The sequence below is a fragment of the Bradyrhizobium sp. STM 3843 genome, from assembly GCF_000239815.1.
GTDB lineage: Bacteria > Pseudomonadota > Alphaproteobacteria > Rhizobiales > Xanthobacteraceae > Bradyrhizobium.
The window spans coordinates 1-42,774 of sequence record NZ_CAFK01000046.1 but is presented as its reverse complement, the minus strand read 5'-3'; the positions used below and the strand labels follow the sequence as shown (position 1 = coordinate 42,774).

32 protein-coding genes, 1 tRNA gene and 2 pseudogenes are annotated in these 42,774 nt (G+C 59.3%); 16 read left to right on the top strand and 19 right to left on the bottom strand.

All coding sequences use genetic code 11. The features are described 5' to 3' along the window. Window positions 1–188 precede the first annotated feature (188 nt). Complete coding sequence (locus BRAS3843_RS07260) at window positions 189–1,073, bottom strand: N-formylglutamate amidohydrolase (protein ID WP_008968147.1); 885 nt, start codon at window positions 1,071–1,073, stop codon at window positions 189–191. Between the two features lie 362 nt (window positions 1,074–1,435). On the opposite strand from BRAS3843_RS07260, the gene BRAS3843_RS07255 reads away from it, so the two are divergent. Next, the gene (locus tag BRAS3843_RS07255) at window positions 1,436–1,795 is read left to right on the top strand and encodes a response regulator (RefSeq protein WP_006610087.1); all 360 of its coding nucleotides are present in this window, start codon (window positions 1,436–1,438) and stop codon (window positions 1,793–1,795) included. A 118-nt stretch (window positions 1,796–1,913) separates the two neighbouring features. Then, window positions 1,914–1,988, top strand: a tRNA-Val gene (locus tag BRAS3843_RS07250). 407 nt (window positions 1,989–2,395) lie between these two features. On the opposite strand, the pseudogene BRAS3843_RS40580 reads toward BRAS3843_RS07250, so the two are convergent. Both BRAS3843_RS40580 and BRAS3843_RS07245 read right to left on the bottom strand, forming a co-directional pair. After that, window positions 2,396–2,537 (bottom strand): annotated as a pseudogene (locus BRAS3843_RS40580) (IS30 family transposase); the annotation flags it as partial. An 85-nt stretch (window positions 2,538–2,622) separates the two neighbouring features. Continuing rightward, window positions 2,623–4,806 carry an ATP-binding protein gene (locus BRAS3843_RS07245; protein WP_244425148.1) on the bottom strand — a complete coding sequence of 728 codons (2,184 nt, stop codon included), beginning with the start codon at window positions 4,804–4,806 and terminating at the stop codon, window positions 2,623–2,625. Window positions 4,807–5,587: 781 nt separating this feature from the next. Here BRAS3843_RS07245 and BRAS3843_RS41370 point away from each other — a divergent pair. Then, on the top strand, window positions 5,588–5,809 hold the full coding sequence (locus BRAS3843_RS41370) for a hypothetical protein (protein ID WP_175361090.1): 222 nt from the start codon (window positions 5,588–5,590) through the stop codon (window positions 5,807–5,809). A gap of 172 nt (window positions 5,810–5,981) precedes the next feature. Here the strand turns inward: BRAS3843_RS41370 and BRAS3843_RS07240 are convergent, their stop codons facing one another. The 3 genes from BRAS3843_RS07240 to BRAS3843_RS07230 all read right to left on the bottom strand — a co-directional run bounded on the left by BRAS3843_RS07240 (window position 5,982) and on the right by BRAS3843_RS07230 (window position 7,834). After that, on the bottom strand, window positions 5,982–6,500 hold the full coding sequence (locus BRAS3843_RS07240) for a GNAT family N-acetyltransferase (RefSeq protein ID WP_008968145.1): 519 nt from the start codon (window positions 6,498–6,500) through the stop codon (window positions 5,982–5,984). 171 nt (window positions 6,501–6,671) lie between these two features. Next, window positions 6,672–7,205, bottom strand: coding sequence for an isochorismatase family protein (locus BRAS3843_RS07235; protein ID WP_008968144.1), 534 nt, complete (start codon window positions 7,203–7,205; stop codon window positions 6,672–6,674). Window positions 7,206–7,210: 5 nt separating this feature from the next. Next, window positions 7,211–7,834, bottom strand: a complete 624-nt coding sequence (locus tag BRAS3843_RS07230) for a TetR/AcrR family transcriptional regulator (protein WP_008968143.1) — start codon at window positions 7,832–7,834, stop codon at window positions 7,211–7,213. A gap of 97 nt (window positions 7,835–7,931) precedes the next feature. On the opposite strand from BRAS3843_RS07230, the gene BRAS3843_RS07225 reads away from it, so the two are divergent. After that, window positions 7,932–9,476 carry a 4-hydroxyphenylacetate 3-hydroxylase N-terminal domain-containing protein gene (locus BRAS3843_RS07225; RefSeq protein WP_244425146.1) on the top strand — a complete coding sequence of 515 codons (1,545 nt, stop codon included), beginning with the start codon at window positions 7,932–7,934 and terminating at the stop codon, window positions 9,474–9,476. Between the two features lie 938 nt (window positions 9,477–10,414). On the opposite strand, the gene BRAS3843_RS07215 is transcribed toward BRAS3843_RS07225, so the two are convergent. Genes BRAS3843_RS07215 through BRAS3843_RS07195 form a run of 5 tightly spaced genes read right to left on the bottom strand, consistent with a single transcriptional unit; the run spans window position 10,415 to window position 14,997 of the window. Continuing rightward, a complete protein-coding gene (locus tag BRAS3843_RS07215) occupies window positions 10,415–11,779 on the bottom strand; it encodes a Gfo/Idh/MocA family oxidoreductase (RefSeq protein ID WP_008968139.1) in 1,365 nt (454 codons plus the stop codon). A gap of 58 nt (window positions 11,780–11,837) precedes the next feature. Next, window positions 11,838–12,419: a dTDP-4-dehydrorhamnose 3,5-epimerase gene (rfbC, locus tag BRAS3843_RS07210; RefSeq protein WP_008968138.1), complete on the bottom strand. Its 582-nt coding sequence runs from the start codon at window positions 12,417–12,419 to the stop codon at window positions 11,838–11,840. A gap of 14 nt (window positions 12,420–12,433) precedes the next feature. Next, complete coding sequence (locus BRAS3843_RS07205) at window positions 12,434–13,510, bottom strand: NAD(P)-dependent oxidoreductase (protein WP_035981016.1); 1,077 nt, start codon at window positions 13,508–13,510, stop codon at window positions 12,434–12,436. A 15-nt stretch (window positions 13,511–13,525) separates the two neighbouring features. Next, window positions 13,526–14,179, bottom strand: a complete 654-nt coding sequence (locus BRAS3843_RS07200; RefSeq protein ID WP_008968136.1) for a PIG-L deacetylase family protein — start codon at window positions 14,177–14,179, stop codon at window positions 13,526–13,528. Continuing rightward, complete coding sequence (locus BRAS3843_RS07195; RefSeq protein ID WP_008968135.1) at window positions 14,176–14,997, bottom strand: sugar phosphate nucleotidyltransferase; 822 nt, start codon at window positions 14,995–14,997, stop codon at window positions 14,176–14,178. The genes BRAS3843_RS07200 and BRAS3843_RS07195 overlap by 4 nt, the downstream gene beginning before the upstream one ends. A 397-nt stretch (window positions 14,998–15,394) precedes the next feature. Between BRAS3843_RS07195 and BRAS3843_RS07190 the strand changes: the two genes are divergently transcribed. From BRAS3843_RS07190 to BRAS3843_RS07160, 6 genes are all read left to right on the top strand, one after another. Then, on the top strand, window positions 15,395–16,354 hold the full coding sequence (locus BRAS3843_RS07190) for a hypothetical protein (protein ID WP_008968134.1): 960 nt from the start codon (window positions 15,395–15,397) through the stop codon (window positions 16,352–16,354). A gap of 1,375 nt (window positions 16,355–17,729) precedes the next feature. Continuing rightward, a complete protein-coding gene (locus BRAS3843_RS07180) occupies window positions 17,730–19,094 on the top strand; it encodes an O-antigen ligase family protein (protein WP_008968132.1) in 1,365 nt (454 codons plus the stop codon). A gap of 574 nt (window positions 19,095–19,668) precedes the next feature. Then, window positions 19,669–21,672: an asparagine synthase (glutamine-hydrolyzing) gene (gene asnB / locus BRAS3843_RS07175; RefSeq protein WP_008968130.1), complete on the top strand. Its 2,004-nt coding sequence runs from the start codon at window positions 19,669–19,671 to the stop codon at window positions 21,670–21,672. Next, window positions 21,662–23,269, top strand: a complete 1,608-nt coding sequence (locus tag BRAS3843_RS07170) for a GMC family oxidoreductase (RefSeq protein ID WP_008968129.1) — start codon at window positions 21,662–21,664, stop codon at window positions 23,267–23,269. Before asnB ends, BRAS3843_RS07170 begins: the two co-directional genes overlap by 11 nt. Window positions 23,270–23,412: 143 nt before the next feature. Further along, window positions 23,413–24,897 (top strand): right-handed parallel beta-helix repeat-containing protein, encoded by a 1,485-nt coding sequence (locus tag BRAS3843_RS07165; protein WP_008968128.1) that lies wholly within the window; start codon window positions 23,413–23,415, stop codon window positions 24,895–24,897. A 230-nt stretch (window positions 24,898–25,127) separates the two neighbouring features. Then, a complete protein-coding gene (locus tag BRAS3843_RS07160) occupies window positions 25,128–26,090 on the top strand; it encodes a glycosyltransferase family 2 protein (RefSeq protein WP_008968127.1) in 963 nt (320 codons plus the stop codon). Between the two features lie 19 nt (window positions 26,091–26,109). Here the strand turns inward: BRAS3843_RS07160 and BRAS3843_RS38820 are convergent, their stop codons facing one another. The 4 genes from BRAS3843_RS38820 to BRAS3843_RS07140 all read right to left on the bottom strand — a co-directional run bounded on the left by BRAS3843_RS38820 (window position 26,110) and on the right by BRAS3843_RS07140 (window position 30,307). Next, window positions 26,110–26,970, bottom strand: coding sequence for a methyltransferase domain-containing protein (locus BRAS3843_RS38820; protein WP_008968126.1), 861 nt, complete (start codon window positions 26,968–26,970; stop codon window positions 26,110–26,112). Window positions 26,971–27,078: 108 nt separating this feature from the next. Further along, the gene (locus BRAS3843_RS07150) at window positions 27,079–27,909 is read right to left on the bottom strand and encodes a WecB/TagA/CpsF family glycosyltransferase (protein ID WP_008968125.1); all 831 of its coding nucleotides are present in this window, start codon (window positions 27,907–27,909) and stop codon (window positions 27,079–27,081) included. Continuing rightward, complete coding sequence (locus BRAS3843_RS07145) at window positions 27,897–29,150, bottom strand: nucleotide sugar dehydrogenase (protein WP_083841333.1); 1,254 nt, start codon at window positions 29,148–29,150, stop codon at window positions 27,897–27,899. The genes BRAS3843_RS07150 and BRAS3843_RS07145 overlap by 13 nt, the downstream gene beginning before the upstream one ends. Further along, window positions 29,147–30,307, bottom strand: coding sequence for a hypothetical protein (locus BRAS3843_RS07140; RefSeq protein ID WP_175361089.1), 1,161 nt, complete (start codon window positions 30,305–30,307; stop codon window positions 29,147–29,149). The genes BRAS3843_RS07145 and BRAS3843_RS07140 overlap by 4 nt, the downstream gene beginning before the upstream one ends. Window positions 30,308–30,885: 578 nt before the next feature. On the opposite strand from BRAS3843_RS07140, the gene BRAS3843_RS07135 reads away from it, so the two are divergent. From BRAS3843_RS07135 to BRAS3843_RS07125, 3 genes are all read left to right on the top strand, one after another. Further along, window positions 30,886–32,298: a polysaccharide biosynthesis/export family protein gene (locus BRAS3843_RS07135; protein WP_083841332.1), complete on the top strand. Its 1,413-nt coding sequence runs from the start codon at window positions 30,886–30,888 to the stop codon at window positions 32,296–32,298. 387 nt (window positions 32,299–32,685) lie between these two features. Continuing rightward, on the top strand, window positions 32,686–33,708 hold the full coding sequence (locus tag BRAS3843_RS07130; RefSeq protein WP_244425144.1) for an NAD-dependent epimerase/dehydratase family protein: 1,023 nt from the start codon (window positions 32,686–32,688) through the stop codon (window positions 33,706–33,708). A 196-nt stretch (window positions 33,709–33,904) separates the two neighbouring features. Continuing rightward, window positions 33,905–35,269, top strand: a complete 1,365-nt coding sequence (locus tag BRAS3843_RS07125; RefSeq protein WP_244425142.1) for a sugar transferase — start codon at window positions 33,905–33,907, stop codon at window positions 35,267–35,269. 223 nt (window positions 35,270–35,492) lie between these two features. Here BRAS3843_RS07125 and BRAS3843_RS07120 read toward each other — a convergent pair whose 3' ends face one another. Beyond that, entirely contained in the window at window positions 35,493–36,179 is a 687-nt protein-coding gene (locus BRAS3843_RS07120) for a response regulator transcription factor (RefSeq protein WP_139024763.1), read from the bottom strand. A gap of 307 nt (window positions 36,180–36,486) precedes the next feature. On the opposite strand from BRAS3843_RS07120, the gene BRAS3843_RS07115 reads away from it, so the two are divergent. After that, window positions 36,487–37,293: a response regulator transcription factor gene (locus BRAS3843_RS07115; protein WP_008968117.1), complete on the top strand. Its 807-nt coding sequence runs from the start codon at window positions 36,487–36,489 to the stop codon at window positions 37,291–37,293. Window positions 37,294–37,514: 221 nt separating this feature from the next. On the opposite strand, the gene BRAS3843_RS41805 is transcribed toward BRAS3843_RS07115, so the two are convergent. The 3 genes from BRAS3843_RS41805 to BRAS3843_RS07105 form a co-directional block, all read right to left on the bottom strand. Continuing rightward, window positions 37,515–38,621: a response regulator transcription factor gene (locus tag BRAS3843_RS41805; RefSeq protein ID WP_083841330.1), complete on the bottom strand. Its 1,107-nt coding sequence runs from the start codon at window positions 38,619–38,621 to the stop codon at window positions 37,515–37,517. Window positions 38,622–39,104: 483 nt separating this feature from the next. Then, on the bottom strand, window positions 39,105–39,413 hold the full coding sequence (locus BRAS3843_RS39455) for an H-NS histone family protein (RefSeq protein ID WP_139024762.1): 309 nt from the start codon (window positions 39,411–39,413) through the stop codon (window positions 39,105–39,107). A gap of 503 nt (window positions 39,414–39,916) precedes the next feature. Continuing rightward, on the bottom strand, window positions 39,917–40,138 hold the full coding sequence (locus BRAS3843_RS07105; RefSeq protein WP_008968111.1) for a hypothetical protein: 222 nt from the start codon (window positions 40,136–40,138) through the stop codon (window positions 39,917–39,919). A gap of 1,044 nt (window positions 40,139–41,182) precedes the next feature. On the opposite strand from BRAS3843_RS07105, the pseudogene BRAS3843_RS42065 reads away from it, so the two are divergent. Together BRAS3843_RS42065 and BRAS3843_RS07095 are read left to right on the top strand one after the other, a co-directional pair. Next, window positions 41,183–41,366: pseudogene (locus BRAS3843_RS42065) on the top strand (DUF932 domain-containing protein); the annotation flags it as partial. 408 nt (window positions 41,367–41,774) lie between these two features. After that, complete coding sequence (locus tag BRAS3843_RS07095; protein WP_139024761.1) at window positions 41,775–42,524, top strand: class I SAM-dependent methyltransferase; 750 nt, start codon at window positions 41,775–41,777, stop codon at window positions 42,522–42,524. Window positions 42,525–42,774: the final 250 nt, after the last annotated feature.

Sequence of the window (42,774 nt, the reverse complement as noted above, 5' to 3'; positions counted from 1 at the left end):
TGCGCTTTGTGCAGCGCGGCCGCATATTGTTGCGGTGCGGTAGCGCTTCGCGTTACCGCTGCCCTCCTTGGGCGTTTCCTCCCTAGACTTGGGCCGCTTGTCATCACAAGCGGCCCTTTTTTTTGCGGCAGATGGTTTGGCGAGGCGGGGGCCCCGCCTGCAGGTCAAACCAGCACGCGGGCGGCTTATTATTCCGCGGCAGCCGGAAAAGGTCCGAGATCGTCGAGCGGCACGGTCGCCAGGACGTCGGCGAGGACTGCGAGGTCCGAGGCGACCTGCGCGAAGCGGGGTCCGCGTTCGCGCCGCCGCTCATCCATATAGATGGCGCGGTTGAGCTCGATCTGCACCGCGTGCAGGCCGCTGGCCGGATTGCCGTAATGCTCGGTGATGAACCCGCCGGCATAGGGCTTGTTGCGGCCGACGGAGTAGCCGAGCCGGCCCATCACATCCTCGATCAGGTCGGGCAGCAGCGGCGCACAACTGGTGCCGTAGCGGTCGCCGATCACCATGTCCGGCCGGCGCGGCTCATCGCGCGAAACGCCCACCGACGGCATCGAATGGCAATCGACGACGATGGCCGTGCCGAAATGCTGGTGCACGCGGTTGATCAGCCGTCGCAGCGCCCGATGATAGGGCTTGTAAAGGGTCTCGATCCGCTGCAGGGCGTCATCGACGCTGAGTCGGTCGCGATAGATCTCCTGACCGTCGCCGACCACGCGTGGGATGGTCCCGAGGCCTCCGGCCACCCGCATCGAGCGGGTGTTGGCAAAGCTCGGCAGCCGTCCAGCGAACATCCGCGGGTCGAGCTCATAGGGCTCGCGGTTCACATCGACGTAGCAGCGCGGGAAATGCACCCGCACCACCGGAAAGCCGCGGGCGACCAGATCCGCGATCAATTCGTCCATGAACGAATCTTCGGAGCGGCGCAATGTCGGCAGGTCGATCCGCGAGGTCCTCAGGAATTCGTCCGGATAGGCCGAGCCGGAGTGCGGCGAATTGAAGATGATCGGGGCCCGCCACATCGGCGGCTCCACGATCTCAAACGGCGGCAGTTCGCCAGTCAACTCCGTCATCCCTTAAGCGCCGTCTCTTGGAGCCGTCCCTTGGAGCAGTCCTTGATCATGTCACCGCCGCCGGACCTGCGCGGCCGACAGCCAGGCCTGGACAACGCGGACTCGCTCTTATGCGCAGACATTGTCGGTAATCCCAGCCGTTCTGCCAAGCCAAAAGCAAGGAAAAAGTTCAACGGCAGCTTGGAACAACTCCGAGATTGCGGCAAAACGTGTAGGCCGTGGACTCCACGATGCGGACGGCCCTGAAATTGCCTTGCCGATGTCGGATCAACGTTGGCAATCTTTCACCCGAAATTTACCGCAGCTCAGGCTTAGTGAGCCAAGCCGCTCCGTTTTCCACCGGGACCCCACGATCCTTCGCCATGCACAAGATTCTCCTCGCCGAAGACGATAACGACATGCGCCGCTTCTTGGTTAAGGCCTTGGAAAATGCCGGTTTCCAGGTCTCGCCGCATGACAACGGCATGTCGGCCTATCAGCGGCTGCGCGAGGAGCCGTTCGAGATGCTGCTCACCGACATCGTGATGCCGGAGATGGACGGCATCGAGCTCGCCCGCCGCGCCTCCGAGCTCGATCCCGACATCAAGATCATGTTCATCACCGGCTTTGCCGCGGTGGCGCTGAACTCCGATTCGGAGGCGCCGAAGAACGCCAAGGTGCTCTCCAAGCCGGTGCACCTCCGCGAGCTGGTGAGCGAAGTGAACAAGATGCTGGCGGCCTAGCCCGGAACTGGGGCCGCCCAAAACGGCGCTTATTTCCATTTTCGACACTCTGCGTCCTTGCCTGCCTGCGTGGGAGCCGATATAGGGACCCCCACCCGATTTGACGTTTCTGGTTCTAGGGCACGTAGCTCAGCGGGAGAGCACTACCTTGACATGGTAGGGGTCACAGGTTCGATCCCTGTCGTGCCCACCATCGGCAGCTTCTGCCGATGACCCAGCCTCGACCCATCCCATAGACTTCGAGATTGCTGACTTCGAGATCGCAGGCGCCGGTCGACGAGACGGCCGCTTGCGTTGCGCAGGCCTCCAGACAGGCGGCCTCGGCGCTGTCCTCGCGTCGCGACCGCGAAGAGGGCGCCGGGATGACACCTGCGCTGCGGCGCGTCGATGTTCGGCCGCGGATGGCCTGACGTCGCTGGCATGATCGGCGGGCATATTTAGCGGACATGATTGGCGGACACAGGCTCGCTATCTCGCGGCGCGCCTGGCGCGTCCGAACTGTGCTGAAGGACCGCCCTCGAAACACAGAGGGCACGGGGAATGCCGGGCGCTCGCCGCACCCATGGCCCGCCCTGCAACGAAAAAAGCAGGCGGCAGTCGGGGGCTTCGTGGATCGCAGAAGCAGACCTGGAATCCCGCATCGATCTTGAGGCGACTGTGCTGAGCCATTTTCGCTTCCTTGATCCCAAGTCAACGAACGACGCAATTCTTCGGGCAGGGTGATGATAGTGCGCGTGATCGCGAGGGGAAGCTGACCCGCTTCGGACAGGCCTATGGCTCATTTTCTCAAAAAAACATCCTTGTTCGTCGCTGGGACCGGGCCGGCCTTACTCTCTTGCGAGCGGCTGCGGTGCGGAGATCAAGTCGAGTACGTATTTCATGCCAGGGGGCTGATAGCCCTTGTCTCTCATTCGAGCGATAACAATGTTACGGAACGTCTCGTATTTCACGCCGCCCCCACGTCGGCCAACGAACAGCCGCAGAACATCGCGCCCCCGAAATGTTTTCTTCCAGCCTCCATCCTCTAAATCCTGCTGAAATCGATCTTGATGCATCTTGGTCAGGGCTTCCAGGGCGGCAGGGGAAAGGGCATTCTCAACCAGCCTTTGGATCCTATCTCGGGAGGCCTGTATCGCCTGCGAGAGTGCGTGGCCGGGATTTTCTGACTTGGGGTCGATTTTAGTGCTGATCGCTCCGATGATTTCGCGGTTCGCTGCATCGCTGGTGTCATGGGCAACTAAAGATGGAAGCGTTTCCCGTGCGCATTCGACAAGTTCTTTTTCGATCTCGCCGTCGGGAGGAACATCGCGCCCGCCAAGAAGATCATGCAAAGCGCTTTTGATGAACTCAGGCACGAGCAGGTAGTTTTCGATGTGGTAGACGTCCCACTCGAACTGGGTGGTCGTCGCCGCGGCGTCTTTGCCGGTATCTTTATCTGTAATCGAAAATACTCGCATGGGAGGAAGTCGATCTGCACTGACTAGTGATTGCAGCAGCGCGTGAAGACCTCGCACTCGGGCCTTGTTGGTTCCTGAAATCGCATTCACTTTCGCAAGCTGGTCCGGGAACAGCTCAGATGCCATCCTCAAGTCAAAGTCGCTATCTTCGCCTTCAAAGATGATTACTTTCGCTCCTGGATTATAGGCAGCCAAATCACCAACCATGTCGATGACTGCACGTTCGAGGTCTTGGTCGGCTTCGACTTTATGCGCCTGATCCCGTCCCGCCGGAGTGTGCGCACTCGGCGTCATGTGGAATACGGAGACGCCTAAGCGCCCAACGCTCTCCCTCAGGATGGCATCTGAATGTGTGATCAGCCAAACCTGATTATCCAGTTCTTTCGCTAGGTGTCGGTGATAGAAGTCAGACAGATTGCGTGTAAGGCGCGGGTTTAAATGTAGTTCAGGTTCGTCAAGCAAGATTACAGAGTGTTTCGGCGCAGACCTCCGCAAGCGAAGGTAGCCGTATAGGATTTCCTTCTCGCCCGAACTAAGGTCATCCAAATCGTGCGTTTCTCGTCCGGCGACTTTGACCGGGAAATGCAGGCTGCCGTCTAAAAGTGGTTGTGGTCCCAAAAACTCCTTCTCCGGGAAGAAGGTAGCGAACAGCTCTTTGAGCGTTTCAGTGAGCGAGCTTTGTGAAGCGAGCTTTGCTCCAGCTTTTTCAGCGAGTGCCTCGCGAACGTAGAGCGCTGCCATTTCGCTTTTTACGTTCATGTATTTCGCATTGTAGTTGTAGAGTGCGCTCTGCTTTCGCTGCTGTTCGATTGCTTCTAGGTTCACGTTGATGGCGTTGATTTGCTCTCGACCATACATGCGGTGCGCACCGTGGTAGTCGATGACACCGACGTGGTCAGGATCGAAATCGGTGAACATCAGCTCGAGAGTTTTCGACGGCGTGAACTGCGGAACTTCTCGGGGTTTGATAGTGAGAGTTGCCGAGACTGTCGGCCTGTCAATCTCGTTGGTAAACAATTCCAAGTCTTTCGCAACCGTTTGCTCTACCTCAGGCTGACGGCTTCTGTATTGAGCCGTAAAGGGGGCCGCGTCGAGGCTTTGCCAGCCGTATAGCTCCGGAACGAGCGTTCTCCAAACTTGCTTGGTGACCAGTTCTTTAGCTCGGGTCTTGAGATAATCCCGTTCCTCTTGATGAAGCGCTACTTCCATCTCCAATGCCAGCGGTTTTGCTGGATCGTTAAACATACGAGCGAAGGCTAGGGGGTCGTGCGTGAAGTTGATTTGAAACTCACCAAACCACTGATGAAACTCATTCGGCTGATAGCCTCCATAAACCGATTTCAAGAGCCGAATCGCATCTAGAATGCACGACTTTCCCGACCCGTTCTGGCCAGCGAGGACAACCATCTCTGTGAGATTACCAAGTACCGCAGACCTAACTCCGCGAAAGTTGTGAACGGCTACTTTTCTCAGCTTCACCACTAAACTCCGTGGAATGCAGACAGCATGGAGTAGTGCGATAATCGTTACGCGCAGCGGGTCATCTCGCGACATCGACATTGGGTTGTCCACTGGAATATATGCTCGTCGTGCGCCGTGTTTGGTCCCAAACTGGTCCCGATAGAATGGCTTTCCCGGCTACTTGCGGTGCGAGTTGCACGCTGCTAAGATGATCTAATCGATTGAAGATGTTGGATTATTTCGGGGCTGGCTCAGCAAAGTAGAGGCCGCCAACGCATTGACATGGTAGGGGTCACAGGTTCGATCCCTGTCGTGCCCACCATCGGCAGCTTCTGCCGATGACCCAGCCTCGACCCACCCCATAGACTTCGAGAATGCTGACTTCGAGATTGCAGTCTCTGGTCGGCGAGACAGCGCTTGCGTTGCGGCGGCCTCCAGACAGGCGGCGTCGGTGCGCTGTCATCACGTCGCGACCGCGAACAGGGCGCCGGGACGACACCTGCGCTGCGGTGCGTCGATGTTCGGCCGCGGATTGGCCTGAGGCTGCTGGCATGACTAGCGGCATGATTGGCGGACACGGGCTCGCTGTCTCGCGGCGCGACTGGCGCGTCCGAGCTGTGCTGAAGGACCGCCCTCGAAACACAGAGGGCACGGGGAATGCCGGGCGCTGGCCGCACCCATGGCCCGCCTGCAACAAAAAAGCAGGCGGCAGTCACCACGGGCTCAGCCGGAGACACCTGGCATTCCCCGCGCGATGGTTTTCACGGCTGCTTCGCGTTCTCCCCGGTGCGCCGGGCTTGTTGGCCACCGTGTGCGCCACGCGCTGACGCGCGTTGCGCGAGACCTTAGCGTCGGGAGGCCAGGACCGCGCGACTTGACCGTGCGCATCGCTGCTGTTCGTCGGCGTGAGGCAACCCACGCTGCAACATCGACACGCCCACCGCATCCCGCCTCAACGTTCGTGACGACCGCGAAGCGCCCCTCTTATCGAGACGGGACGGCGCTATACAATCACGATTTCGGAAAAAAAGAAACAGAAATCTTTCTGCTGGAAGGGCTGGACAGGGCGATGTGTTTGAATCGGCGCACGAAATGAGTTTTTCGGCGCATGCGGTTGGGGGCACCAATCATCCCGGCTTGCGCGCGACGAGCCGGCGCATGGCGCAACGACGCCGGCGATTTGCGCGGAAGCGATTTTCCCGTCGGGTCGCACGGGCTGATATCTGCGCTGGCGGCGCAGACGAGTTCTTGGCGCCCGGTTGTGACCCTCAGCCGAAGTCTTCGGCACGACCGAAGTCGAGCGCCATATGTGATTCATCAAAGTATCGATCGCCGTATTTTGAGGCTTTTGGCTCCCTGCCAAATTCCAGGAAACCGACGCTCTCATAGAGCCTCCGGGCCGCTTGGTTGTCGCTGACGACGGTCAGCTGAATCAGTTCGACTTGCCCGCGCGCGACGTCCAACAGCGCATTCACCAACAGCCGCGCGATCCCGAGCTGTCTCGCGCCTGGTCGAACGTACATGCCGAACAACCGGCCCTTGTGGACATTCTTCGGTCCTTGCTGGATAGCGAAGCCCACAGTCCCGACAAGCGCGCCGTGCTGAAACGCGCCCAGGACGTGTGTGTCCTCGAGCCGGCCCGCGAACAATGTCACGTCCAGGCTGTCCTCCAACTCGAACGTGCTCCCGATCAATTCCGGATTTGCTTTCAGCGCCTCCAAGCGGATGGCTTTGAAAGCCGCCGCATCGTCTGCCCTCAGGCGTCGGATTGTCGCGTCAGCGCTCATGGGCAGGCTCACCGTCGAACATCTTCTTCCTCGTACCTCTATTCGCCCGCTTCGAACGTTGCAGCGGATCCGGACGACGTCCGCTCCTCTATCTCAATTGGAGGCAAACGGCCGGAGGAGTTGAAGGGTGTTCTTGACCAAAAGCAGCCATGGGGGACGCCGCCGCAGCGTCTACTTGATCAAGTTGACGGCTTGCCGAAAATGCGGGTGATCCGCGGTCTGCAGCCACTCGAACACGACCATCTCAGTAGTGACGATCTCCGCGCCATGCCGCTCCATACGGCGGATAGCAACTTCCTTGTCCTCCGGGTGGCGAGACCCCAACGCATCTCGAGATATGAACGTTTTCCGCGAGGATTGCACCAGACCAAGCACGGTTTGCTGAACACACACATGGGATTCGCAGCCCGCGACAACGACGTGTGCGTCGGAGGGAACGCGGTCCAAGAATCCCTCTTCTCGGCAGGCGTCGAAGAATTGCTTGTGCACCAGAGCATCCTGCTCGACGGGGATTTCGGCAACTGTTGGCCCCAGTCCCTTGGCATTCTGCTCGGTGAACAGGCGCGGGATGCTAATCAGCTTAGCCGCCTCGATCAGGCGGTTGGCGTTGCGGACCGCGGTCTCGCTGTCGTGGATTGCCGGCATGAGCCGCGACTGAAAATCGACGATGAGCAGCAGCGAGCGTTTCGGGTCGATCGTCAGCATGCGCGTCACTCCTCCGCGAGATGGGCAATCTGATCTTTGACGTAGCGTTCCATGAGATCGGGCGCAGATGCACTGAACATTCGGATGCGGCCGGTGTGCAGCAGGAGTAGCAGGCCGGTGGCATGGGCGAAGCAGTCGACCATCAGTAGATTGGCCTTCTGCCTGGAGGCCCCGAGGTCTACGGCGGCTTCGGCGATCGGCCGCAGCGCGGATTCGAGCGCGGCATTGAGCGTCTCGTCGCGCTCGTGACCAAGTCCAGCCGGTTTCATTCCGCCGCGGAAGAGGTAGAAGCCGAGGTCCAGGTCGCGGGGGTTCTCCGCGTAAAAGCGGAAGAACGACATGGCAGCTGCCTTCAGCCGTTGGGCAGGCGACTTTGCTCGATCGACAGCCTGGTCGACGGCGCCTCCGAGAGAGGCAAGAGATCGCTTCAATACTTCGGCGTAGATCGCCTCCTTGGATTCGAAATGAAAGTACAATGCGGCTGGCGTGTATCCTGCCCGCACCGCGATGGCCCGGAGGCTTGCGCCCTCCAATCCTTCCTCCGCGAAAATCTGTTTTGCGGCGTCCAGAATGAGTTCCCGCTTGTGTCCGCTGACCGCCTCGCGGCGGCTCTGTCGTTTTTCGATCATAGATCCCCCTCGAATCCTGCTTGACACCAATTCTAACAGTGTTAAAAATTTTAACGGTGTTCAATTATTCAAACAAGAGGGAGTATCAGCCATGCTGATGTCTGGTGCCGACTACCGCGAATCCCTTCGTGCATACAAGCCGCGGGTCTTCGTGAACGGCAATGCCGTCGAAAGCGTTGCGGATGAACCTCTGCTCGCGCCGGGTGTTGCTGGCGTCGGCGTGACCTACGATTTCGCCCTCAAGCAGGAGCATGTGCCGATTATGACGGCGCGGCAGAGTACCTCCGGCAAGATCATCAATCGGATGCTCCATATCAACGAGACCTCTCAGGATCTGCTGTTCAAACTCGAGGCCGTCCGCTTGGTTTGTAAGACAGTCGGCTGCGCGCAGCGTTACCTGACGCACGATGCTCTCAATGGCATCTTCCAGTCTACGAAGCTGACGGACGATCGTCACGGCACCGACTACGGCCAGCGCTTCCTTGCCTATCTGCATGACATCCAGGAGAGGGATCTGACGCTCGGCGTGGCAATGACCGACGCCAAGGGCGACCGTTCGAAGCGTCCCAGTGCGCAAGTCAATCCGGACGTCTACGTCCACATCAAGGAACGCCGTCCGGATGGCATTGTCATCCGTGGCACCAAGGCCATCGTCACCGGCGCGCCCTACATGCACGAATTCCTGGTCATGCCCTGCCGGACCCACAACCCGGAGGACAAGGATTTCGCGGTGTGCTGCGCGGTACCTTGTGATGCTCCGGGCGTTACCATTATCTCCCGGCCGGCCGGGCGTCCCGGCGAGGCGTCCGCGAAGTTCTCGGCCAGGTACGGTCAGTCGGTCGGCGTCGTGATGTTCGACGACGTATTCGTGCCGCACGACCGCGTCTTCCTGTCCGGCGAGACGGAGGAAGGTGGCTTTCTCACCACGTCTTACGCCACCCACCACCGGCACTCTTGCATTGGTGCCCGCGCGGGATTCGGCGATCTTCTGATCGGCGCCGGCGCCCTGATGATCGAGGCCAACGGGCTCGACATAGAGCGGCACGCGCACATTCGCGAGGCCATGGTCGAACTCATCACCATCACGGAGAGCTTCTATGCTTGCGGCGTGGCCTCGTCCGTCTACTGCACGAAGGACCCCGCCGGATCGGTGATGCCTGACGCGGTGTTCTCCAATATCGGCAAATTGCTGCTCGCTACCAAGATCTACGACATGCACCGTGTGGCGCACTACGTGTCGGGTGGCCTGATCGTGGCGCTGCCGGGTCCGGAGGAGGACCACAATCCTGAGACCAAGGCATCGCTTGCTGCTGTCATGGGCGGCCGGCCTGACATCCCCGCTGACAAGCGGGCAGAGGTGGCCCGCTTCATCGAGGACCTGACCGTCTCGCACGAAGCCGGTTGGTATTCGGTCATTTCGCTACATGGCGGCGGCTCGCCTGAAGCGATGAAGCGCGAGATCTGGCGCAACTACCCGGTCGTGGAAAAGATCGAATTGGTCGAGGGTCTTCTCGACCGCAGTATCCTCGAAGACGGGCGTCGTGTCTCGAAGCAGCCTGGCCGCTGCTGCGTGACCGGCTGCCAGGTGCCTGAGCCTCCGCAAAAGGCTACGCTGCCAGCGCTCGAAGGAGCTGCTGAGTAGCGCCCCGCTTCGGCCGTCGTTCACCTAAATACAGTACACTGCGGGCGACCACATCGTCGCCCGCAGCTCCTGAGGTGCGTCATGAGCAGTCCCTATCGTGAAGTCTATGATCGCTGGAAGACGGATCCGCTTGGCTTCTGGAAGGTGGCGGCGTCCGATGTTGATTGGTTCTCGCCACCGACCGAAATCTACCGGCCGGACATCAAGCCTTACGGTCGTTGGTTTGTCGATGGTATGCAACACATGCCACGACGCGGTCGACCGTCACGTTGCCGATGGACGCGGCTAGTAAGCTCCCATCATCTACAATAGCGTCGTCACTGGCACGAAGCGTACGATTTCCTGCGCCGAGCTGTTGCGCGAGGTGCAGGCCTGCGCGCTGATTCTCGAAGACCTTGGCGTGAAGCAAAGCGACAGTGAACAGCGTTTGTAGCCTAATAAGTTGAGGTGTGGTGAGGATAGGAATATATGCGAAATTTGAACTTGCTTGCTGTGATTATATTATTGAGCGCGGCAGTTCTGCCCGCCAGTGCCGAGTCCGGTTGCTATCGGCTGGGAGAGACCGGTTATCATTTGGTATAGGTCCTGCTTCGGCCCCCACTGGTTCTATCCGCATCATCGATCCTGTCGGCGCGGCGTTTGCTGGCATCATTGAGCTCGTCTCGGCCACCGCGACGTGAGCGGCCGGTGGACCGCGCTCGGGATGTTTATCTCATCCTGGAGCGTAGTTTGATGATCAGGCGGTCGACAGCGAACGATCCGAAGCCTCGGTGTGCGCACTGGGTCGACCTCGACCAGGAAGCGCGGGCGACCCGCGAGGCCAGCAAGGCCGAGAAGGCGAGGACCTTCAAGGAATGTGCGCGGGCATAAGACCGCTGACCGTATCCACGGCCGAATAGAAACAATCATCGTAAGGAATGTCGACGACAACGACGTCGTTAGTTGACCAAAATTGCATCTTGTCGCGGCTGTTCCACAGCCTGCTGGGTCATCGAGAGATCCCTGAGCCAGGTCTCACCTCGGAACTTGCAGTACTGTTCCGCCCGCAGCCGATCCGCCAAGCGTCCCGCCGGAAGCACGACATCGTCATATGTAATCACGGTGTCCTTGGTAATGCTCCGCTTCAACCGACATCCCCGCACCAGACCCTCCGGCAAATAACGACCAGCGCTCATCTCGTCAGCGTTTACGGCTTCCCCGTACGTCATGTACATGCCGTAATCGTCGAGCATTTCGCCAGCCCTGAGATCCTGCTTGGCGACGGCGCAGACTTCGACCACCGGACCCCCGAGCGGCCTGGTTGTGGGATCACGAAACAGCACCGCGCGCGCAATCGCGTTCGGCGCTTCAAAATGCACGAGGTGATAGGGAATGAAGAACGAATAGAGTGGCCCCGGTCCCATTTTATAGAGGTTTAGATAATGCTGCTGCCTGGGGTCGGGATGCTCGGCCAGGCAATACACCTTCGTCAGCGGCGTGCCCACCACGTAGTCGATAGCGCCGCCAAGGCTGCGCAATTCCTCGACATCATACAATTCGCCGATCTTGAGAACATCCCCTTCGTACTTCAGGCCGCGCGACATGCCGCGCGCGCGCACCTTGAAGCCCGTCGCATTGGCAACGACGCTCTGCTCGAAGCTGATCTTGGTGCCGTCGGCAAAGCTGGTCACCATTGCGGCGTTCTGCCCCCAGCGCTCGGCAAACGCCTGTTGCGTGGTGGGAGTGCGATAGGGGTCCTGCAGGCCCTTCACATTCCCCATCAGGCGCGGCGTAAGTCCGAGACCTTTGACCCAGCGGTAAAGGTTCATCTGCACGCCGGGCTCATCGCCCTCACAGCCGGTCAGGATCACCCCATGCTGGTCGGCATAGGTCTGAAGGATGGGGCCGATGGTGCCATCGAGCTCGGCATTCATCAGCACGACGTCCTTCCCATGCCTGAAGGCCTCAAGCACGACATGGGCACCGTACTCGACGGAACCCGTGACGTCGACGAGCACGTCGACATACGGCGAGCGCGCGAGCAGCATCGGATCTGAGGTTGCCACGGGCCGCGCGCGCGTCGCGGCATTGTCGAACTTCAGCTGCGCGTCGGCCACGACAATGTCCTCGCAGCCGGCATATTTGAGCACCTCGACGGCTCTCTCGGGACGCCGGTTCGATAAGCCGACGATACGCATACCTGGCACGCTGTTGATAATCTGATTGGTAAGGCCCTGGCTCATGAAGCCGGCGCCGACGATGCCGACGCGGATCGGCCGATTCTGATCTGCGCGCGCCTTCAGCGCCGTATCGACGATCCACATATCCGTTCTCCGCCGCCACACACCTCACCCGCAATCGAAAGCCTTCATCGGCAAATCGTCATGCAGCTGCAGCGATATCGAGAGACATCCTGCGCTTCAGGTCGTCTTCGACGTCATGCAACGGGCGAAACGCCCGATCTTTCGAGGAGATCACCGAAACCGGCAGGGGCCATGTGAGACCTAACCGCGGGTCGTCGTGCAGGAGCCCGCCCTCGGCGCTGGGAGTATAGAACTCGCCGACTTGGTAGCTCGTGTCCGTATCGTCGCGCAGCACTTGATAGCCGTGCGCAAAACGCTCCGGCACGTATAGCGCTGTCATGTTGCCCTCGTTGAGCTCGGCGAAGATGTGCTCGAGATAGGTCGGGCTCTCGGGCCGCAAGTCAACGATAATGTCGAAAATGGCTCCGCGCGTGCATCGCACCAGTTTGCTCTCGGCAGCCGGCGGATACTGGAAATGCATGCCGCGTAGTGTGCCCTTCTTCGTATTCGAAGCGATGTTGGCCTGCGCGATCACAGGCCTTAGCCCATGATCGCGGAATTCGTTCTGGCAGAAGGCGCGCGAGAAGAACCCCCGTTCGTCCACCTTGCGGTCGAGATCGATGATGAAGGCGCCTTTGAGCTTGGTCTCGGTAAAGATCATTATTCGCCCTCGGCTTAACCATTGACAACAGCAAGCTCGTGATCGGCTTCACGTTCGGCCGCCGGCCGACGCCGCAGATCGTCGGCGATAACGCCATCGGCAACCAATTTCCGGATCTGACCTATGCGCTGGTAACGTGACCCCTCGAACTCCTCGAGCGTCAGCCTCGATTGTCGGAAAGTGTCGTAGAGCTGCGCGGCGCCCCGTCGTGCATCCCATTGCGGCTTGAAGCCGGGCAGGACCCGCGCGATCTTGTCAAAGTTGACACGGTAAGAGCGCGTGTCCGGGCTTGCGTCCGGAGCGAATTGAAGCTTGCAGCCGGGAACGGTGTCGGCGACGATCGCAGCAATATCGCGAATGCGGTAATTGTGTGCGGTCTGGCCGACATTGAACGCTTGATTGATGACCAGGTTCGCCGGCGCCTCCAGCGCTGCCACGAAAGCGCGCGAAATGTCTTCGATATGGACGATCGGCCGCCAGGGCGTTCCATCCGACTTCAAATAGATCAGACCCTTGGTGACCGCCCATGCCACCAAATTGTTGAGCACGATGTCGAACCGGATGCGTGGCGAGACGCCGTAGGCGGTTGCCGGACGCAGGTAGACAGGGCAGAACTCGTCATCGGCGAGCGGAGCGATATCGCGCTCCGACAGAACCTTGGATTCGCCATATGCGGTGACCGGGTTCAGCGCCCCGGTTTCATCGAGCATGGCCTCGCCGGCCTGCCCATAATTGCTGCACGACGACGTCATCAAGAACCGCCCGACACCCGCCTCCTTGGCGAGTACGGCGAGACGAACGCTGGCACGGTGATTTATCTCGTATGTCAGCTTGCGACGAAAAGTTCCCAGTGGGTCGTTCGACAAAGCGGCCAGATGGATAATGGCGTCGAGCCCTTCGAGATCATTGCGCACGACATCGCGGATATCTTTGCGGATAGTCGGCACCTTCGAGATGCTGCCCCCCGCCTCGAATGTACAATTCTCATAAAGATCGCTGTCGAGTCCGATCACGTCGTGGCCGGACGCCAGTAGCTTCGGGACCATAGCGGTCCCGATATAACCCAAATGTCCTGTGACCATTACACGCATGAGCCACCATCCTGTTCACTGCAGCACGAGCTTGCGCATGTAGAATGCTTCCGCGAATCCGTCCGGCGCCCGGCATTCCGCGCCCCGCAGGCGCGCCAAGCCAAGAAATGTTTGTGCGTCGAACCAGTCCTTGGAGCCTTGCGTTCCGAAATGCTCGCAGAGCAACTTCGCCTTGCGCTCGATGAGCGCCCCGCTGGCCGGAATGAAGATGTTCGGCTGGCCCAGGTCCCCGTCCCATTTCGGGATCTCGTATTCCAGGATCACATGGTCGCGAAACGTGTTCCACGTCAGCATCGACACTTCGCGATGATCCTGATGTGCGTCATTGCGCGAATGGCACAGGATCACATCGGGCGACACGCGTCGTTTCAGCCCCTCGAACCAAGTCTTGATCTCGGCTCCCTGGTACGGGAAAAACCCGTCCTTGAACTCGGCCACCTCGATGACCGATTGGGCGGCACCGGCCAGAAATGCCTTGGCCGATGCAAGCGCCTCGCTGGCACGTAGACGGCTGGCGCTGAGCACCGCCCAATGCACGTCCAACCGCACGCCGCGCTCGATCCAGCCGAGGACCGTTGCACCCGCGCCGATCTCGATGTCGTCCGAATGAGCTCCGATACAAAGGACGGACAGGCGCTCGCCCGAACCCGCAAGCTCGACGAGTTTCATCCTATCTTCCTTTTTGCATCAGCTGCGGCAGTGCGCGAAGCCAAGTCCCAATAGCGGAGCCAAGGCATCTTGCCTTTCTCGACGAGGTCCTCAAGGACCTGCTTGTCCTTCAGCGTATCCATCGGTCGCCAAAAGCCTTCGTGCCGGAACGCCATGAGCTGGTCGGCGTCAATCAGGCGTCGAAATGGAGCCTCGACGAGTTCTTCGCCGTCACGCATGTAGTTGAATATTTCCTTGCGGAAAATGAAGAACCCCCCATTGATCCAGAGATTGGCATCCTGGCTGGCTCGGATGCGCTCGACCTTCCCGCTTGGCTGCACGTCGACCAGGTGCAGACTGAACGACGGGCGCACCGCAATGAAGCAGGCCACCTTTCCGCTTGCGCGAAACTCCTTGGTCATCTCGGTGAGATCGAGGTCGGAGAGACCGTCGCTGTAGTTGGCAAGGAACATATCCTCGCCCGCGAGATGCTCCCGGACGGCCCACAGCCGTTCGCCTATATTGCGCCACATGCCCGTATCGATCATGGCGATGCGCCAGTCCTGCTGCCGGTCGCCAAGGATCTCGACCTGATTCCCGAAACCCGTGACGACGCAGTCGGCGTAGGTCTGCGGCTTGTAGTTCAGGAAATATTCCTTGATGACGTTTGCCTTGTAGCCAAGGCACAGGATGAAGTCGTTATGACCGAATTGGCCGTAGTAGTGCATCAGATGCCAAAGGATCGGTTTATCCCCGATCGGAATCATTGGCTTGGGAATGCTTTCGGACACGTCCCGAATACGCGTGCCGAGACCGCCACAGAATAGAACTGTCTTCATCTCCACGGCCTTTGTTTTGTTTGTCTATCGGTTTTCGGATCGGCCTCCAATTGAACGTCATGTCCCAGCGTGAATTTGCAGCACGCGGTCGTCCTTGTCTCGCCGGAACACGCAAACTTGCTGGCTTCTGAAACTCGGACCCCCGTTAATGTCGTCCCATTCTTCAACTGAGCTTCAACCGAGCCGACGCAGGATAAAGACGCAGGATAGGGGTGAAGCCTGTTGGTGAGAGCGCACAGAGTCAACGACACGTATGGAGTACCCCTTGGAGGGCTTCAAATCCTGCCGAGGGAAATGACGGGGCCGTGGCGATTTATCCTGAAGTAGCCCATTTGCCGCGCAGGCCTCGTCAAAAAGCGCTGCCCGCGGCCGTCTCCAATCAGATATTGGATCGACGATGAACACACCTCTCAAGTTCGATCAGGATAAGCGGCCCGATTTCCAGTTCGAGCGCTCGGACCATCGAGCCCACTATGACGATTTGGCCGCCCAAGCACTGGCGTCGATTGCACGGCACAAGGGGCTGATCATATCGATGGTCGCGTTCGTGCTCGCGCTCGCGTGCGTCATCATACCGATATTGCCGCGAAAGTACTCGGCGGAAGGCCTCATCTATCCAAATCTGTTCTCGCGCGAGCAAGGAAAACGTGACCAGGAAAAAGTGGTGGCTTTGGCAAGCGTCGACGCCGCGGCCATTGTCACCGGCGAGGCACGTCTGATCCGTTCCGACGCATTTCTGCGCGCCGTCGCAAAGCGTCTCGGACCTGAGGCGACGAAGTCACGCTCATGGACGACGCAGAATCTGGATTGGGTTCGGGCCACGCTGCTGCCGGAAACCCGTAACCATTCGCCATTTGACCGCAGGGTTGCGCTGCTGCGCAACAAGGTCGCCGTGATGAATGATACGCGATCATACCTCATCTCGATTTCGTTCACGGCCGCGTCCCCTGACGAAGCTGCACGGGTGGTCAACGCCTTCCTGATCCAGTACCTCCGCGACAAGGCGATCCAGCGCGGGCTGGATCGGGTGGCCGGTGCCGACGCTGAGCTGCAGCAGCAACTGGCGGTCTATGGCGACAAGCATCCGAAGGCTTTGCATGCCGCGGCGGAACTTGATGCCGCGCGGGCCGCACTAGAGACGATGTTGAAGCCGCAAGAGGGTGATCAGAGCGAAATCGCCGGCGACCAAAGCGTCAGGCTGGCTGTGCCAAATCAAACACCGACAAGTCCCAACGGGTTTGCGATCCTTGGACTGTCGTTTTTCTCGGCCTTGCTGGCTGGCATTGCTTTGGCCATTCGACTCGACCGCAGGGAAGCTAGACGCACGACGGTCGTCTACCAGACGCAACCACAATAGCGCGGCCGTACTGATCCCGCGCGAGAGAGACTATCGACAGCATTCGATGGGCGCCACCAAACTTCTCATCGAGAGAGCATCATGGACGCTCGTGGACCAGGGCGTGGTGAGCCTCGGCAATTTTCTGCTCAACGTGCTGCTCGCGCGCACGCTCAGCCAAGAGGAATACGGGGAATTCGCACTGTTCCTCGGCGCCATCTTCATCCTGCGAAACATTGATTACTCGCTCATCTCCTATCCGCTGTCGGTACGCCTCTGTGTTGCCAGCGACGGGGAGCGCGGCCAGCCTGCTGGGGAAACACGTNTCTTGCTCGCCGCCACTCTGGCGGCCGTGCTGGTCGTAGTCATGGCGCTNGGAACCACGCTGCTAAAAGTCGACAATATCGTGTTGCCCGCTTGCCTCTGCTATTTGTGCTGGCAGGCGCAAGAGACATCGCGGCGATGCCTGCTCGCCGATTTCCTCTATCGCGCCGCGGTAGCAGGAGACGGTATCGCCTTTGTTGGTCAGTCCGTGTTGATCGGGCTGCTGGCTTGGCTCGATGCCATCACCCTTCCAGTGACGCTCTACATTATGTCGTTGACCTTCGGTGCCGGCGCCATCGTGCATGCGTCGAAGCTGCGAATTGCTTGGCCGGATGTTGCTGAAGCCCGGCGGTTGGCGCGCGACTATCTTTCGGTCGGCAAGTGGTCTCTCATCAATTACTGGCTGGTGCTTGCCCGCTTTCAGCTCTTTCCCTGGGTGCTGGCCGCCGTTGCAGGCACCGCGGCCACCGCATCGCTTCAAGCCGGCCTGAACATCGCCAACATGATGAACCCAATCATCATGGGGATAGGCAATGCCATACCGCAAGTTGCCGCCCACGCGTACCGGATTGGAGGCGCGATCGGCGCCTCGCGCGCAGCCCTTGGCTACGTCCTCTTCGGCTTGGGGCCGATGCTGCTCATTTCTGCCGTGGCCGTTCTTATGCCGGAGCTGCTTCTGCGGATGGCCTATGGTCCGTCATCGCCGTATCTTGCCGTAGCCTCAGCCTTGCAACTCCTCGCCGTTGCCGGTGTGCTCGACTACGTCGCGGAAATGATCAGCAAGACGCTGCTCGGCGTTGAAGCCGGCAAGCTCGCCTCCTTGGTCAATGTCCTGGCCGTCGGTGCCGCTGCGGTGCTAGCCCTTGTGTTCATCGGCCAGCTCGGCGTGTTCGGGGCATGCCTCGCTCTCTTGATCGCCAATCTGGTGCGTGCGACCGGAGCCGTGATCGCAATCGTCTGGCTGATCGCCGACGAAAGATCACGTGCGCCGTCGCACTCAGCCGTGGCGGTCAGTCCAGCTCCGATCGACAAGTCTCTCGGTGCTCCCGTAGAACAATGAACGATTGCAGCAATGCGCGACACGCAAGAAACATTGACGGACACATTCAAGACAGAATCCCGAAGCTCCCTCATCGGCGGCGATCGATACCTCGCGTTCCTTGCGATCGTGTTGCTTGGCTACGCGGTGATGGGGAAAGGCTTCGCCTATCTCGGCTTCCCGCCGCTCTACGTCGGCGAGATCGCGTTTCTCAGCGGAATCATCGTCTTTCTCAGGAGCGGCGCTTTTATCGGCGCGGTGTCGACGTTGCCGGCCACCCTGCTGGTCGCGCTCATGACCTTGGTCCTTGTGCGCACGCTCCCGTTCGTTGGCCAGTATGGGTTCGATGCCCTGCGTGACAGCGCCATCGTCATTTACGGCGGTTTTGCCTTCATCACCATTGGTCTGTTGCTCGAGGATGCGCGCCGGATCAACGTCGCGCTGCGCTATTATGGAACCATGCTCACGAGCCTGCCTGCCATGTTCGTGGGGTTACTGCTCGCCAAATACTGGGGGGACGAAATTCCGATGCTGTACGGTCCGGTGCCGATCGTGGATATAGGTCCGAGCGCTGTCGGGACGCACTTGGCGGGCACTATGGTTTTCGTTTTGATCGGATATCGCAGAGTCTCATTCCTCTGGGCTGTTCTGTGGTTCGCCACGCTGGCCTTGGTCTGCGCCACAAATCGCGGCGCAACGCTTGCGGTCATCGTGCCGATTGCCATCGCGATGCTCGCACTCGGGCGATACCGCCAGATGCTCGTGACCGTGGTGATGACGATAGGCATATTCGCCGCTCTTCTCGCGCTCGAATCGACCTTTGGCGATTTCGAGGAAGCCAAGGATTCGATGGATCGCCCGGTCAGCGCGCACCAGATTGTCGAAAATGCCAAGAGCATCATCGGACAATCCGGCGAGCAAGCGGAAGGCACCAAACAATGGCGACTGAATTGGTGGGACGTCATCATCAACGATACTATCTACGGCCCCAATTTCTGGACCGGCCGAGGCTTCGGGATCAATCTCGCCGACGCCGACGGCTTCTATGCCGGCGATCCACGCAATCCTCGTCCGCCAACGCGCAGTCCGCACAGCGCACACATGACTCTGTTGGCCCGGGCCGGGATTCCCGGCCTGATGCTGTGGGCGCTCGTTCTCGTATCCTGGTTCGCGCTGATGACGCGGGCAATACTATCGGCCCGCACCCGCGGACACGAGCGGTGGGTCGAACTGTTCATATTCATCGCCTGCTACACGCTAGCGATCCTCATCAATGCGTCGTTCGACGTCGTGCTCGAAGGTCCGATGCAAGGCATCTGGTTCTGGTGCCTGTTTGGCTTCGGCGTCGGCTCTGTGATGGTCTATCGCGCTCAGCCCTTCACGGATTTTCGCCGATAGATGTGCGATGAACGTTAGACCACGGCGTCCGCTCTAGGCGGGCCTTCGGTCTCCTGTCATGCGTATGCCGTTAGCTGGCCGGCGCTTTCTGCTCAACCGATCCTCGGTTCGCCGGCTACGGCTGCAAGCCGCCGCCGCGGCATCATGCGTCCTGTCTGCTGGGCAAGATCGCAGCCGAACTGCGGCGGAGACTGCTCACAAACTTCGATTGGGATGGGCGCTATTGGGCGGCCGGTAGTCAATTGCACCATGCGTTGGTGGTACCCCAAATTTTCGCCGCTAGATCACCAAAGGCCGTAGTGCAGTCAGAGCCGAACTGCCTCATCCTTAGCATCCAGGAGGCGTTCCGATGCACCGGGCCGTATCAGACTTGGCGGCTCAGAGTTGGCGGCACCCCTGATGGCGCCGTGCTTATCGGTGATGTCGGTGACGGCACCTCTCAACGAACGGAATACGTCCGCGCTACTCCCCACCAGGGTAGTTCTAAGCAGCGGTCCAGATTTCGTGTTGATGGTGCTAGCCGACGTGCGAATGGAATGGTGGATCATCGACAATCAAGACCGGAAGGCTCCTCGTGTGCGGCATCGCAGGCTTCCTTGATCCCGGCAGACAGCGCAGTCCCGAAGCGATGCGCCGAGATATCGTCGGCATGACGAACTCCCTTGTGCACCGTGGACCCGACGACGGGGGGGCATGGGTCGACCCGGTTGCAGGGGTAGCGCTCGGAAATCGAAGGCTGGCGATTATCGACTTGTCACCCGAAGGCCATCAGCCCATGCACTCTGCATCGGGTCGGTTCGTGATCGCCTACAACGGTGAGATCTATAACTCCGCGGCGATCGCTCGCGCGCTGGAGTCGGCAGGTCTGGCGCCAGGCTGGCGCGGTCACTCGGACACCGAGGTGATGCTTGCGGCCATTGAAGCCTGGGGCCTCGACAGAGCGCTCAAGTCATTCAACGGAATGTTCGCGTTCGCGCTCTGGGATGCCCGCGAGCGGACGCTGTGCCTGGTGCGAGATCGACTGGGCGTTAAGCCTCTCTACTACGGCTGCCTTAACGGCGCACTCGTATTTGGTTCGGAATTGAAGGCGATCTCGGCCTATCCAGACGCAATGCTGACGATCGACCGCGATTGGCTGGATCGGTACCTGCGTGAGATACATCGGCGATCCGAGGACACCATCTACCGCGGAGTTCGCGCTGTCTGCCCAGGAACGTATGTGACGTTCAATCAGAAATTGCAGGCGCATGAGCGCGTGTACTGGTCGGCAACCGACCAGGCCGAGATCGGATATCACGATCGCTTCTCCGGAAGCGAGGCCGAGGCCACCGAGAGATTGGACAACTTGTTGAGGGACGCGGTCCGTTTGCGCACTGTCAGCGATGTTCCGCTGGGAGTTCTGCTATCGGGCGGGATCGATTCCTCGACGATACTCGCGCTTCTCCAGCAGGAGAGCCCGAGGGCGATTCGAAGCTTCTCGATCGGCTTCCCCGATCAGAGCCTCGATGAGGCACCTGCCGCGCGCAAAATCGCCGCTCACATTGGCTCGGATCATACCGAACTCTACATGGCGCCGAACGACATCATCGAGCTGATCCCTTCGCTCGCTCGGCTGTCCGACCAACCGCAATCCGATCCGTCCTATGTGTCCAATCACGTCGCCTACCGGCTTGCTGGACAGAGCGTGACCGTCACATTGTGCGGCGACGGAGGCGACGAGCTGTTCGCGGGCTACCACCGCCATCGATGGTTGCCAAGGGTGTGCCGGCAGCTCGGTTGGGTGCCGGTCGGGATCCGGAAGCAGATGGCGCAAGCGCTAACGGCGATCCCGCCGGGGACGTGGGACAAGGTCTTTGGCATCGTCGAGCCGGCGGTCCCCTCCCGGTTAAGGGAGCGAACCCCCGGCGCCAAGCTCCACCGAATGGCCCGTTGGATGGGCTCTGCCTCCGATGAGGAGATGTATCGCGTGCTATCCACGCGCTGGGATCCCGGTGACCGTCTGGTCGTCGGTCACGATCTCGAGCAACCACGAACCGATGCTGCGTTCGTTCGGCTGAACGCCAAATTCGGGATCCTGGAGCGGATGCTCGCTCATGAACTCGTCACGACCTTCGTGGACACGCAGCTCAAGAAGGTCGATCGCGCAAGCATGGCCGTGAGCGTAGAGGCACGCGCGCCATTCATGGATTACCGCGTCGTCGAATTCTCGTTCACTCTTCCACCTGACCTGAAGGTGCGCGGCGAGACGGGCAAGTACATCCTTCGCCGCGTCCTCCATCGGTACGTTCCCGAAGCATTGTATCAGCGACCCAAGATGGGGTTCCATCTGCCGTTGAGCACGTGGCTCAGAGGCCCCTTGCGAGATTGGGCAGAGGACCTATTGCACCCAAGTTCCATTCGCCAAGAAGGGCTCCTGAACCCAGATCCGATCCGGGTGAAGTGGCACGAACATCTCTCCGGCCAGCGAGATCGCGCTGACCATCTTTGGCCGGTGCTCATGCTCAGGTCTTGGCTGAAGCATCATCGCCCTGACGTCTCCACGATGCTTGAGGATCGGAGGCTGCTGGGTGTTTACTGACGCGAGATCCATCGCTGCGGACTCGATCCTGCGTGCCGACATCTGCATCATCGGCGCAGGGATTGCAGGGATCACGATCGCACGGGAGTTCATCGGTCGGCCCGAGAGCGTCGTGGTTCTCGAGGGAGGTGGCCTCGAATTCACAAAATCCCTTCGCGACCTACCGACGGTGTTACGACGACATACGCTAGGTGACCAAGCACTGGCCAGCGGGTGTAACGCTGGACAACCCTACTATCCACTCCGCTTCACAAGGGTGCGCGCGTTTGGCGGCTCGTCGCGGGCATGGCACGAACATCGCGGCGTGCACGCCAGACCGCTCGACGCGATCGATTTCGGGACACGAGACGGCTTGCCGGAGCATGGCTGGCCAATCGACAGGGAGGAGCTCGACCCCTTCTACGAACGGGCCCAACAGGTGTGTGCGTTGGGCCCGTTCGCCTACGACGCGAAGACATGGGAAGCGCAGGGCTACGGCGCTCCGCTTCCCCTGGACCCTAAGCTCGTCGAGTCGGTGATCTTTCAGTTTGGCAAGCGCAGCAGATTCGATCGATACGAGCATGACTTCGCACGAGCTGAGAACGTCAACCTCATGCTCCACGCAACCGCCGTGCACCTCGCCGACAGTGGCGGGCGCGTGGTCCGGGCGGACTGCGCAACCTTGTCAGGCAACCGATTCGGCGTCCGCGCGCGGACGTTCGTCGTCGCTGTGGGGGCGATCGAGACCGCTCGTCTGCTGCTGGTCTCAAGAGACAGCCAGCCTGCTGGCATCGGCAACGGCCGCGACCTGGTGGGCCGTTCGTTCATGGAACATCCGGATGCCGCGGTCGGATACCTGATTCCAGATCCAGAACTCGATCGAAGCGCGTTCCGGCTGTACGAGCACCAGCGCATTGGGGAGCACGTCATGGTCGAAGCGATGTTTCGCTTGAGTGATTGCGCCTTGAGAACGGAGCGACTGCTCAATTCCGTGCTGCGGCTGCGACCCACCTACCACTCCGGCACGTTGGAAGCCGTGCGATCGGCACAGGTCGTCCGTAGATCGGTGCACTACGGGGTTGCAACGCCGGGGTTGGCCAAGCATGCGCTTCGGGCCATCTTCGGCGCACCGCAAGTCCTCCGCCATTACGCGACCTGGCGCTCTGGACGCCCACCGGAGGTCTTCGGCATCGACGTGATGGCCGAGCAGGCGCCGACAATGGTCTCTCGGGTGACCCTAGGGCGCCGCCGAGATCGACTCGGCGTCCCCATGACAATCCTCGATTGGCGGCTGACGAGCGTCGACTGGGACTCGATCCGGCGGACCATGGAGATTTTCGGCGAGGCCGTCCGTAAGGCGGGCGTGGGCACGGTGATCTCGACCGTTGGGAAGCATTCGCCGGCGGTCTTCGGCAACTGGCACCATCTCGGTACGACACGGATGCACCGCGATCCCGCTCGCGGAGTCGTGGATGAAAACTGTCGAGTGCACGAGATGACGAACCTCTACATCGCCGGAGGCTCAGTCTTCCCCACCGGTGGCTATGCCAACCCGTCGCTGACCATCGTCGCGCTCTCGCTTCGGCTCGCCGATCACCTCAGATCGGCGCCGAACTAGGATCGACTGTGTCGAATGGGTTTCAGCAAGAATGAGTTTCGGATTTGGAGTGCCGCCCACAATCGATCTGACCTGTGAATGCTGGCTGGCGCGGTGGCCAAGGGTACGCAACGTGTCGCCCTCGAGAACGCGGGAGGCGCAGGATGGGCACAATGACAGGATGGCTTCGCAGTTCGGCAGCGCGACGGACATTCATCGGAACGCTGGCGTTCTGCAGCGTGTTGGTCGCTGCCGCTGCCGCCTTCGTCGACGTCAACAGTTCATCTTGTCCATCTGATGCGATAGCCATTGAGCCCGGCCGTTCGATCCAGGCCGCGGTCGATTTGGCCGGCGAGGGCGCCGTGTTCTGCTTGAAAAAGGGCGTTCAAAGAGCGCAAGCCGTTCGGCCGCGGTCGGGCCAGATCTTCTACGGGGAAAGCGGAGCCGTTCTGAACGGCAGCAGGCTGCTGGATGGCTTCAGGCGTGAGAACAATTATTGGGTGGCAGACAGTCAGCTGCAGCGCATTCCCCGACACGGCGAATGCCTGCCGAGTGCCCCGGCGTGCGACCAGCCCGAAGCGGTTTTCATCGACGACAAGCCGCTGACCAAGGTGCTAAGTAAGGGTGCGCTTGTACACAATTCCGTTTACATCGACTACGCTGGTGGCCAAGTCTATTTGGCCGACGACCCGACGAACCACCAGGTCGAAGCAACAATTGCCGCGTTTGCGTTCGAAAGCAATGCGCCCGACGTGGTGATCAGCAACCTCACGATCGAGAAGTATGGGAGTGCGGCGCAAAAAGGCGCCATCCATGCGAATGCTGCCGCCAGGTGGACAATAGAAAATTGCGTGGTGCGCCTCAACAGCGGGGGCGGAATCAATGTCGGGACCGGCGGTCACGTGCACAATTGCGACATTCATCACAACGGGCAGATCGGTATCAGCGGTAACGGCAATGATATCTTGATCGAGGATAATCACGTCTGGTCGAACAACGTCTATGGCTTCGACCCGGAATGGGAGGCAGGCGGAGCCAAGATTGCCCAGAGCAGTGGCGTCACGTTCCGCCGTAATCACGTTCACGACAACAATGGCGTCGGCTTATGGTGCGACATCGAGTGCCGCAACGTCATCTACGAAGACAATCTCGTCGAAAACAATCAGTACAACGGCATCTTCCACGAGATTTCGTTCAATGCGGTGATTCGCAGGAACGTGGTGCGGCACAATGGAAGTGGAAGAAGATGGTTCTGGCATTCCGATATCGGCATTGCCGCGTCTCAGGATGTGGAGGTGACCGACAATGTCGTGACGGTCGAACCCGGGGGGTGCGGCATCATGCTGATCGATCAAGGACGCCGGAGCGAGGAAGGTGCGATATACAAAACGCGCAACATCACCGTTCACGGTAACGAAATGACATTCGAAGGACCCCCGTGTGCCGGGGGCGCGTCCGACACCGCGCCAGCGGACGAAAACTTTGCCATCATCACCGAGGGCAACAATCGGTTCGACGCCAATACGTACCGTGTTCGCAGCACGAGTGGTCCGGCTCGTTTCGTTTGGGGCCGGAACGTTACCGACTGGGACGGTTTTCGCCGCAGCGGCCTCGAGCAAAGCGGTCGCCTGATCCTGTCCGACAAATGATGCTGAGGGGCGTGAGGGACGGCAACATCACGAGGTACCCGAGATCTTGTCTCGGGAGAGGGGCGATTGGGCGTGTCGAGGTGAGCGATGTTCGACTTGCTCAGCGGTTCAGTTGATCGTTCCGACGGATTACCTCCAAAATCGATGCAGCTACTACGCAGGCGTCCGTTGATCTGAGCTGTTGTGACCGACATGATCCGGACGGCGTCAAGATACGGAGCTCCAGCTAGATGCCCAAGCTCTCGATCGGAATTCCGGTATTCAACGGAGAGGAGTTCTTGCCCGAGCTGCTCGAAAGCTTGCTGGCGCAGACCTTTGAAGACTTCGAGATCCTGATTTGCGACAACGCTTCGATCGATCACACCCGGCAGATCGGTCGCGAATATGAGCGCTGGGACGCTCGCGTTCGTTATATTCGCAACCAGCGGAATCTCGGCGCTGTTGCGAACTTCAATCGGGTGTTCGAGCTCTCGACGGCGCCCTTGTTCAAATGGGCGGCCCACGATGATCTGCACCACAAGGCCTACCTGGAAACGTGCGTCCGCTTGCTTGAAGATAATCCGGAGATCGTTCTGGCCCACAGCGCTACCGCCTTCATCGACGAAAAGAGTGAAATCCTGCCTTTCGACCAGGAGACAGGAAGCTTTGTCGATCCAGGAACAGGAAGGCGCTACTGGGCGGACGTCCCAAGCATCGGCGATGATCCGGTTGCCATCAATCGATTTTGGCAAGTACTCACGCGCGCCCGCTGGGGGACTCATATGTTCGGCGTCGTCCGTCGAGAGATCCTCCACCGCACGTCGCTTCTGCCCAATTTCGCCGGCAGTGATCGTGCGATGCTGGCAGAACTGGCACTGCTTGGCCGTTTCCGGTGCGCAAACGAACGATTGTTCCTAAAGCGATTCCATGCCAACGTCTCGGCCGCTCTTGACCTCAAGGAGTTGAGAGGCTTCCTCAGCACTGACGGCAAGCGCTATTCACGACGACTGCGGCAGACGAAGGCTTTCTTCGGTGCGCCCATGGGCAAGCCGATCGGCACCATGAGCAAGTTGGCATGCCTCATGCTGGTGGCCGCACATAGCGCCAAGATCACTGTCCAGTCGCTAGGCCAGAATGACCCGCGGATGGCGGCCGATGGCTATGGGTGGCAGGGAGCGCTTACCGCGAGCGCACGTCGAAGGCTGCGTGGCTAGACGCCGCTTCGCTCGGCATTCAGCGCGCCGGCTTGGTCGGCCTTAGATGAACCCAGAGATGCCAGCCAAGGAGACGGCCGAGCGGCAGCCAGGATACGGGCAGCGGCGGCCCATGCATCCAGCGCTTATAGGCGCGGACCACCTGGAATGAAGGGAAATCCTCACGCACTTCCCGCAAGCCATAGACCTTCGAGTAGGGGTTGTCCGGCCCATCGGTGTTGCAGTTGATGAAGTTGCTCATCTTCAAATAGTTCGTCAGTCCCATTCGGCGGGCGTTCGCAACATGATCGCCATAGACGCCACCGGGATCGAGATTGAGGCCACAGAGGACCAGCAGGCCGAGGCGGCGCAGCAGACTGATCGCAACCAGATAGTTGAAAGACCATTTGGCATAGACCATCATGATCAGTTCGCCATCGGGCTTGAGGACGCGGGCGATCTCGCGCTCGGCGAGCCGAATGTCGGGAATATGATGCAGCACGCCGTGACTGAAAACCTTGTCAAAGGTGTTGTCAGGATAGGGGATGGCCAGCGCGCTGCCTTGCTTTAGTTCGTCATAGGGCAGCTGGCGCAGTTGTAGCCGGGTGCGCAGCCGGGCCACGGACTCTGCGGTGAGGTCCAGCCCGGACCAGCGCGCTCCCCGGCGGATGATCTGCTCCGAATCCGCCCCCTGACCGAGGCCGATCTCGAGCAGCTTCGCGCCGCGAAAGTCGATGCCATCGAGGCAGCTCAGGATATGCCCCTCGTGGCTATAGCGGAAGGCGTCGTACTGCCGGAAGAACCCGTCGTAGTCGCCGTGGAAGGCTCGATCGAGGCCGCCGATCTGCTGGTCACCGCAAGGATGAGCCTGCCAGAACGCGTGGACCTGTGCTTCGTTCATGGGTTCGCTTCCTCCGAGACTCTCCTGGGATTTGCGGCCTGAAGGTGACCGCTGGGAGCGAGCACCCAACCCGTTTCAGTCAGACGCTCACTCGCCTGCGGCCCTGTTCTAAGCCCGCCCGCGCAAGGCGTCCCATAACCAATAAAAGGCGAAGATAGAATGATATCGCAGGTATCGCGGACCCAGTCGGAGCGGCTCCTTGCTCAAGCGGTAAGCCCAGGTCAGCCCCATCCGTTGCATCCACGACGGAGCGAAAGAGCGGCGACCGCTGAGCAGCGTAAATGCATCTCCGACGGCAAGGAACACACCTCGCCGGTAGCGCGCCTGATTGTCGATGATCCACTGTTCCATCCGCACGCCGGGCAACGCGACCCACACGAAATCCGGATTGGCGCGATTGATGATATCGGCGAACGACACCTCGTCGGCCCCCGTGAAGGGCCGGAACGGCGGGCTAAGCATGCCGACGATTTCGATATCCGGTTGCAGTTGGACCAGCGCTCGTCGCAGTTCGACCAGGCAGTCCTCGGAATCACCGAAAAAAAAATGGCGCCAGGGGCGCGGCGTGTGCTGCAACGCGTGTCGCATGAAGTAAGGACCATATACCCGGTCCTTCAGGCCGGCGCCACGCAGGTTCAGCGCCCAAACCACCGGCATCCCGTCTGGCAAGACCAAATCGAAGCGAGAGAGGACCTTGGCGAATGCGGAGTTGTGCCGGGCCTCTCCAAGTATGTGGGTGTTGGAGGGGCAGACCGCGGTCGCCCGCGGTTCACGAGCGAGCGCCTCGATACGTTCCAGAGCTGAATCGTAAGTGGCACAAGCGACCGACGTTCCCAAAAGCCTGATGGCTTCCAGTGATCCATTGGTGGCACACGCGGCATTGGCTCGCACGGAGCGGGAGCGACCGGAAGCAATCGGATTTCCATTCACAAATGCCATGGCGTGAATACCCTCGTGCCGGCCGTGGAGGCCAACTCCCGATACTGGGGCCACGGACAGCAGATAACCGCGAGCCTCACACCGGGATCGTTCTTGAATTTATCCCAGTCGGATATCATCTCGAACTCGTGGAGGCTCGGAGAGTTGGCCGGAGTTGCAGCGAAGTCATGGATGAGAACGCGGTAGCCGCGCCGTTTGAGCTGTTGCGCCAGGAAAAGTCCGGCCGCTTCTTCGGTAATATGCGTGTTCGGCTTGTACGAGACGCCGAGAACCGCAACGGCTTCGCCGGGCCTTGCCATTTGCTGGACCTTCTCGACAAGCTCTTGCTTGGTTCGCTCGTTTATGCGGTCGGACGCCTCGGCCAGCGGCGCTTCCAGTCCGACCTGCCGAGCGGTGTAGGCCAGAAGACGGTTGTCGCGCGGGAAACAGGGGCCTCCATAGCTCAAACCGGCGCGCAGGTATTTTTTTCCAATCCGGCTGTCGTTGCCGAGAGCGTCAAGGATGGCATGGATATCGGCCCGTGGATGACGGGATGCAATCAGCCGCAATTGATTGGTAAAGCTGATCTTCATCGTGATGTAGCTGTTCAGCGAGATCTTTGTCAGCTCCGCACTGACGATGGACATGCGCGCGATCCGCGGCGAATTGCGGTTGTACTGCGTGTAAAGTTGCTCGAGGGCCGCGCCGCTTTGAGGATCCGATTCGCCGATCAGCACCAGGTCCGGTTCCAACAACCCATTGATGACGTCGCCGAGCGCAATGAACTCGGGATTGTAACAGACTCCGAAATCCCGGCCGCAAACGCCGCCGAGTTCGCGTTCCAGCATGGGAATCAAGACCGCGTCGACGGCACCAGGCGTGGTCGTTGAGCTGCAGACAAACAGATGATCTCTTTTGCCGGCGTCCTTCATCGCCTTGGCAATCGGCTGCATGGCTTTCAGCAAGAACTCGTTGGAAAAGCTTCCGTCCGCCAGACTCGGCGATGGCGGAATAAAGAAGGTCGCATCAGTAGCCACGGTCTCCCGGGGATCGACCGTGGCGCGGAGCCGGGGCTGTCCTGCTCGGATCGCTTCTGCGAGCAGCGGCTCGTCAAGCGGCGCCAAGCCTTCATTGATCTTTTTGATTTTCTCGCGATCAATATCCACGCCGACAACGTGGAAACCGCGAGCAGCCATTGTCGCCGCTATGCACGCGCCCAGTTTTCCCAGGCCGCAAACCGAAACTGTCTTGATTGAGTTCATGCTGAGTGAACATGTTCGGCCGCAGCGCGCGCAGCGGCTTGGTGAGAGGAGAGAGCGGTTCGAGGGCACGCGTCAATGGAGACGCGTTCGAGCCAGATTTCACGCCACCACGAGTGGATGCTGCGAGTGCAGAACATCCGCCGACCGCTGTAAAGCGCTTTGCAGCTGGTACCTTCCAAGATCACAGCCGGCGTATTCATCCGCCTCATCTGTCCGGTCTTTTCGTCGACGAAGCGTTCAACGCGGGTACTGACGCGAAAGATCTTGCCGCAGAAGGGCACGAGTTCGGCATCAAACGACATGCCTCTGTTCGAAAGCCTGCCGTCCAGCGTCGCAAGGATGTCTTCATAGGATTTGACCCGCACCAGATCGCCCGGCTGAAGGCCGAGATCGCATCTGGGCGTGGATTGACCTACAGGGATCGTGCCCTTCATTCGGGGGAACGGAATACCCCCGGTGATCGCCTGAAATCGATTGTAGAGCCAACGGGCGGGGCGCCCCCATCGGTCGCTGAACGCCAGCGTTCCATAATAGTAGGCCAAATACCAAAAGCCGCGGGCGAGCTGCTGCAGCGTCTGGTTGCCGGCTCTATAGGCCTCGACATATTGTCGGGCATCCCACCAACCGAGCGGCTGTGTGTAGTTGAGTAGTTCCGTCGCCTGGCACGAATACCGGACGTCTCCGCCGATGTCTTGGTGCTTTGTGGCGCCAAGCACATCGCGCTCCGTGCAGCGATTGGGCGACGCCACTTCCCTCGACGAATGGAGCCGCCTTGGCATGTACTGGACCTGCACCGGTCCCTCCACCGGCTTCAGCCAAGCCGCCTTCCAGAAAATGAGGCAGCCGGCCTGACATCCATCGTAGGCATCACCATCGCAACGGAGGCTGAGATGGTATCCATCCTGCAGGCGTCGCCCTGAATAGTCTCCGCTCACCGTATCGCAGGTTTTGTAAGCGGTTTTGTAGATCCGGAAACGTTGGCCGCAATATTTGAACATCTGCGGCATAAACGGTAGCCCGTCGAGGCGCCCATTCTTGTCGAGCGTTCTCAGGATCTCCTGCTTGCTCAGAACCTCCACCCAGTCACCTGCACGCGCCCGCATGTTCAACACCTTACGGTCGGGAAACGCGAGCTGAACTCTTGGGGTCCTGCCCATCGGGGTCACCACGTTCCCATGAACTCTCGTCTCTGCGTAGTTAAACCAATATCTTTGACGGGCCAGCGCTCTAAAGAAGCGCAATGGCGGCTCTTAGGAGGTAACCACCGGGAACGATCGGAAACGATCTGTGTACGACACGCGCCGACCGTAGACAGAGTAGGTCTCGGCGGTGGCTTCGCAGACGACTGGTTTGGGGCGAACACGAAGATGCCGGCGGAGCGTGCCACCCGCCGACTGCCGGCCGTCGCTCATGCGTCTCCCAATGCGCCGACCGATTTTTTGGCAAACGGTATTGGGACCTTTCCGTCCCGTGTCGTAACCCACGCGGCTTCGCGTGCTCAATCAGAGGCTCGCGATATGAAAGCAAATGGACACATCGTCAGGTCGCGAACACCGTCGATAGACGGCCTCGATACGCACGAGGCCGGTGCGCGACCGCACCCGCGCCCGTGCGGCGAGCGTACACGAACAATCTACGAAGGGTTACCTACGAAGACGCCGTCGCGCCGACGGGCATTCATGACGATTGTGCCGTACAATGCGGCGTGATGCCAGATGCATGAGACAGTAGCGAAATGATGTCAGTTCTTGGGATGTCAGTTCTTGGAAAGCCGGAGCATAGTCGGGGAGGAGGGGGCTCCCTGAATTTCCATGCCAATTTCTACGCCTTGGCATTGGTGATATTTGCGCTCCTTTATGCCTGGCCGGCTTCTACCGTAAGGGCACAATCACCAGCCCCGCAAGCATACCGGATCGGCGCCGGCGACAAGATTGGAATCTCCGTATTTGGCCAACCCGACCTATCCGGTGAAGCGACCGTTGATCAGAGCGGCAACATCCGAGTGCCCATGATCGGTGACATTTCCGCGGTCAATCTTACGCTGGGCGAACTCGAGGGCCGTATTTCCCAGGCGCTAGTGCAGGGATATCTGCGCGATCCCATGGTCAGCATTAGAATAGTCGAGTTCAATCCGATCTACGTGGTCGGCATGGTACGAACACCGGGCATCTATCCTTACCGCGAAGGCCTGTCCGTGCTCGGAGCCATAGCGCGTGCGGGCGGCATCGGCCTGGCCGAAGGTCAGCAAAGCGGCATGCTCGGTGCCGTGCTGCAAGCGGAAGAGCGCGTTCGCCTGCTTGAAGTCAACCGCGCGTCTCTCCTTGCAAAACGAGCGCGGCTAGTCGCACTACAGAATGGTAATAGCCGCATCGATTTCCCGGACATATCGGGTCTTGCCGTTGATCCCGCCCGCATGACTCAGATCAACGACGGCGAACAGCTTGCGTTCACTGCAGAGCGAGATGCCCTCAAACAGGAGACGGAGGCGCTGCAGAAGCAACTTCCGCGTCTGGAGGCCGAGATTGCTTCACTCAATCATCAGGTTGAGCTTGAACAGCAGCAGCGCAGCCTCAATCACGAACTTATCGCGGAATACGACCAGTTGAACAAGAGTGGCCTCGCGCGCAAGTCAACATACATCGAGGTGAGGCGCGAAGAGGCACGCATAGACGGCAACATAGGACGTCTGCAATCCGACGCGTTGAAGGCCGAACTATCGATCGGCGACCTGCAGTTCAAACTCACGGAGTTGCGTGACGGCTATCTGCGTCGCGTGACGACGGAACTGCGGGAAACGGACCGATTGCTTCTTGAACTGACAATCACGTTTCCCGCCGCTCAGCGCACCCGCACAGCTCTTGCGCGTCAGATCGGGTTGTTGACTGCAGCGCAGGCGCAGGAGCCGGCCATAACCGTGATCCGCGCCAAAGCCACCATGAAAATTGGATACAATGCGACGGCTGACTTCTCGCTGCAGCCTGGCGACATCGTGCAAGTTGGTTCGCTTTTCCCATCCAGACCAGAACAGCTCCGAGACCAGTCTGGGGCATCCGCAGAAAACGCGGTACAGAGTGAAGCGTCATCCCAGATGGGACTCGCCACTCCGACGCAAGAGAGGGCGGCTGGGACGGCCCAAAAAGTCAACTGAGCGCGCGCCACTTCAATCGCTCGCGACGGCCGCTACGCGAGCAGCAGTCGGATTAGCCTGCGTCAGGGCGACTGCCCGGACCAGCGTTTGCCTGGTATCTGGCCAAGCGCCAACACTCTAACATTTGCTCGACGGTCGTCAGTTCGCCGCCCTGAGACTGGCGCAATAGATCATGCGGGTCGTCGCCGTCAGTGGTGGCACCGCCGACCAAAGTCGTTCAATCAGATTATATGTAGTTAATTTTGCCTCATCTGCGCCGTGCGACCGCGCCGGCTCCGTCGTTGCGAATGAAGCGTTGAAAATCGGGCTACTCCCTCTGCGCGCTTGAGAGCGCGACCGTTCGCCGTAACGTTGTCCTTATCGAAACGATTGTCAGCGGCGGAGGCAATGAATCAGATGAACCAAATTCATATGTCGAACGCATTGAAGCCTTGGGCGTTGGTCACAGGAGCGGGCGGCTTCATCGGGCATCACCTGGTGTCGTACTTGAAAGCCGAAGGTTATCGCGTGCGCGGCGTGGACATCAAGATGCCCGAGTATGGCCGCACCGATGCGGACGAGTTCTTGCTGCTTGACCTCCGAGAACTGAAGAATTGCCAGGCCTGCACGGCCGGTATGGATCTCGTCTACCATCTGGCGGCGGACATGGGCGGAATCGGATATATCACCGCATCGCATGCTGGGATCGCTCATAACAACTCGCTGATGAATCTCTATATGCTTGAGGCCGCACGCGGCCACGATGTCGGACGATTCTTGTTCTCATCCTCGGCCTGCGTTTATCCGCATGGCCTGCAAACGTCCCCAGACGTCACACCGCTGCGCGAAGAGGACGCGTTTCCCGCAGAGCCTGAAGAAGGCTACGGCCTTGAGAAACTCTACGCGGAGAAGCTCTGCCAATATTATATGGAGGACTACGGTCTCCGTACGCGTGTCGTACGCTTCCACAATGTCTATGGACCGCTCGGCACCTACGACGGTGGTCGCGAGAAGGCGCCTGCTGCGATGTGCCGCAAGGTGGCGTGCGCTCACAGCCCAGGTACGATCGAGGTCTGGGGAGACGGCAAGCAGAGCCGCTCCTTCATGTACATCGACGATTGCGTCGAAGGTATTCATCGCATCATGCAATCTGACTATGAGAATCCGCTCAACCTCGGCACAGACGAACTGGTCAATATCGACGAGCTTGCCGATATCGTGATCGCGGCATCGGGAAAGACGATCACGCTGGTGCACGATCTTACCAAGCCACAAGGAGTGCGTGGCCGGAATAGCGACAACACGCGGCTGCGCACGGTGTTGCATTGGGAGCCGAAACTGGCGTTGCGGCAGGGAATTGTTCCGACCTACCACTGGATCGCTTCGCAAACTGCGCATGCGGCTCCCGGCGCGATGGTCGCGGCCGAATAGTGTCCCCAAACTCCGGTTAGCTCAGTCATCGACGGATCCTTGGATTATGTCTACCGCAGAGGCGCGCGTAGGCCGCCCACTATCACCGCCCGGTGGCAAGCCATTCGGGCTTGGCGGTGGAGCCCACCGCCGGGGTTCGGCCAGCAGAGGCAGACGGCGCCGACAAGTTGCCGCGAGGCTTTTTGCAGGGGACATCGTGTCGGGCGGTATGGCCATCGTTGGCGTTGCCGTGCTTGTCGAGGTGGCACAGTCAACCGACCAGATCGTCCGGATGCAGATGCAATTCTGCATCCTTTTGTTACTGTTGCTTGGCGTCAACGGTGCGCTTGGCCTCTATCGATCCAATATCGTAAGCCCAATGGAGCGCTTCCGGCTTCGCGCAATGGCAATGCTGCTCTTCGTCTTCACGGGCGAGTTGATGTGGATTCGTGGGGGGCCATCGATCGAACTGGCAATCGTGCCGTTGGTTGGCGTAGTCGCTTTGGTATTCGGCTTGTGGGTGGAGCATTTGATCCATGCGCGACTGGGAGGAGCGGATGTTTATTGTGCTCCGGCCGTGATTCTTGGTACGGGCGCAAAGAGCCGCGCGCTCGCCCGCCTATTGTTGACGCACGCTGCCTGTGGCTTGCGACCCATCGGCTTTATCAACGATAGCTCATGCTCTGGGGACCTCGATGAACCGTTGCCGCAGCATGAGGCGAACGGTGCCGGTGTAACCCTGCCCGTGTTCGGTACGATTGATGAATGGCGCGCGGGCGGCAGCGCGGAAGTCGTGGTCGTTCCGGATCGTGAGCTCCTGCCCCGAAACCCCGCTGATCTCTATAGGTTGGACGTTCGGCATCTCCTACTGATCACAAGCCTCGGTGAATTTCCAACGTTCGGCCTTCATATTCGCAACGCGGACAGCTTCGTCGCTGTCGAGCTGAGCGGAAATGCCCATTATCCTCGCGAGGAGTTTAAGCGTGCGATCGATCTCGCCGTGGCGGTGCCGCTCTTGATTCTCGCCGCGCCAATCATCGGAATGCTTGCACTCGCGATCAAGCTCACCGATCACGGCCCTGCCTTCTATGGCCAGTGGCGCGTTGGCCGGAATGACAAGCCGATCAGGGTTCTGAAGCTACGCACAATGTATAGGGATGCCGAAGAGAGGCTCGAGAGAGTGTTGGCCAGCAATCCCGATCTGCGCGAACACTGGCAGCGCTATTTCAAGTTGGCGAAGGATCCTCGCATTTTGCCGCGCGTCGGCAGCCTGATGCGCCGCACCAGCCTTGATGAGCTTCCCCAGCTTTGGAATGTGATCCGCGGCGACATGAGCCTGGTGGGACCGCGACCATTTCCCACCTACCATCTCGATGCTTTCGATCTAGAGTTCCGCGAGCTGCGGGCAACAGTCCCACCCGGATTGACCGGCTTGTGGCAGATCTCATCGCGCAGCAATGGCGATCTCGATGTCCAGCGCGCGGCTGATTGTTTCTATATCAAGAACCGTTCTCTCTGGCTCGACATATATATCCTTATCGCAACACTGCCGGCAGTGATCGCTGCGCAGGGAGCAAAATAACTACCGAAACAGCGAGGACTTATTTAATATCTGAATTAGCAGAGGAGTTATCTCCACGAACTGACCCTCCCGCGCGGATTATCTTCGAGATTTGTCGTATAGTGATCGAAAAGCGGCGCTCTCCGTATATACTCATCAGGCGCAAGAGCTACCGTGGAGATACTGGCGTCTTGCTCAGGGACGCGAGAGAGAGGGGCCCGACCGATGCGCGCTGCTCATCTTGTCAGGGATGATGATGTCTCCTCCGGCTTTGTTTGCCGTCGTCGTGATCTCCGAGAGACGAAGTTAAATTGTCATTTTGAGAAACGGCGAGCGCCGCGAGCGCTGTTCGGTTGCCGATATCGAGTTTCTGAAAGATGTGATGAAGGTGCACTTTGATGGTGCCGTCTGTTATACTCAGTCGCCGCCCGATTTCCTTGTTCGATAGTCCTTCGGATACCATGCGAGCAATCTGACGCTCACGATCGGTCAGCGCCGTCAAAGCCTTTTCGGAAATCGCGCTTCGTTGCCCAATTGTCGTGTGCGCCAAGGGCAGCTGCAAAAACCTTTGGCCATTAGCCACATGCCGCAAAATCTGCACCAAAGTATCGAGCTCCGCATCCTTGGAAATGACAGCGTGAGCGCCCGCTGCAGCAAAGTCGCTCTCCTGGAACGATGAAGCAAAAAAAACCAATCGCGTAGAAGTACCTGCGGCGCGTGCGACGGCGAGTGTCTGTAGACCTGCGACATCCGGCATTGAGATATCTACAATGGCTATATCCGGCATGAAAACCTGTATTGCCCGAACGCAGCTCGCACCGTCGCGGCAAAGCGCGACAATCTTGAAGTCGCGCTGCGCTCTCAGCACGCTGCTCAAACCTTCCAGAGTCACCGGATGCCGGTCTGCGATAACAACGCGAGTGCGGCGCATGCGGTCTTCGCCCCTCTTGGGAATAAGCAAGCACAAAGGCTCTCACGAACCTCCGTTGCAACCACCAATAAATGAGATATTTTGTCGCAACTTTTCTATACCCAACGGTATATAGGGATATCGGGGGTTTGGTCGTAGAATATAACCTAAATTAAACTACAGCCATTTTTACATCCAAGCAAACCTGCCCCAACCACAAGGTGTTCCGAGGTGGGCCCTCGCCTGTATGTCCCCGTCGAAGGAACGTTCATCGAACCGCTGGTCGGGATTCGAAACTCGTCGACCGCTTTAGCGTTGGAGTGTCATCATGAGACGTCGATACGTTTTCGAGACCGCCCTCGTTGGTAAGACCAGTTTACTCAAAGAAGGCATTGCGGAGATATTACGATCAGCAAATTTTCGTATTCTGACCTCGGTATCCTGCGCGAATGAATTGCCCGCCAGCAAAGCCCAGCCATGCCAACAGCTGTTTCTTGTCGTCCATACGGGCGGCGATTTTGGCTCCACCATTGAACAGGTCGAACTCATCCGGCGCCAGCGGCCGGGCGGGCGAATTGCAATCGTATCTGATCGCTACCGTCTAGACGAATTGGCTTCAGCATTTCGCGCCGGCGTCAACGGCTATTTCGTCGATGTCATGACCAGCCACATATTCATCAAATCCTTGGAGCTGGTCATGATGGGTGAAACGGTTTTCCCTCCGGCATTTCTGTCGTTTGTTCTTGAACCCGAAAGCGACCACGCGCATGAGGAAGCCGTCCGAGACGACGATCATGCACTTCTCGTCACAGCAGAAGACGGCCTCGCGCCTCGGCTTTCTCCGCGGGAGAAATCAATTCTACACCACCTGGTCGAGGGAGAGTCCAACAAGTCCATTGCGCGAAAGATCGACATTGCTGAGGCGACCGTCAAGGTTCATGTCAAGGCGATTCTTCGAAAGATCCGCGCCCACAACCGGACGCAGGCAGCGATCTGGGGGCTGAACAATGGATGGACCAAGCAAACGACAAACCATTTAACCACCAACAATCCTTGGCCCGACCGAGCAGATCCCATTTCCGGGCGCGGCATAGCTGAGATCAAGCAAGCTACGGACCAGTCGCACGGGGCTTGATGCTCCGGCGTGGCTCCTTGCATTTTGCGGCTCTTGAGCTGAGGCATGGTCCGGCATCGGGAGGAGACGTCACAGTCCGAAGCCTTGTCATCGCCGCCGTTGAATGATGTCCCGGAACTCGTCACGCGGCGGAATGGTGCGAGCCATCAAGCAAGAGGAAATCCGACTCGTCGCCAGCATGGCTGACGAGCACGCGATCTCGCGCGCAATGATAAAGCAGATCAATCGCTTTTGCGAACAAGACAAAGCTGGTCAGGCATTGTGATCTGGCTCACTTCGGTGAGCGCGAGCTTCGCCAATGACCCCGATCCGTTCGCATACCCTTCAGATAGGACATGCGTAACCTGCAAATCGGGTGATCGTTCAAAGGGCAGTTCTTCTGAAGGTGCCGTCAACCCGTTCTTTGTTGGGATCACCGAGTGATTGCTCATCGCCCAGATTGCAGCCTGTGTCCGGTTGCGGACCCGAATTTTGCGAAGAATCGCCTTGACGTGAACCTTCACCGTGGCTTCAGCCATTGCTATCTTGCGTGCGATAGTTTTGTTAGAATCCCCTTCGGCCAGGCCGCGCAGAATCGCCAGCTGTCGCGCCGACAGCCGGGGAGTGTGGTCGCTCTCGTCCCCAAGTGGCCGTGTTTGTGCATCAACATCGAGTCCCCCCCGTCTGTTCTCGCCGCCATCATCGTCGTGAGCGTGTTCATCAGCTGCGATCTCGATTGTGCCGTCGCTGCGCCCCCCGACTTGCCTATCGGAGATGAGAGTCAAAATCTCAGGAGGCAACAATGTCACACCGAGCATGACCAGCTCGAGATACTTAACAAACGTCTCGCACGTCGCGACCTTGACCAGATACGCGTTAGCGCCCGCTCGAAACGCAGACACCATTTCGGGCAATCGGTGCTGATTGGCGAGAACGACGACGCGTCCCACTGGATGCCGTTGCTTGAAGCAGCTGATCTGCCTCAGTCCTGTATCAAAATCATCACACAAGTCGATGATGAGCAAGATGGGTTGGTCTTGCCGAATTGTGCTCAGCACGCGATCGTCTGCCCATGGCGCCGAAGCAATGATCCGAAAGCCAGCTCCAGCCACAATCCGGGTCAGACCTTCTCTCAGCAGCACATTGCCGCCGACAAGAATAGCTCCCTTTGGTGCGCTCCAAACAGATCCTCGCTCTGTTGCAGCCAACGTGGACCTGCGACGGCCTGACGACTGCGCAATCCGGGAGTCCTGCCTTGGTCTTTCGTCGAATTGTTGCGTAAGCAATGGTTTAGGTTGTTGTAAATCAGGAGAAATTGCGCGATCCGGTCCATGCGCTTCATTTTTCACAACGCACTCCTGCCCTTGCTCGGGATTTCAGGGCCCACTCGGTTCTTTGTCCGCCTTTCAGCCTGCTGACATCTTCGCAAGGGACACCTGCAGTCAACAATGGCGCACGTGGATTGCAACCAGGCTCATGCGAGTTATCGGACGCAGCAACATGAGTACTTCGGCAGGAGTACCTCTCGCATCCGCCCAGTTCTGGCCACCCATGTTCCCAAGCGTGCAGCTATGTTGTTGAAGCGGCCGGACCTGCAACGTGCGGAAGAGGTACGACTTGCGCGAGGTTCCCTTGCTTGTCTTGTTCCCCCCATACTCTGTCGGCCGCAATGGCAAGACTCAGAAGCACAAGGCATGCAACGGGAAGAACGAATTGCCGTAACGGATCTTGCGAGGACGTTCACGCGCGGCAAGCGGACCGAGCGGCTTGCGATCGTCGCTGGTGGAGCGACCTCTGCCGCCGCCAAAATCCTGCGCACTGGGGCGCTTGGATCATCCAGCCAATCGCTCTATCCGAAAGTCATCGAGCTTTTTGCCGGATCGAAGCTCCGCCCTTAACCAACGAGGTTGTTTTCCTCGACCTGCCCACGTCTCCGCAGGATTCTTCGGATTTCGATATTTTGGGAGAACCTTTGGGTAGGCGTGCCGCTCGTGTTTCTCCTCAACCGGGCACAGTTTGTGTAAGCGCTCGTCCAGCCTGACTTTCTCATCTGCAATTTTTCGATTCAGCTCAACGACCAGCGCTTCGTGAAGGTTCCACAGCTGGTCCGCCGACATCGACTTCAGCTCGCGCCTTTGCATCTTCGTATCTTCCGACCAGATGGTTTGTCGTCCAGCAGTAATAGTTTGCGAAATTAGACACCTTTTCAATCGGTTCAACGGCCAAAAATGGGGTACTTCCTCCTTTGAGCCCGGCGCCGCGGGGTGGCGATCTGCGTTCGACGCAGCCTGTCTATCAGGCGCGAGCAGATCCAGCAGGCGGCCGCCGCGTCCGTCAGGCCAGTCCTAGGACCGGACCCTTCTGGTGCCAAGCTCGCAGCTTCACGTAGGTCCATCCCTCCTGTTCCTGGTCTGTCACGCGCATGGCTTGAGTTTTCGCATGCGCATCGTTGAGATGCTCATTCGAAGAGGCTCCAAGGTATCGCAGACGGCGGAATTCATCGGGATCCCGGCGCAACTCCCAACGGCAATAGGCGCGAGATCGGAAACCGTCTTCCGTTCAAACAAATTGGTGCTTGGCTCAGAGCCGAAGGCGACACAGCCTGCATTGCAACCTGTGAGAGAGTTGTGGCGTTCGAAGCCAGTCAGCCACCTTCTATTCGCCGTTTTCTCGGTTGTTCCGCTGGCTGGGGATCCATTGCGTTGCCAAGCCAGCGCATGACCTCTTCGGCGAAGACACCGACTTTGACTGGCTTGTCGTTGACGATGATGTCGTACCTCACGGCTATGCCTCTCTTTTCAGGCGCAAACTGCACCCTGACACGCCTGCCACAGTACTGGACATCAATGATCGGTTTGATAATCATCGTGAAATGCTGGTTTTCTTATGGACGCAGGGGTAAATCCACCTCACGCTCGAACTCAACCGAGCGGAGTAGCCAATGGTCGAGTGCGTGCGGGGTGGTGCCTGTAAGACCTTGCGATGTGTGGAACACGCGGGCTCGTGCCTCATCTACGGTTCCGTATATCTTGTCGGCCGTTCGCTCGGGCGTGAGCGATAGGCAGAAGCTGCACGCCGCCGCATCGCCACGTACGTTACCGGAGGGGCTCACGATGCAGATCATGTCACGGCGCGCAGACCCCGCGGCGAGATCGATGCTCTCGCTCCTGGATGACACCATTACCTGGACCATTTCGATCTTCGGCCTGTGCTCGCGCTTCCCCCCCGTTGTGAATACACAGGTCAGGGGGTACATATTCCTCTTCAGGTCGAAAAGAATAGCCTTCGTCACACCGTCTACCCCGCGAACGTCTCGGTTCTCGAGTGAACGGGAGGCAAGCAGCCGCTATCAGGGTGACAGACGATAATGTTGCAGGCGGTTGCCTTGCCCGCGGCTCCGTCGCGCCCACACTGATCGAGTCGAAAGAATGTCCGGCTCATTCAGGTGACGCAATCGAGCCTCCAAGCTCGACGGGGCGGATAGTCGCGAAAGTCAATATCGGGCGATAGTGCCTAAATTCGTGAGCTCGGAGGTGAAGAAGACCGAGCGCGAGCACAGATACGCTGCTCAATCTGAATCCGAGGGGCCGGCGAATATGATCAGCGCCCCAGCTCAAGGTCCAAAGGCGAAACTTGAGCGGGAACTCGCCCGTACCAGGAGCCCGCTCACCAGTCCCGAGAAGGGCGACGTGCGACCAAGTCAACGCTCTCCCAGAGGCATTCAAGGACGGTACTGGGCAACTTGAGGCCGGCGAGATCCTGCTCTCCGGGCGAAGAAAACCGTTCCCATTTCAGAGGCGGGTGAGCTGAAACTGACGTGCCGGCGCGATCTCGCCGGAGCGAAATCCGGCTCAGGGGACCGAACGGCGAATTTTTCAATGTGGCTTGACTGCCACTCTCTTCGCCAAGCGGCTATTCCAAAGCTGAGGCATCGAAGGTGATTGAGGCCGTTCTTGGGGAGGAGAACCGCAAGCCGGAAAGCATCTTCGACTTCGTGCAGGCCATTGCGAGCGTTGCGTGCACGGCAAGGTGCATTTGGGCGCAAGCCTTGAGCTCGAAGGGAAGCCGAGCGCCTGATGGTGCGCGCCATCTGAATAACAGCCGCGCAACGGGTGATATCGGCTGCGTGGTTCGACTGAACCTCTGATTTGCAGGGCTGCCGTTCCAGGCCGGTCGAAGCAGCCGGCGGCTGCGCGCAAACGGCCGGAGCTCGCCCAATCTCCGGCGGCTCGCGGCTCAAGGCCTGCGCATGAGACATACAACAGGTTTGCAAATCAACCACACGACGACTGATCGTTTGAACACCGAGCTCTGCGACAGCGGAAGAGACCTGGTGCAGATCAACGACAACGGAAGGCACGCTATTCCTGCCTGTGGCTGCGCGCCTCGCCTGCAAGCTGGCATCAGCGGAGTCTGATGCGTGCGTTGTTCGAATTCCTCTGATGCCGACAACGTAATTTGAAGTGCCGCAAGGAATCGTGTCATTCAATCCGGTAATCTGGATGGCAGCGACGCAGGAGGAAACGATGGGCAACCCGCTATTCCGCAAGGCGGCTTTCGCCGTCGCCCTTACGATGACGGCTTGTTCTCCTCCGCTCGCATTTGGCGCGACGCCCGAAGCCGTTGTGGCTGCGCCTGATAGATCCGAAGCGGACCGTCAAAGTGACAGCACACGCGAACCGGTGAAATTGCTGCAGTTCATCGGCGCCACGCCGGGATGGCATGTGCTCGATATGGCGGCCGGCGCTGGCTACAGCACGGAGCTGATGGCGCGCGCGGTCGCGCCGGACGGCAAGGTGTTCGCGCAATCGGGGCGGCTGTCGGATAAGCTCGCCGAACGCCTGAAGACCTCAGCGATGGCGAATGTCGAATTGATCGTGACGCCCGCCGACAATCTATCGAGCCCGTCGCTGAAGAACCTCGATCTGGTCACGTTCCTGTTTGGATATCATGACACCACGTTCCTGCCGGTCGATCGCGCTAAGATGAACAAGGCAATTTTGGATGCCCTCAAGCCCGGCGGGCTACTGATCATCGCCGATCATTCCGCCAAGCCAGAAGACGGCGCGAATGTCGGAAAGACGCTCCATCGTATCGCCGAAAAGACTCTTCGCTCCGAAGTCGAAGAGGCCGGCTTCGTCTTCGTGGCGGAAGGAGATTTTCTGCGCCATCCCGAAGACGAACGAACAACTCCGAGTTCGCAGAATCCAGCCTCGGTCGATAATTTTATTCTGAAGTTCCGTAAGCCGTAAGGTCGCGATCGCGCGGCGACGCGCGTGAACGGCTGTCCGATGTGTCAGATTGCGGCAGCCGCCAACTTCTGACCCGGCGTTCGCGGCGGAGGGACCCAAAAAAGACCCGCGGACTTGACGGCGACCACGACCGCTTGTGGCTCATTTGCGAAGTGATACCCCTCGCCTTGGGGTCTGCTCCGGCCGAAGCAGACTTCGCCTGGCTCAGGTCGATGTACCCACAGGAGCCCTGTAGCGCTTGCTCGTACGG

Excerpts from the sequence above, each read along its gene's own strand:
- BRAS3843_RS07260 (WP_008968147.1), bottom strand. The coding sequence starts at position 1,073 with ATGACGGAGTTGACTGGCGAACTGCCGCCGTTTGAGATCGTGGAGCCG.
- BRAS3843_RS07255 (WP_006610087.1), top strand. The coding sequence starts at position 1,436 with ATGCACAAGATTCTCCTCGCCGAAGACGATAACGACATGCGCCGCTTC.
- BRAS3843_RS07245 (WP_244425148.1), bottom strand. The coding sequence starts at position 4,806 with ATGTCGCGAGATGACCCGCTGCGCGTAACGATTATCGCACTACTCCAT.
- BRAS3843_RS07240 (WP_008968145.1), bottom strand. The coding sequence starts at position 6,500 with ATGAGCGCTGACGCGACAATCCGACGCCTGAGGGCAGACGATGCGGCG.
- BRAS3843_RS07235 (WP_008968144.1), bottom strand. The coding sequence starts at position 7,205 with ATGCTGACGATCGACCCGAAACGCTCGCTGCTGCTCATCGTCGATTTT.
- BRAS3843_RS07230 (WP_008968143.1), bottom strand. The coding sequence starts at position 7,834 with ATGATCGAAAAACGACAGAGCCGCCGCGAGGCGGTCAGCGGACACAAG.
- BRAS3843_RS07225 (WP_244425146.1), top strand. The coding sequence starts at position 7,932 with ATGTCTGGTGCCGACTACCGCGAATCCCTTCGTGCATACAAGCCGCGG.
- BRAS3843_RS07215 (WP_008968139.1), bottom strand. The coding sequence starts at position 11,779 with ATGTGGATCGTCGATACGGCGCTGAAGGCGCGCGCAGATCAGAATCGG.
- rfbC (WP_008968138.1), bottom strand. The coding sequence starts at position 12,419 with ATGATCTTTACCGAGACCAAGCTCAAAGGCGCCTTCATCATCGATCTC.
- BRAS3843_RS07205 (WP_035981016.1), bottom strand. The coding sequence starts at position 13,510 with ATGCGTGTAATGGTCACAGGACATTTGGGTTATATCGGGACCGCTATG.
- BRAS3843_RS07200 (WP_008968136.1), bottom strand. The coding sequence starts at position 14,179 with ATGAAACTCGTCGAGCTTGCGGGTTCGGGCGAGCGCCTGTCCGTCCTT.
- BRAS3843_RS07195 (WP_008968135.1), bottom strand. The coding sequence starts at position 14,997 with ATGAAGACAGTTCTATTCTGTGGCGGTCTCGGCACGCGTATTCGGGAC.
- BRAS3843_RS07190 (WP_008968134.1), top strand. The coding sequence starts at position 15,395 with ATGAACACACCTCTCAAGTTCGATCAGGATAAGCGGCCCGATTTCCAG.
- BRAS3843_RS07180 (WP_008968132.1), top strand. The coding sequence starts at position 17,730 with ATGCGCGACACGCAAGAAACATTGACGGACACATTCAAGACAGAATCC.
- BRAS3843_RS07165 (WP_008968128.1), top strand. The coding sequence starts at position 23,413 with ATGGGCACAATGACAGGATGGCTTCGCAGTTCGGCAGCGCGACGGACA.
- BRAS3843_RS07160 (WP_008968127.1), top strand. The coding sequence starts at position 25,128 with ATGCCCAAGCTCTCGATCGGAATTCCGGTATTCAACGGAGAGGAGTTC.
- BRAS3843_RS38820 (WP_008968126.1), bottom strand. The coding sequence starts at position 26,970 with ATGAACGAAGCACAGGTCCACGCGTTCTGGCAGGCTCATCCTTGCGGT.
- BRAS3843_RS07150 (WP_008968125.1), bottom strand. The coding sequence starts at position 27,909 with ATGGCATTTGTGAATGGAAATCCGATTGCTTCCGGTCGCTCCCGCTCC.
- BRAS3843_RS07145 (WP_083841333.1), bottom strand. The coding sequence starts at position 29,150 with ATGAACTCAATCAAGACAGTTTCGGTTTGCGGCCTGGGAAAACTGGGC.
- BRAS3843_RS07140 (WP_175361089.1), bottom strand. The coding sequence starts at position 30,307 with ATGGGCAGGACCCCAAGAGTTCAGCTCGCGTTTCCCGACCGTAAGGTG.
- BRAS3843_RS07135 (WP_083841332.1), top strand. The coding sequence starts at position 30,886 with ATGATGTCAGTTCTTGGGATGTCAGTTCTTGGAAAGCCGGAGCATAGT.
- BRAS3843_RS07130 (WP_244425144.1), top strand. The coding sequence starts at position 32,686 with ATGAATCAGATGAACCAAATTCATATGTCGAACGCATTGAAGCCTTGG.
- BRAS3843_RS07120 (WP_139024763.1), bottom strand. The coding sequence starts at position 36,179 with ATGCGCCGCACTCGCGTTGTTATCGCAGACCGGCATCCGGTGACTCTG.
- BRAS3843_RS07115 (WP_008968117.1), top strand. The coding sequence starts at position 36,487 with ATGAGACGTCGATACGTTTTCGAGACCGCCCTCGTTGGTAAGACCAGT.
- BRAS3843_RS39455 (WP_139024762.1), bottom strand. The coding sequence starts at position 39,413 with ATGCAAAGGCGCGAGCTGAAGTCGATGTCGGCGGACCAGCTGTGGAAC.
- BRAS3843_RS07105 (WP_008968111.1), bottom strand. The coding sequence starts at position 40,138 with ATGATTATCAAACCGATCATTGATGTCCAGTACTGTGGCAGGCGTGTC.
- BRAS3843_RS07095 (WP_139024761.1), top strand. The coding sequence starts at position 41,775 with ATGGCAGCGACGCAGGAGGAAACGATGGGCAACCCGCTATTCCGCAAG.